This is a genomic window from Delftia sp. WSY_12 (assembly GCF_043104645.1).
GTDB lineage: Bacteria > Pseudomonadota > Gammaproteobacteria > Burkholderiales > Burkholderiaceae_C > Comamonas > Comamonas tsuruhatensis.
The window spans coordinates 165,755-221,622 of record NZ_JBICKW010000015.1 but is presented as its reverse complement, the minus strand read 5'-3'; the positions used below and the strand labels follow the sequence as shown (position 1 = coordinate 221,622).

52 protein-coding genes (1 of these 52 cut by a window edge) are annotated in these 55,868 nt (G+C 68.2%); 35 read left to right on the top strand and 17 right to left on the bottom strand.

Annotated elements, in window-relative coordinates; genetic code table 11:
• Together ACF8LI_RS09495 and ACF8LI_RS09490 are read left to right on the top strand one after the other, a co-directional pair.
• On the top strand, positions 1-43 hold the end of the coding sequence (locus ACF8LI_RS09495; protein ID WP_392412463.1) for a sensor histidine kinase. 1,058 nt of this gene lie to the left of the window's left edge; 43 of the gene's 1,101 nt are visible here — the last part of the coding sequence; its start codon lies off the left edge, out of view; its stop codon occupies positions 41-43.
• Positions 36-674 carry a response regulator transcription factor gene (locus ACF8LI_RS09490; RefSeq protein ID WP_034364261.1) on the top strand — a complete coding sequence of 213 codons (639 nt, stop codon included), beginning with the start codon at positions 36-38 and terminating at the stop codon, positions 672-674. The genes ACF8LI_RS09495 and ACF8LI_RS09490 overlap by 8 nt, the downstream gene beginning before the upstream one ends.
• Before the next feature lie 49 nt (positions 675-723).
• Here the strand turns inward: ACF8LI_RS09490 and ACF8LI_RS09485 are convergent, their stop codons facing one another.
• The 5 genes from ACF8LI_RS09485 to ACF8LI_RS09465 form a co-directional block, all read right to left on the bottom strand.
• Positions 724-2,388, bottom strand: coding sequence for an MFS transporter (locus ACF8LI_RS09485; protein ID WP_209798846.1), 1,665 nt, complete (start codon positions 2,386-2,388; stop codon positions 724-726).
• 11 nt (positions 2,389-2,399) lie between these two features.
• A complete protein-coding gene (locus ACF8LI_RS09480) occupies positions 2,400-4,298 on the bottom strand; it encodes an amidohydrolase (RefSeq protein ID WP_392412462.1) in 1,899 nt (632 codons plus the stop codon).
• Between the two features lie 124 nt (positions 4,299-4,422).
• A complete protein-coding gene (locus ACF8LI_RS09475; RefSeq protein WP_016447950.1) occupies positions 4,423-4,689 on the bottom strand; it encodes a XapX domain-containing protein in 267 nt (88 codons plus the stop codon).
• 46 nt (positions 4,690-4,735) lie between these two features.
• Positions 4,736-5,434, bottom strand: coding sequence for a hydrolase (locus ACF8LI_RS09470; protein WP_016453184.1), 699 nt, complete (start codon positions 5,432-5,434; stop codon positions 4,736-4,738).
• A 108-nt stretch (positions 5,435-5,542) separates the two neighbouring features.
• Complete coding sequence (locus ACF8LI_RS09465) at positions 5,543-6,247, bottom strand: pirin family protein (protein ID WP_016447948.1); 705 nt, start codon at positions 6,245-6,247, stop codon at positions 5,543-5,545.
• A gap of 102 nt (positions 6,248-6,349) precedes the next feature.
• Between ACF8LI_RS09465 and ACF8LI_RS09460 the strand changes: the two genes are divergently transcribed.
• Entirely contained in the window at positions 6,350-7,273 is a 924-nt protein-coding gene (locus ACF8LI_RS09460; protein ID WP_133072283.1) for a LysR family transcriptional regulator, read from the top strand.
• A gap of 39 nt (positions 7,274-7,312) precedes the next feature.
• Here ACF8LI_RS09460 and ACF8LI_RS09455 read toward each other — a convergent pair whose 3' ends face one another.
• Positions 7,313-7,834 (bottom strand): YqaA family protein, encoded by a 522-nt coding sequence (locus ACF8LI_RS09455; protein WP_016447946.1) that lies wholly within the window; start codon positions 7,832-7,834, stop codon positions 7,313-7,315.
• Positions 7,835-7,941: 107 nt separating this feature from the next.
• Between ACF8LI_RS09455 and ACF8LI_RS09450 the strand changes: the two genes are divergently transcribed.
• From ACF8LI_RS09450 to ACF8LI_RS09425, 6 genes are all read left to right on the top strand, one after another.
• On the top strand, positions 7,942-8,535 hold the full coding sequence (locus ACF8LI_RS09450) for a hypothetical protein (protein WP_392412459.1): 594 nt from the start codon (positions 7,942-7,944) through the stop codon (positions 8,533-8,535).
• A 143-nt stretch (positions 8,536-8,678) separates the two neighbouring features.
• Complete coding sequence (gene dusB / locus ACF8LI_RS09445) at positions 8,679-9,749, top strand: tRNA dihydrouridine synthase DusB (protein ID WP_392412457.1); 1,071 nt, start codon at positions 8,679-8,681, stop codon at positions 9,747-9,749.
• On the top strand, positions 9,746-9,979 hold the full coding sequence (locus ACF8LI_RS09440) for a Fis family transcriptional regulator (RefSeq protein WP_016447943.1): 234 nt from the start codon (positions 9,746-9,748) through the stop codon (positions 9,977-9,979). The genes dusB and ACF8LI_RS09440 overlap by 4 nt, the downstream gene beginning before the upstream one ends.
• 44 nt (positions 9,980-10,023) lie before the next feature.
• Positions 10,024-11,622: a bifunctional phosphoribosylaminoimidazolecarboxamide formyltransferase/IMP cyclohydrolase gene (purH, locus tag ACF8LI_RS09435; protein ID WP_126312473.1), complete on the top strand. Its 1,599-nt coding sequence runs from the start codon at positions 10,024-10,026 to the stop codon at positions 11,620-11,622.
• Positions 11,622-12,098, top strand: a complete 477-nt coding sequence (locus tag ACF8LI_RS09430; RefSeq protein ID WP_392412455.1) for a c-type cytochrome — start codon at positions 11,622-11,624, stop codon at positions 12,096-12,098. Before purH ends, ACF8LI_RS09430 begins: the two co-directional genes overlap by 1 nt.
• A gap of 2 nt (positions 12,099-12,100) precedes the next feature.
• A complete protein-coding gene (locus ACF8LI_RS09425) occupies positions 12,101-12,700 on the top strand; it encodes a DNA-3-methyladenine glycosylase I (RefSeq protein WP_016447940.1) in 600 nt (199 codons plus the stop codon).
• Positions 12,701-12,750: 50 nt separating this feature from the next.
• Here ACF8LI_RS09425 and hemL read toward each other — a convergent pair whose 3' ends face one another.
• Positions 12,751-14,067 (bottom strand): glutamate-1-semialdehyde 2,1-aminomutase, encoded by a 1,317-nt coding sequence (hemL, locus tag ACF8LI_RS09420; protein WP_370690594.1) that lies wholly within the window; start codon positions 14,065-14,067, stop codon positions 12,751-12,753.
• A 74-nt stretch (positions 14,068-14,141) separates the two neighbouring features.
• On the bottom strand, positions 14,142-15,101 hold the full coding sequence (locus tag ACF8LI_RS09415) for a bifunctional hydroxymethylpyrimidine kinase/phosphomethylpyrimidine kinase (RefSeq protein WP_016453190.1): 960 nt from the start codon (positions 15,099-15,101) through the stop codon (positions 14,142-14,144).
• Positions 15,102-15,216: 115 nt separating this feature from the next.
• Between ACF8LI_RS09415 and ACF8LI_RS09410 the strand changes: the two genes are divergently transcribed.
• From ACF8LI_RS09410 to ACF8LI_RS09385, 6 genes are read left to right on the top strand one after another with little or no spacing between them, the layout of a single operon-like run.
• The gene (locus ACF8LI_RS09410) at positions 15,217-15,369 is read left to right on the top strand and encodes a rubredoxin (protein WP_017406135.1); all 153 of its coding nucleotides are present in this window, start codon (positions 15,217-15,219) and stop codon (positions 15,367-15,369) included.
• Positions 15,370-15,416: 47 nt separating this feature from the next.
• Positions 15,417-15,815 (top strand): PleD family two-component system response regulator, encoded by a 399-nt coding sequence (locus ACF8LI_RS09405; protein WP_016447937.1) that lies wholly within the window; start codon positions 15,417-15,419, stop codon positions 15,813-15,815.
• A complete protein-coding gene (locus ACF8LI_RS09400) occupies positions 15,815-16,180 on the top strand; it encodes a PleD family two-component system response regulator (RefSeq protein ID WP_016447936.1) in 366 nt (121 codons plus the stop codon). Before ACF8LI_RS09405 ends, ACF8LI_RS09400 begins: the two co-directional genes overlap by 1 nt.
• 15 nt (positions 16,181-16,195) lie before the next feature.
• A complete protein-coding gene (locus ACF8LI_RS09395; RefSeq protein WP_016447935.1) occupies positions 16,196-16,723 on the top strand; it encodes a chemotaxis protein CheW in 528 nt (175 codons plus the stop codon).
• A gap of 18 nt (positions 16,724-16,741) precedes the next feature.
• Positions 16,742-18,994 carry a methyl-accepting chemotaxis protein gene (locus tag ACF8LI_RS09390; protein ID WP_016447934.1) on the top strand — a complete coding sequence of 751 codons (2,253 nt, stop codon included), beginning with the start codon at positions 16,742-16,744 and terminating at the stop codon, positions 18,992-18,994.
• Between the two features lie 50 nt (positions 18,995-19,044).
• Positions 19,045-25,419 carry an Hpt domain-containing protein gene (locus ACF8LI_RS09385; RefSeq protein ID WP_392412452.1) on the top strand — a complete coding sequence of 2,125 codons (6,375 nt, stop codon included), beginning with the start codon at positions 19,045-19,047 and terminating at the stop codon, positions 25,417-25,419.
• 89 nt (positions 25,420-25,508) lie between these two features.
• Here the strand turns inward: ACF8LI_RS09385 and ACF8LI_RS09380 are convergent, their stop codons facing one another.
• Positions 25,509-26,990: a cryptochrome/photolyase family protein gene (locus ACF8LI_RS09380; protein ID WP_392412450.1), complete on the bottom strand. Its 1,482-nt coding sequence runs from the start codon at positions 26,988-26,990 to the stop codon at positions 25,509-25,511.
• A 24-nt stretch (positions 26,991-27,014) separates the two neighbouring features.
• On the opposite strand from ACF8LI_RS09380, the gene ACF8LI_RS09375 reads away from it, so the two are divergent.
• The 7 genes from ACF8LI_RS09375 to ACF8LI_RS09345 all read left to right on the top strand — a co-directional run bounded on the left by ACF8LI_RS09375 (position 27,015) and on the right by ACF8LI_RS09345 (position 32,332).
• Entirely contained in the window at positions 27,015-27,614 is a 600-nt protein-coding gene (locus ACF8LI_RS09375) for a YqgE/AlgH family protein (protein ID WP_012203507.1), read from the top strand.
• Complete coding sequence (gene ruvX, locus ACF8LI_RS09370; protein WP_012203508.1) at positions 27,611-28,069, top strand: Holliday junction resolvase RuvX; 459 nt, start codon at positions 27,611-27,613, stop codon at positions 28,067-28,069. The genes ACF8LI_RS09375 and ruvX overlap by 4 nt, the downstream gene beginning before the upstream one ends.
• The gene (gene pyrR, locus ACF8LI_RS09365; RefSeq protein WP_392412448.1) at positions 28,066-28,584 is read left to right on the top strand and encodes a bifunctional pyr operon transcriptional regulator/uracil phosphoribosyltransferase PyrR; all 519 of its coding nucleotides are present in this window, start codon (positions 28,066-28,068) and stop codon (positions 28,582-28,584) included. Before ruvX ends, pyrR begins: the two co-directional genes overlap by 4 nt.
• 2 nt (positions 28,585-28,586) lie before the next feature.
• On the top strand, positions 28,587-29,549 hold the full coding sequence (locus ACF8LI_RS09360) for an aspartate carbamoyltransferase catalytic subunit (protein ID WP_012203510.1): 963 nt from the start codon (positions 28,587-28,589) through the stop codon (positions 29,547-29,549).
• Positions 29,550-29,793: 244 nt separating this feature from the next.
• Positions 29,794-31,089, top strand: coding sequence for a dihydroorotase (locus ACF8LI_RS09355; protein WP_016447929.1), 1,296 nt, complete (start codon positions 29,794-29,796; stop codon positions 31,087-31,089).
• 2 nt (positions 31,090-31,091) lie between these two features.
• On the top strand, positions 31,092-31,841 hold the full coding sequence (locus tag ACF8LI_RS09350) for a lysophospholipid acyltransferase family protein (RefSeq protein WP_392412446.1): 750 nt from the start codon (positions 31,092-31,094) through the stop codon (positions 31,839-31,841).
• A gap of 14 nt (positions 31,842-31,855) precedes the next feature.
• Positions 31,856-32,332, top strand: coding sequence for a GNAT family N-acetyltransferase (locus ACF8LI_RS09345; protein WP_016447927.1), 477 nt, complete (start codon positions 31,856-31,858; stop codon positions 32,330-32,332).
• A gap of 25 nt (positions 32,333-32,357) precedes the next feature.
• Here the strand turns inward: ACF8LI_RS09345 and ACF8LI_RS09340 are convergent, their stop codons facing one another.
• The 4 genes from ACF8LI_RS09340 to ACF8LI_RS09325 form a co-directional block, all read right to left on the bottom strand.
• Positions 32,358-32,744, bottom strand: coding sequence for a DUF1987 domain-containing protein (locus tag ACF8LI_RS09340; RefSeq protein ID WP_016447926.1), 387 nt, complete (start codon positions 32,742-32,744; stop codon positions 32,358-32,360).
• 35 nt (positions 32,745-32,779) lie between these two features.
• Positions 32,780-33,412 (bottom strand): DUF6272 family protein, encoded by a 633-nt coding sequence (locus ACF8LI_RS09335; protein ID WP_392412444.1) that lies wholly within the window; start codon positions 33,410-33,412, stop codon positions 32,780-32,782.
• Positions 33,409-34,806, bottom strand: a complete 1,398-nt coding sequence (locus ACF8LI_RS09330; RefSeq protein WP_392412442.1) for a SpoIIE family protein phosphatase — start codon at positions 34,804-34,806, stop codon at positions 33,409-33,411. Before ACF8LI_RS09330 ends, ACF8LI_RS09335 begins: the two co-directional genes overlap by 4 nt.
• A gap of 130 nt (positions 34,807-34,936) precedes the next feature.
• Positions 34,937-36,001: an ABC transporter ATP-binding protein gene (locus ACF8LI_RS09325; RefSeq protein WP_392412440.1), complete on the bottom strand. Its 1,065-nt coding sequence runs from the start codon at positions 35,999-36,001 to the stop codon at positions 34,937-34,939.
• A gap of 212 nt (positions 36,002-36,213) precedes the next feature.
• On the opposite strand from ACF8LI_RS09325, the gene ACF8LI_RS09320 reads away from it, so the two are divergent.
• The 11 genes from ACF8LI_RS09320 to ACF8LI_RS09270 all read left to right on the top strand — a co-directional run bounded on the left by ACF8LI_RS09320 (position 36,214) and on the right by ACF8LI_RS09270 (position 49,678).
• Positions 36,214-37,860: an ABC transporter permease gene (locus ACF8LI_RS09320; RefSeq protein ID WP_392412438.1), complete on the top strand. Its 1,647-nt coding sequence runs from the start codon at positions 36,214-36,216 to the stop codon at positions 37,858-37,860.
• Between the two features lie 57 nt (positions 37,861-37,917).
• Positions 37,918-38,826: a LysR family transcriptional regulator gene (locus ACF8LI_RS09315; protein WP_012203519.1), complete on the top strand. Its 909-nt coding sequence runs from the start codon at positions 37,918-37,920 to the stop codon at positions 38,824-38,826.
• A gap of 111 nt (positions 38,827-38,937) precedes the next feature.
• Positions 38,938-40,323 (top strand): 8-oxoguanine deaminase, encoded by a 1,386-nt coding sequence (locus tag ACF8LI_RS09310; protein ID WP_392412436.1) that lies wholly within the window; start codon positions 38,938-38,940, stop codon positions 40,321-40,323.
• A gap of 206 nt (positions 40,324-40,529) precedes the next feature.
• Entirely contained in the window at positions 40,530-41,846 is a 1,317-nt protein-coding gene (locus ACF8LI_RS09305; protein ID WP_013804016.1) for a nucleobase:cation symporter-2 family protein, read from the top strand.
• Positions 41,847-41,877: 31 nt separating this feature from the next.
• Positions 41,878-42,246 carry an arsenate reductase (glutaredoxin) gene (gene arsC, locus ACF8LI_RS09300; RefSeq protein WP_016447918.1) on the top strand — a complete coding sequence of 123 codons (369 nt, stop codon included), beginning with the start codon at positions 41,878-41,880 and terminating at the stop codon, positions 42,244-42,246.
• A 95-nt stretch (positions 42,247-42,341) separates the two neighbouring features.
• A complete protein-coding gene (locus ACF8LI_RS09295; RefSeq protein ID WP_392412434.1) occupies positions 42,342-43,895 on the top strand; it encodes a Do family serine endopeptidase in 1,554 nt (517 codons plus the stop codon).
• A gap of 311 nt (positions 43,896-44,206) precedes the next feature.
• Positions 44,207-45,718, top strand: coding sequence for an ATP-binding cassette domain-containing protein (locus ACF8LI_RS09290; protein WP_392453850.1), 1,512 nt, complete (start codon positions 44,207-44,209; stop codon positions 45,716-45,718).
• A gap of 35 nt (positions 45,719-45,753) precedes the next feature.
• The gene (locus tag ACF8LI_RS09285) at positions 45,754-46,158 is read left to right on the top strand and encodes a hypothetical protein (protein ID WP_012203525.1); all 405 of its coding nucleotides are present in this window, start codon (positions 45,754-45,756) and stop codon (positions 46,156-46,158) included.
• A 197-nt stretch (positions 46,159-46,355) separates the two neighbouring features.
• On the top strand, positions 46,356-47,030 hold the full coding sequence (locus tag ACF8LI_RS09280) for a response regulator transcription factor (RefSeq protein WP_017405435.1): 675 nt from the start codon (positions 46,356-46,358) through the stop codon (positions 47,028-47,030).
• On the top strand, positions 47,027-48,478 hold the full coding sequence (locus ACF8LI_RS09275) for an ATP-binding protein (RefSeq protein WP_392412430.1): 1,452 nt from the start codon (positions 47,027-47,029) through the stop codon (positions 48,476-48,478). The genes ACF8LI_RS09280 and ACF8LI_RS09275 overlap by 4 nt, the downstream gene beginning before the upstream one ends.
• 168 nt (positions 48,479-48,646) lie before the next feature.
• Positions 48,647-49,678, top strand: a complete 1,032-nt coding sequence (locus ACF8LI_RS09270; protein WP_016453209.1) for a sensor domain-containing diguanylate cyclase — start codon at positions 48,647-48,649, stop codon at positions 49,676-49,678.
• Positions 49,679-49,778: 100 nt separating this feature from the next.
• Here ACF8LI_RS09270 and ACF8LI_RS09265 read toward each other — a convergent pair whose 3' ends face one another.
• On the bottom strand, positions 49,779-51,386 hold the full coding sequence (locus tag ACF8LI_RS09265; protein WP_016447912.1) for a methyl-accepting chemotaxis protein: 1,608 nt from the start codon (positions 51,384-51,386) through the stop codon (positions 49,779-49,781).
• 486 nt (positions 51,387-51,872) lie between these two features.
• Here ACF8LI_RS09265 and ACF8LI_RS09260 point away from each other — a divergent pair, with 486 nt between their 5' ends.
• Positions 51,873-52,406, top strand: coding sequence for a DUF2939 domain-containing protein (locus tag ACF8LI_RS09260; protein WP_065346315.1), 534 nt, complete (start codon positions 51,873-51,875; stop codon positions 52,404-52,406).
• A gap of 32 nt (positions 52,407-52,438) precedes the next feature.
• Here ACF8LI_RS09260 and ACF8LI_RS09255 read toward each other — a convergent pair whose 3' ends face one another.
• Together ACF8LI_RS09255 and yfcF are read right to left on the bottom strand one after the other, a co-directional pair.
• The gene (locus tag ACF8LI_RS09255) at positions 52,439-52,663 is read right to left on the bottom strand and encodes a hypothetical protein (protein ID WP_026062392.1); all 225 of its coding nucleotides are present in this window, start codon (positions 52,661-52,663) and stop codon (positions 52,439-52,441) included.
• A 23-nt stretch (positions 52,664-52,686) separates the two neighbouring features.
• Positions 52,687-53,310 (bottom strand): glutathione transferase, encoded by a 624-nt coding sequence (gene yfcF / locus ACF8LI_RS09250; RefSeq protein WP_047217497.1) that lies wholly within the window; start codon positions 53,308-53,310, stop codon positions 52,687-52,689.
• 707 nt (positions 53,311-54,017) lie between these two features.
• Between yfcF and ACF8LI_RS09245 the strand changes: the two genes are divergently transcribed.
• Positions 54,018-54,656 carry a hypothetical protein gene (locus ACF8LI_RS09245; RefSeq protein ID WP_392412426.1) on the top strand — a complete coding sequence of 213 codons (639 nt, stop codon included), beginning with the start codon at positions 54,018-54,020 and terminating at the stop codon, positions 54,654-54,656.
• Positions 54,657-55,063: 407 nt separating this feature from the next.
• Here the strand turns inward: ACF8LI_RS09245 and ACF8LI_RS09240 are convergent, their stop codons facing one another.
• Positions 55,064-55,756, bottom strand: coding sequence for a hypothetical protein (locus tag ACF8LI_RS09240; RefSeq protein WP_392412424.1), 693 nt, complete (start codon positions 55,754-55,756; stop codon positions 55,064-55,066).
• Positions 55,757-55,868 lie beyond the last annotated feature (112 nt).

Sequence of the window (55,868 nt, the reverse complement as noted above, 5' to 3'; positions counted from 1 at the left end):
GGCCACGGGCGACAGGCCTTCCACGGGATTGCGCCATGGCTGAACCCTCCACCGCCGAAGCCGAGGCACTGGTCTACATCGTCGATGACGACCCCTCGGTGCGCGCAGCCATCGAGGACCTGCTGGCCTCGGTGGGCCTGTGCGTGCGCGCCTTCGGCGCCACGCGCGAGTTTCTGGACCACTGGCAGCGGCAGCCGCCGCAGGGACCGGCCTGCCTGGTGCTGGACATCCGCATGCCCGGCCAGAGCGGCATGGACTTCCGGCGCCAGATGCTGGAGCTGGGCCTGAAGCTGCCCACCATCTTCATCACCGGCCATGGCGACATTCCCATGAGCGTGGAGGCCATGAAGACCGGCGCCATCGAGTTCCTGACCAAGCCCTTCCGCGACCAGGACCTGCTCGACGCCATCCAGCAGGGCATTGCCCTGGACCGCCAGCGCCGCGCGCTGGACGCCAGCGAACAGGCGCTGCGCGCCTGCTGGCAGTCGCTGTCGCCCGGCGAGCAGGAAGTGGTCGTGGGCGTGGTGCGCGGCCTGCTGAACAAGCAGATCGCGGCAGACCTGGGCGTGAGCGAAATCACGGTCAAGGTGCGCCGCAGCCAGGCCATGCGCAAGATGCAGGTGCGCACGCTGGCCGACCTGGTGCGTGCGCTGGAGCGGCTGGATATCCGCTGAGGTGTCCTGGCAGGCCGGGCGCAGGCCAGGGCAGGCCTGCCGCAACGCTTCAGTGGGCGTGGCCGTGCGCCGGTGCCTGCGCAGGCCCGCTGGCGGCACTGGCGGCATCCAGCGCCAGGAAGTGGTGGACCACGGGCCGCTCGGGGCCCATGTGAAAGCGCAGCGCCTGGGCCTGCAGATCGGCATCGGCCCTGGATACGCGCTGGTGCTGGCGCAGATGCTCGGCCCAGGACTCCACCAGGAACCACTCGATCACCCGGCCCGGCTCGCCCGTGTGCTCGGCGATGCCCCAGGCATAGGCGCCGTCGCGCCGCCGCTCGCGCGCCACATGCTGCATGGCCTCGATGAAGGCCGGCAGGTCCTGGCGGCGCACCTGGTACTCCACCTGGATCATCACCGGGCCACGGTCATGGGCCACGGGCTCGGCCAGCAGCGGCTCGGGCCAGTGGTTGGAGGCCTGCAGGTCCGCCTCGCCCGTGGGCAGCTTGATGCGGTGGAAAACCAGCGAGATGGCCACCAGGCCCGCCGCGCCGATCAGCAGCGCCGTGGGAATGCCCACGCCCTGTGCAAACAGCCCCCAGGCCAGGCTGCCGCCCGCCATGGCGCCGTTGAACACCATCAGGTAGATGGCCAGCCCGCGGCCGCGCACCCAGTTGGGCAGCACCGCCTGGGCCACGCCGTTGAGCGTGGTCAGCGCAATGATCCAGCCCAGGCCCAGCACCAGCATCAGCAGCACGGCGGCCCATTGCGACGGCGCCGTGGACAGCGCGGCCATCACGGCGGCGCTGAGCACGGAGGACAGCAGCACCAGGCCATCGGCATCCAGCCTTTTGCGCAGGCGCGGCAGCACCAGCGCGCCCAGGATGGCGCCTGCGCCCACGGCGCCCAGCATCACGCCGTAAAAGCCTGCCGAGCCGCCCAGCATGCGCCGCGCCACCAGCGGCAGCAGGGCCCAGACCGAGCTGGCGAACAGGAAGAACACGGCGGCGCGCAGCAGCACCACATGCAGCTCGCGGCTGGAGCGGGCATAGCGCAGGCCAGCGCGGAAGGCGCCGAAGAACTGCTCGTTCAGGGCCGATGCCTCGGCCTTGGGGCGCTTCCACCAGACCAGCGCGGCGATCACGAACACGTAGCTGACCACGTCCGCACCGTAGGCCGCCGCCGCGCCGAAGCTGGCCAGCAGCAGGCCGCCGGCCGCAGGGCCCAGGGCGCGTGCGATGTTGATGCCCAGCGAGTTCAGCGCCACCGCGTTCTTGAGGTCGCTGCGCGGCACCAGCTCGGGCACGATGGACTGCCAGGTCGGCCCCATCAGCGCCGCGCCTATGCCGCCCACGAAGGTCAGCGCCACCAGGTACTCCACGGTCAGCGTATTGGTGCGGGCCAGCAGCAGCAGGCTGGCGCTGACGGCGGCCAGCAGGATCTGGATGCCGATCAGGAAACGCCGGCGGTCCAGGATGTCCGACAGCACGCCTGCCGGAATCGCCAGCAGGAAGATGGGCAGCGTGGCCGCCGTCTGGATCAGGGCCACGGCGGCCGGGCTGGCCGACAGCTCGGTCACCATCCAGGAGCTGGCCACATCGCGCATGAAGCTGCCGATATTGCCCAGCACCGTGGCGGCCCACAGCACCGCGAACACGGGCTGTCGCAGCGGCGCGAAGCTGCCGGAGGAACTGCCGGCAACAGCTGGGGCAGACGGCTTGGAATCGATGGACATGGCCTTGCTCCTCAGGCCATCCAGCAGGAGCAGCCCAGCGCGCCGAAGAAGCTTCGGGGGTCCGAGGTCGGCACGTTCGATGCCCAGGCGTCGGCATGGCGGTGGCCGTGCATGCCGCAGCTGGTGCCGCAGCCGCAGGCCGCCGCCAGGCTGCGGTAGCGCGCGGGGTTGAGCGAGTTCCTGCCCGCGCCCTCGGGCTCGCCCCAGGCGCCGTAGCCGCCGAAGCGCCGCACGGGCGACCAGTCGGGCATGGCCGGCGGCAGCGGGTTGTCGTCATGCGGCTGGAAGGGGCCTGCGCCATAGACCACGCGGCCGCCCACCACGGTGAGGTCGGAGGTGAGGAAGGAGATCTCGTCCTCGGGCACGGCGAAATAGTCCTTGCTGGGCACGATCATGTCGGCCAGCTGGCCCACCTGGATGCGGCCGCGCAGGCCTTCCTCGTTGGAGAACCAGGCCACGTTCTCGGTCCACATGCGCAACGCGGTCTCGCGGTCCAGCAGGTTGCGCTGGGGGTACATCTGCAGGCCGCCCACGGTCTTGCCCGTCACCATCCACGACAGCGACACCCAGGGGTTGTAGGAGGCCACGCGCGTGGCGTCCGTGCCGGCCGAGGTCTTCACGCCGCGCTCCAGGATCTTCTTGACGGGCGGCGTGGCCTCGGTGGCGCGTGCGCCGTAGCGCTCGGTGAAATATTCGCCCTGGTAGGCCATGCGGTGCTGCACTGCCACGCCGCCGCCCAGGGCCGCAATGCGGTCGATGGACCTGTCCGAAATGGTCTCGGCATGGTCGAAGAACCAGTTCAGGCCGTCGATGGGCGTGTCGCGGTGCACCTTCTCGAAGACATCGAGCGCGCGCGAGATGGTCTCGTCATAGGTGGCATGCAGGCGCCACGGCCATTGGTTCTGCACCAGCACGCGCACCACTTCCTCCAGGTCGCCCTCCATGCTGGGCGGCATGTCGGGGCGCGGCTGGCGGAAGTCCTCGAAGTCGGCGGCCGAGTACACCAGCATCTCGCCCGCGCCGTTGTGGCGGAAATAGTCGTTGCCCTGCTTGTATTTCACGCTCTGCGTCCAGTTGAGGAAGTCGGCCTTCTCCTCCTTGGGCTTTTGCGTGAACAGGTTGTAGGCCAGGCGCACGGTGATCTGGTTGGCCTCGCTGAGCTTCTGGATCACCTCGTAGTCGTCGGGGTAGTTCTGGAAGCCGCCGCCCGCATCGATGACGCCGGTCACGCCCAGGCGGTTGAGTTCGCGCATGAAGTGGCGCGTGGAGTTGACCTGGTAGTCCAGCGGCAGCTTGGGACCCTTGGCCAGCGTGGCATAGAGGATGGTGGCGTTGGGCTTGGCCAGCAGCAGGCCCGTGGGGTTGCCGTTGGCATCGCGCGTGATCTCGCCGCCTGCGGGCTCGGGCGTGTCGCGGGTGTAGCCCACGGCGCGCAGGGCGGCCGCGTTGAGCAGGGCGCGGTCATACAGGTGCAGCAGGAACACCGGCGTGTCGGGCGCGATGGCGTTGATCTCCTCGATGGTGGGCAGGCGCTTTTCCACGAACTGGTGTTCGGTGAAACCGCCGACCACGCGCACCCACTGCGGCGCGGGCGTGTTGGCCACCTGGCGCTTGAGCATGTCCAGCGCATCGGCCAGCGAGCGCACGCCGTCCCAGCGCAGCTCCAGGTTGAAGTTCAGGCCGCCACGGATCACGTGCGTGTGGTTGTCGAACAGGCCGGGCAGCACGCTGCGGCGCTGCAGATCGATGCGGCGCGTGCCGCTGCCGGCCAGGGCCAGCACCTCGGCGTCCGTGCCCACGGCGATGAACCGGCCGTCCTTCACGGCCACGGCGGTGGCCGTGGGCTGGGCCTTGTTCAGGGTGGTGAAGCGGCCGTTGTGGAAGACGACTTCGGGCGTGGAATCGGACATGGAGGCTCCTTGGCGAGCGTTGGTGGTGCAACCCAGCAGTCCACCCATGGCAAGGGTGGCTGCGGAGCCCAGGACTTTTCTGCGCGTGGTCATGGTGCAGTTTTCTTGAAGGTTTGGGGAGAGGTCAGCCGTGCTGCCGATCGGCATCGGTGCTCTTGCGACCGGGCAACTCGCCCAGCACATGCTCGGTGGCCTGCGTCTTGCTGCAGGCGCTGCGCAGGTCCATGCCCTGCAGCAGGTGCCGGCCCACGGGCACGATCTGCTCGCCGGCCAGGATGCCCAGCAGGCCGACCAGGGCCACCAGCGGCGGTGCGGGAGAGCGCACCTGCAGCAGGCTGTAGACCACGCCGACCAGCAGGCCGGCTCCTAAGGAGAGTGCGTAGAGCTTCATGGTTCGACTCCTGAGAAGGGACTTGCCTGCTGGCGCGTGCTGACGCTCAGACCTTGGCGGGGTTCGGGCCCACGGTCTCGCCATGCTGCACGCGCTCGGCGGCCTTGTGCACCATGGTGTAGGCATAGTCCACGCCCATGCCGTAGGCGCCGGAATGCTCGCGCACGATGTCCATCACCGCGTCATAGGTCTCGCGGCGGGCCCAGTCGCGCTGCCATTCCAGCAGCACCTGCTGCCAGGTCACGGGCACCACGCCGGCCTGCACCATGCGGTCCATGGCGTAGTTGTGGGCGTCCAGCGACGTGCCGCCCGAGGCGTCGGCCACCATGTAGATCTCGTAGTCCGTGTCATGCAGGGCCGACAGGGCGAAGGTGGTGTTGCACACCTCGGTCCACAGGCCGGAGACCACGATCTTCTTGCGGCCCTGGGCGGCGTTGGCGGCCAGCGCATCCCGCACGTTCTGGTCGTCCCAGGAATTCATGGAGCTGCGCTCCAGCAGCCTGTGCTCGGGGAACACGGCCAGCAGTTCGGGATAGGTGTGGCCGGAGAAGCTGCCCGTCTCCACCGTGGTGATGGTTGCGGGAATGTCGAAGGCCTTGGCCGCCTTGGCCAGGCCCACCACATTGTTCTTGAGCACCTGGCGGTCGATGGACTGCACGCCGAAAGCCATCTGGGGCTGCTGGTCGATGAAGATGATCTGGCTGTTGGCGGGGGTCAGGACTTCGAGGTACTTGCGGTCGGTCATGGTGATCTCCTGTGAGGCAGTGGGTTGGGTGAAGGAAGGGACAGCGGAAATTCGGAAAGACAGTTGGGGCAGGTGGGCCCCGGCCGGAGCCGGGGCGGCAAGGGCGCTTCAGCGCGCCGTGTCGACGAGCACCAGCTCGGCGTCGGTCAGGGCCGTGACGCGCAGGGTCTCGACGTCGCTGATGGCGGCGCCGTCGCGCTCCTGGAGCGTCACGCCGTCGATCTGCACCGAGCCGCTGGCCGGCACCAGGTAGCCCAGGCGGTCGCGGCCGATGCGGTACTCCGTGCTCTCGCCGGCCTTGAGCGTGGCGCCCAGCACCCGGGCGGCGGTGCGGATGGGCAGGGCGTCCTCGTCACCGGGCAGGCCGCTGGCCAGGGCCACGAAGCTGCCCGAGCGCTCGCCCTTGGGGAAGGGCTTGGCACCCCAGGACGGGGGCTGCTGGCCGCGCTCGTCGGGCATGATCCAGATCTGGAAGATCCGCGTCGTGCCCTTTTCCTGGTTGTATTCCGAGTGGCGGATGCCGGTGCCCGCGCTCATTACCTGCACATCGCCCGCTTCGGTGCGGCCCTTGTTGCCTAGGCTGTCCTGGTGGGTGATGGCGCCTTCACGGACATAGGTGATGATTTCCATGTTGGCGTGGGCATGAGGCGGGAAGCCCGTGCCGGCGGCGATGGTGTCGTCGTTCCACACCCGCAGCGCGCCCCAGCCCATGCGGGCCGGATCGTGGTAGCCGGCGAAGGAAAAGTGGTGCTTGGCATCGAGCCAGCCGTGGTTGGCACCGCCAAGGGCTTGGAAGGGACGGCGTTCGATCATGGTGTTCTCCTGCTGCGTTGTGTGTTGCGATGGATGAACTTTATGTTTTGCCGATCAAGAAGAGAATAGAAAATATGCAAAGACATCTATTCCAAAACTTTCATGCCAAGACTTCCTGACCTCGAAGCCTGGGCCGTCTTCGCCAAGGTGGCCGAGACGGGCTCCTTCGCCAAGGCCGCCGCCGAGCTGGGCGTCTCCCAGCCCACCATCTCCAAGGCCATCACGCGGCTGGAGACGCGGCTCAAGACCAGCCTGTTGCACCGCACCTCGCGGCGCATGTCGCTGACGGCCGCCGGCCAGGCCTCTCTGGAGCGGGCCGCGCGCATCCTGGCCGAGGGCGAGGCCGTGGAGGCCGAGATCAGCGAGCAGTCCAAGAGCCTGCGCGGCCCCATCCGCATTGCGGCGCCCATGTCGTTCGGCATCTCGCACCTGGCGCCGGCCGTGCCCGCCTTCATGGCCGAGCATCCCGAGGTCACGCTGGACCTGCACTTCAGCGACGAGCTGATCGACGTCGTGGCCCAGGGTTTCGACATCGCGCTGCGCATCTCCTCGCTGCCCGACTCCAGCCTGCTGGCGCGGCGCCTGTGCACGGTGCGCCTGCTGCTGGTGGGATCACCCGAATACTTCGAGCGCCACGGCCGCCCCACCCATCCGCGCGAGCTGGCGCAGCACCGGGCGCTGCGCTATGTGCACAGCCGCCTGGGCGAGGCCTGGCGCTTCGTGCATGCGCGCCGCGGCGAGTTCGCCCAGGTCGTGCCCACGGCCATGCGCGTGAACAATGCCGAGGGCCTGGCGCCGGCCCTGCGCGCCGGGCTGGGCCTGGCCCTGCAGCCCGAATTCCTGGCCTGGGAAGATTTGCAATCGGGTGCGCTGCAGACCTGCATGGACGACTGGCAGGTGCCCTCCATCGCCCTGCACATCGTCACGCCGCCGGGGCGCGCCCGGCCGGCGCGCGTGCAGGCGCTCATTGATTTCCTGGCCGCGCATTTCGCGCTGGCGCCCTGGGCGCGCGAGCCGCAGGCGTAGATCGCAAAAGGGGAGGGCTTCGGTGGGGGGGCTTCGGCCTCAGCTGGCCCAGGAGGCCGGCAGCAGCTGCAGCAGCACCACCGTCATCACCACATAGCGCAGGAACTTGCCGATGGCCATGTAGAACACGCAGGGCCAGAACGGCAGGCGCAGCCAGCCGGCCACGGCGCACAGCGGATCGCCCACCACGGGCAGCCAGCTCAGCAGGCAGGCCTTTGCGCCCAGGCGGCGCAGCCAGACGCGGGCGCGGCGCTCGTGGCGTGACAGATTGCGCGGCGGCTTGGCCCGTTCAGGCGGCAGCCCGGCCAGCCGCCGCTCGCGTGCCGCGCGCCAGGCCTTGTGCGCGCCCAGGCCCATCCACCAGCTGATGGCCCCGCCCAGCGTATTGCCGGCCGTGGCCACGAAAACCGTCTGCCAGAACAGGTCGGGATTGAGCTGGAGCAGGCCGACCACCGCAGGCTCCGAGCCCAGCGGCAGCAGCGTGGCCGAGATCAGGGCCACGATGAACACGGTGCTGAGGCCGAACTGCGGCAGCGCCAGCCAGCCCAGCAATTGATGCATCCAGACTTCCATAGGTGCTGCCAAGTGTAGGTCTGCGCTGGCTAACGCCTTGTCGGCCTGAAGCTATCGTGGGGCCTGGTCCGGAACCACAAAGAACAGGGGGCGTCATGCAGACAGGGCGGATTGCAGGATGGGCGGCATTGGGAATGGCAGCAGCCGGCCTGGCCGGCTGCGCCGCGTTGCAGCCATCGCCAGGCAAGGACACCACCGTGGTGGCACAGGCCGCTGCCCAGGCGCCACCGACCCAGGAGGCCGCACCGACCTCGGCCTGGGGCAAGGCGCTGCAGGCCAAGGGCTGCACCCTGCCGGACCCGGCCGTGGCCGACAGGCTGGAGCAGCTGCAGCGCGAGCTGGAGCCTCTGGGCCTGGAGCCGCGTCTGCAAGGCTGCGTGAGCCTGGCCGGTCCCGAGCCCCGCCCGGCCCTGGTGCTGGACGCCTGGGTGACCGACGGGCGCAAGGCCATGGCCGTGGTGCGCGGCCCGCTGGCCGACGGCGAGGCGCTGGACCTGGGGCTTGAGGCTGGGCTGCAGGCAGCCGGGCCGCAGAAAGCCGGGCTGCAGAAGGTCGGCCTGCGCCCCATGCCCGACGACCAGGTCTCTCCTGACGTGCAATTCAACCGCCGCTGGTGGCAGGGCCGGCTCGGTGCCTACGGGCTGCAGGCCGTTCCGGGCCAGGTGCGTACCTTCGTTCCCACACCATGAAACCGCTGCGCTGTCTTGTTTTCGCCGCTTGGCCGCCTTGACGGCCCGGTTTTAGCCCTGCTGAAAATTTGGGCAGGTACAATCTTGGTCCTTTGTTGCCGCCCGTTTTGTGATCGGCGCGCGCGTTTTCTCCGGCTTTCCCGATGTCCTCCCTTCCCCTGTCCATAGGCCCCCATGCCCTGGCCAACCGCCTGTTCGTCGCCCCCATGGCGGGGGTGACGGATCGGCCGTTCCGCCAGCTGTGCAAGGCCCTGGGCGCGGGCTATGCGGTCAGCGAGATGGTGACTTCGCGCAAGGACCTGTGGAACAGCCTCAAGACCTCGCGCCGCGCCAACCATGAAGGCGAGCCCGGGCCCATCGCGGTGCAGATCGCGGGCACGGACGCCGAGATGATGGCCGAGGCCGCGCGCTACAACCTGGACCGTGGCGCCCAGATCATCGACATCAACATGGGCTGCCCGGCCAAGAAGGTCTGCAACAAATGGGCCGGCTCGGCCCTGATGCAGAACGAGGCCCTGGCCGTGGAGATTGCCCAGGCTGTGGTAGAGGCCTGCGCCCCGCACGGCGTGCCCGTCACGCTGAAGATGCGCACCGGCTGGTGCGACGCGCACAGGAACGCCGTGGTGCTGGCCCGCCGCTTCGAGGAGGTGGGCATACAGATGCTCACCGTGCACGGCCGCACGCGCGAGCAGGGTTACAAGGGCTTTGCCGAGTACGACACCATCGCTGCCGTCAAGGCGGCGGTGCGCGTGCCCGTGGTGGCCAATGGCGACATCACCCGCCCCGAGAAGGCGCGCGACGTGCTCGCCTACACGGGCGCCGATGCCGTGATGATCGGCCGCGCCGCCCAGGGCCGGCCGTGGATCTTCCGCGAGATCGCGCACTTCCTGGCCACGGGCGAGCACATGGCCCCGCCCCTGGTGGCCGAGCTGCGCCGGCTGCTGCTGGAGCATCTGCAGGACCACTACAGCCTGTACGGCGAAGGCACCGGCGTGCGCAGTGCGCGCAAGCACATCGCCTGGTACCTGCGCAGCCTGCCGGGCGGCGAGGCATTCAGACAACACATCAACACCATCGAGGACTGCGCGGTGCAATGGCAGGCCGTGGCCGACTATCTGGACGCCCTGGGCGCGCAGATGGACCGGATACCAGCCGCCATCGATGCCGGCGCCACAAGCGCCGAATTCGCAGAGCCCGCAGGAATGACAGTATGAGCAACCAGAACATCGAACAATGCGTGCGTGAAAGCCTGGAGGGGTACTTCCGCGATCTCGACGGCGAAAAGCCCAATGGCATGTACGACATGCTGATCCACCTGGTCGAAAAGCCGCTGCTGGAAGTGGTGATGAGCCAGGCCGACAACAACCAGTCCCGCGCCGCCGACTGGCTGGGCCTGAACCGCAACACGCTGCGCAAGAAGCTGCTTGAGCACGACATGCTCTGAGCGGCACGAATTCCCCTTTTTTCAAACTCCCTGCACCGACGCCCATGAACGCCCTGCTCTCCGTCTCTGACAAGACCGGTATTGTCGAATTCGCCCAAGGCCTGCACGCCCTGGGCATCAAGCTGCTGTCCACCGGCGGCACCGCCAAGCTGCTGGCCGAGGCCGGCCTGCCCGTGACCGAGGTGGCCGAAGTCACCCAGTTCCCCGAGATGCTGGACGGCCGCGTCAAGACCCTGCACCCCAAGGTCCACGGCGGCCTGCTGGCGCGCCGCGAGCTGCCCGCCCACATGGCGGCCCTCAAGGAGCACGGCATCGACACGATCGACCTGCTGGTGGTGAACCTCTACCCCTTCGAGGCCACCGTGGCCAAGGCCGGCTGCACGCTGGCCGACGCCATCGAGAACATCGACATCGGCGGCCCGGCCATGGTGCGCTCTGCCGCCAAGAACTGGGCCGACGTGGGCGTGATCACCGATGCCGGCCAGTACGAGGCCGTGCTGGGTGAACTCAAGGCCAATGGAAAGCTCTCCGACAAGCTGCGCTTTGCGCTGTCCGTGGCCGCCTTCAACCGCATTGCCCAGTACGACGGCGCCATCAGCGACTACCTGTCCAGCGTGAAGTTCGAGGACGACAAGCTCTCCGAAGCCTACGTGCCCGAGCGCAGCCCCTTCCCCGGCCAGAGCAACGGCCACTTCACCAAGGTGCAGGACCTGCGCTACGGCGAAAACAGCCACCAGCAGGCCGCCCTGTACCGCGACCTGTATCCGGCTCCCGGCTCCCTGGTCACGGGCGAGCAGCTGCAGGGCAAGGAGCTGTCGTACAACAACATCGCCGACGCCGATGCCGCCTGGGAATGCGTCAAGAGCTTCGAGCAGCCCGCCTGCGTGATCGTCAAGCACGCCAACCCCTGCGGCGTGGCCGTGGGCAAGGACGCGCACGAAGCCTATGCCAAGGCCTTCCAGACCGACCCCACCAGCGCCTTCGGCGGCATCATCGCCTTCAACCGCACGGTGGACAAGGCGGCGGCCGAGGCCGTGGTCAAGCAATTCGTCGAGGTGCTGATGGCCCCCGACTTCACGGCCGAGGCGCTGGAAATCTTCAAGCCCAAGGTCAATGTGCGCCTCATGAAGATCGCCCTGCCGGCCGGCGGCGAGCGCGCCTGGGACCAGGGCCGCAACGCCGTGGACGCCAAGCGCGTCGGCTCGGGCCTGCTGCTGCAGACCGCCGACAACCATGAGCTGGCCCTGGCCGACCTCAAGGTCGTCACCGTCAAGCAGCCTACGCCCGAAGAACTGCAGGACCTGCTGTTCGCCTGGAAGGTCGCCAAGTACGTCAAGAGCAATGCCATCGTGTTCTGCAAGAACGGCATGACCATGGGCGTGGGCGCAGGCCAGATGAGCCGCCTGGACTCGGCGCGCATCGCCTCCATCAAGGCCGAGGCCGCCAAGCTGAGCCTGCAGGGCACGGTCGTGGCCAGCGATGCCTTCTTCCCCTTCCGCGACGGCCTGGACGTGGTCGTTGACGCAGGCGCCACCTGCGTGGCCCAGCCCGGCGGCTCCATGCGCGACCAGGAAGTCATTGACGCCGCCAACGAGCGCGGTGTGGCCATGGTCTTCACCGGCGTGCGCCACTTCCGCCACTGATGGCCGGCCAACTGCCTCCTGGCGCAGACGACGAGGGCGACGACGCCCCCCAGCGGCCCCGCTGGCTGGGCTGGGCGCTCGTGGTCTTCATGCTGCTGGTGGCGCTGGGTGTCTTCAACATCGGCTGGCGCATCATGCGCGGGCCGGCTGTCGGGGCCACCACGGCGGCGGCCGCAGCTGCCGTGACAGCCGACGCGCAGCTGGCCGCCGGCAAGGCCCTGGTGGAAGGCAATGACTGCCTGCGCTGTCACGGCCTGGTGCGCCACTACGTGGGCCCGTCCTTCCAGCAGATCGCCGGCCGCTACCGTGGCCGCGAAGATGCCGCCGAATACCTGGCGCGCAAGATCCGCGAGGGCGGGGCCGGCGAATGGGGCCGCGCCATCATGCCGCGCCACCCGCACATCGATACGGCGCAATCCCTGCAGATGGCGGCCTGGCTGCTGTCCCTCCCTTCTCCCGAACCCGGGAAATCCTGACCATGTCCCGCCTGTTCACCGCCCCCGACGGCCGGCCGCGCTGCCACTGGTGCGCGGCCACGGACAGCTACCTGGCCTACCACGACCGTGAATGGGGCTTTCCCGTCACCGACGACCGGCGCCTGTTCGAGAAGCTCAGCCTCGAAGGCTTCCAGTCCGGCTTGAGCTGGCTGACCATCCTCAACAAGCGCGAGAACTTCCGCGCGGCCTTTGCCGGCTTCGACTTCCACCAGGTCGCGCGCTTCACCGAAGACGACGTGCTGCGGCTGCTGGGCGATGCGGGCATCGTGCGGCATCGCGGCAAGATCGAGGCCGTGATCAACAACGCGCAGCGGGCGCTGGAGATGGTGGAGGCGCAAGGCTCGCTGTCGGCCTTCTTCTGGCGCCATGCGCCGGAGCCCGTGACCGGTGGCGGGCCCGTGTCCGAGACGGCCGAGTCCCGGGCGCTGTCCAAGGAGCTGAAGAAGCTCGGTTGGAAGTTCGTGGGGCCTACGACCGTTTACTCGTTCATGCAGGCCATGGGCCTGGTCAACGACCATGCGCAGGGCTGTGCCGTGCGCGATGAGGTCGAACAGGCGCGCCAGGCTTTTCTTCGGCCCTGACGTGAAAAGAGCCCGCAAGGGCGGGCTCGATCGGCAGGTACGGGCCAGCGTCAGAGCGTCTTGAACACTTCGCGTGCGGCTTCGATGGTCTTGTCGATGTCCTCGTCCGTGTGCGCGGCGCTCACGAAGCCGGCCTCGTACAGGGCGGGTGCGAAGTAGTGGCCGCGCTCCAGCATGCCGTGGAAGAAGCGGTTGAAGCGTGCGCCATCGGTCTTCATGACCTCGGTCCAGGTGCTGGGCAGCTCGGGCAGCAGGTAGAAGCCGAACAGGCCGCCCTGGTGGTCCACGCTGAAGGGCACGCCGGCGGCGTCGGCCTCGGCCTTGAAGCCGGCCATCAGGCGGCCGGTCTTCGCGTGCAGGGCGTCGTGGAAGCCCGGCTCGCTGATCAGCTCCAGCGTCTTGAGGCCGCAGGCCGTGGCAATGGGGTTGCCCGACAGGGTGCCTGCCTGGTAGACCGGGCCCAGGGGCGAGAGCTTTTCCATGATCTCGCGGCGCGCGCCGAAGGCCGCCATGGGCATGCCGCCGCCGATGACCTTGCCCAGCACGGTGATGTCGGGCGCAAAGCCTTCGATCTGCTGGGCGTACAGGCTCTGGGCGCTGCCCAGGGCCACGCGAAAGCCGGTCATCACCTCGTCGTAGACCATCAGCGCGCCATGCTCGCGCGTGAGTTCGCGGATGCGGCGCGTGAAGGGCACGCTGGCGCGCACGAAGTTCATGTTGCCGGCAATGGGCTCCATGATCACGCAGGCGATCTGATCGCCGAACTGGGCGAAGGCCTCCTCGAGCTGGCCCACGTCGTTGTATTCCAGCACCACGGTGTCCTTGACCACGTCCTGCGGCACGCCGGCCGAGGAGGAGGCGCCGAACGTCGCCAGGCCCGAGCCGGCCTTGACCAGCAGGGCGTCGGCATGGCCGTGGTAGCAGCCGTTGAACTTGATGATCTTGTTGCGGCCCGTGAAGCCGCGCGCCAGGCGCAGCGCGCTCATGCCGGCCTCGGTGCCCGAGCTGACCATGCGCACCATGTCCATGGAGGGCATGAGCGAGAGGATCTTCTCGGCCAGCACCACCTCGCGCTCCGTGGGTGCGCCGAAGGAGAAGCCTTCCAGCGCGGCGGCCTGCACGGCGGCCATCACCTCGGGGTGGCCGTGGCCCAGGATCATCGGACCCCAGGAGCCGATGTAGTCGGTGAACTGCTGGGCGTTCTCGTCCCAGAAATGCGCGCCCTGCGCACGGCGCACGAAGCGCGGCGTGCCGCCCACGGCGTTGAAGGCGCGCACGGGTGAATTCACGCCGCCGGGGATCACGGCCTTGGCGCGTTCGAACAGGGGAATATTCAGGTCAGTGGTCATAGTGCAGGAGTCTGCCATGTGCGGGGGACAAGCCAGAGGTGCCAAGCCAAGGGCCTGTGCCGGCCGCGCAGCCGCTCAGGCGGTGGCCTGCCTCAATGCTTGGTGTCATGAGGGGGCATCACGAAGCCTTCGATGGCCTGGGTGTCGGGGTCCAGTTCGGCGAGGGGCTCGGCGGCGGCCTCGGCATCTTCATCCTCGGGCTCGGGCTGGGCCCAGAACATGCGGTCCGGGATGTAGTGGCCCATGCCGGGGCGAAAGCCGCTGTCCAGGCTGCGGTCCAGGTACTCCAGCGCCTCCTGCGTGGCCAGCCCCAGGTCGTTGCCGCTGGCCACCAGGGCCGTCAGCGCGGCCGACAGGGTGTCGCCCGAGCCGGTGAAGGTGGCGTCGAACATCTCGTACTTGCTGTTGCCCAGCACCGACTGCGCCGTGGCCAGCACGTTGTCCACGAACTGGTCGGGCAGGGGAATGCCGGTGACCAGCACGTAGGGCACTTCCAGGGCCTCGGCCGCCATGGCGATGTCGCGCGCCGTGGGGCTGCGGCTGTTGGTCCAGTCGGGCAGCAGCCAGCGCGACAGCGTACTGTGGCTTCCAACCAACACAGACGTTTGCGGAAGAACAAGTTCCTTGAGGGCGTCCATGTACTGGTCGAGCGGGTCTTCCTCCCACCACGACAGGTCGGGCATGTAACAGACGATGGGGATGTCGGGGTAGTCGGAGGCGATCTCGGCAATCGCTGCCAGGTTGCCCGGGCTGCCCACGAAACCGACCTTGATGGCGGACACGGGAATGTCCTCCAGCACGGCGCGCGCCTGCTCGGCCACGGCCTCGTCGTCAAAGGGAAAATGCTCGAAGATCTTGGCCGAATCGCGTGCGTAGGCACCCGTGACCACGGGCAGCGGATGGCCGCCGACCGAGGCGATGGTGGCGATATCGGCCGACAGGCCGCCCGCCCCGCTGGGGTCGCTGGCGTTGAAGACCAGCACGCAGACGGGCGCGGTTTCGTCCATCGGCTCGGTGTCGGGACTGGGGGAGTTGGAGGGGTTCAATGCCATGGCTCAGCCCAGTGTGCGCCCCGCCAGCGAAGGCCGTGGCGGGTGGTTGTGACTAGATACAATCGTTGCATTCTATGTGAAGGCCCTTTAAGCTGTGACCGACCCCAAAACTTGGATGTGCTTGATCTGCGGGTGGATCTATGACGAGGCGCAAGGCTGCCCCGAGCATGGCATCGCACCCCAGACGCGTTGGGAAGACGTGCCCATGAACTGGACCTGTCCCGAGTGCGGAGCACGTAAAGAAGACTTTGAGATGGTCGAAATCTGAGCGCGGGACCACCCGCGCCGACTCATACATTTCCGGGAGGTTTCTCAGTGACGACATCGGGCGCACCCTTGCGCGTACTCGTGGTGGATGACAGCAATACCATCCGCCGCAGCGCAGAAATCTTCCTCAAGCAGGGCGGGCACGAAGTGCTCCTGGCCGACGACGGCTTCGACGCACTGTCCAAGGTCAACGACTACCAACCCCAGCTGATCTTCTGCGACATCCTCATGCCCAAGCTGGACGGCTACCAGACCTGCGCCATCATCAAGCGCAACGCGCGCTTTGCTGACACGCCTGTGGTCATGCTCTCGTCCAAGGACGGCGTATTCGACAAGGCGCGCGGGCGCATGGTGGGCTGCCAGGACTACCTCACGAAACCCTTCACCAAAGACCAGCTGCTGCAGGCCGTGGAGCAGTTCGGCAAGCAAACCATAGGAGCACTTTGATGCCCATCCGCAAAGTCCTGGTCGTGGACGACTCCAAGACCGAACTGATGTTTCTGTCCGACATGCTGCAAAAGCAGGGCCTGCAGGTACGCACGGCCGAGAATGGCGAAGAGGCCATGCGCAGCCTGGCCGAAGACCGTCCCGACCTGATCCTGATGGACGTGGTCATGCCCGGCCAGAACGGCTTTCAACTGACGCGTGCCATCACGCGCGACCCGCTGTACGCCGACCTGCCCATCATCATGTGCACCAGCAAGAACCAGGAGACCGACCGGGTCTGGGGCATGCGCCAGGGTGCGCGGGACTACATCACCAAGCCTGTGGATGCCGATGAGCTGCAGGCCAAGATCGCGGCGCTGAACTGATCTGGTGCGCTGCCCATGGCGAACCGTGAAGCACTGCGCGATCTGCAGTCCCGTCTGGCTGGCCGCCTTCAGGCCGCACGCAGCGAAGGCGTCAAGGTGGCGGCCTGGCTGGCCGTCCAGGCCGGCGGGCGCAACTACCTGATGCCGCTGGGCCAGTCCGGCGAGATCTTTCCCTGGGCCGGCGTGCAGCCTGTGCCCTATACAAAGCCCTGGTTCTTGGGCATTGCCAACCTGCGCGGCACCCTGGCCGGCGTGATCGACCTGGCCAGCCTGCTGGGCCACGGCGTGACACGCAGCGAACCGGCGCTGGCCGAGTCCAGCCTGCTGGCGTTCAATGCCGCGCTGGAAGTGAATGCGGCCCTGCTCGTGGACCGCCTGCAGGGCCTGCGCAGCGCCGACGCATTCGTGCGCACCGAGCCTGCGCCCGAGCACTCTCCCGCCTTTTTCGGCCCCGTGCATATCGATGAAGCGGGCCACCGCTGGCAGGAGCTGCAACTGCAGCGCCTGTCCCAAACCTCCGAGTTTCTGAGCATTCGCGCCTGAGTTTCTGAAGGTCGTCCCATGTCATTCTTGCAACGTCTTGCAAATCGCTTCCAACGCAAGCCGGCCGACGCCGGCTCCGGTGCGGACAACAGCATGCTCGGAGACACCGTCTCCCAGGATATGTACGCACTCGATGCGTCACTGACCGTGCAGGGCGCCCCCGACGCCATGCCGGGCCGCGACGGCGGCGCAGCCGTTGACCACGACATGGTGGCCCTGCCGCTGCTGGGCCGCGCGCCTGCCGCGCGCCACCAGCGCACGCTGTCCACCTTGCTGGGTGTGTCGGTGCTGGCCCTGGTGCTGGCGGCGGCCTGGGCCTTGCGCCAGGCCGACGGCTCGGCGCAGCAGCTGGCCGCCACCGGCCAGGCGCTGATGCAGTCGCAGCGTCTGGCCAAGTCGGTCTCGCAGGCGCTGACGGGCGCGGCATCCTCCTTTGTGGACGTGCAGGACAGCTCCGGCGTGCTGGCGCGCAACGTGCGCGCCATTGCCTCGGGCGACGACTCCATGGGCGTGCGCCCGCTGGGCGGCGCCTATGCCGATGAACTGGCCCAGATCACGCCGCTGATGGAGCGCGCCGAGCAAAGCGCCAAGGTGGTGATGGACCAAAAGCAGATCCTGACCCAGGTCGGCGACGCGCTGCGCACCATCAACCGGCAGTCCTCGGACCTGCTGGAGATCGCCGAAACCATCTCCTCGCTGAAGCTGCAGCAGGGCGCCAGCCCGGCGGAAATCTCCGCTGCCGGCCAGCTCGTGATGCTGACCCAGCGTATCGGCAAGTCGGCCAACGAATTCCAGACCGCCGAAGGCGTGAGCCCCGAGGCCGTGTTCCTGCTGGGCAAGGACTTGAACTCGTTCAAGGAAATCTCCGAAAGCCTGCTGAGCGGCAGCAGCGAGCTGCGCCTGCCCCCCACGCGCGACGCCCAGACCCGCGAGCAGATCGAGGCGCTGATCAAGCTCTACGAAGAGACCCGCAGCGAGGCCAGCGCCATTTTGGGCAACCTGCAGGGCCTGGTGTCCGCCCGCGAAGCCCAGACCGCCATCAACGCCGACAGCGAACCGCTGCGCCGCCATCTGGAAGACCTGCAGAACAAGCTGCAAAGCGGCGCCGGCATCGGCTCGCTGCCCATGGGCCTGCTGGCGCTGGCCACGGTGCTGGTGCTGCTGTGCGGCGTGGGCCTGTCCCGCGTGCAGCTGCTCGACAGCCGTCTGCGCCAGGAAGCGGCCGAACGCCGCCAGGAAGAGTCCCGCGTGCAGGAGCATGAAGCCAAGCGCATCAACGATGCCAACCAGGCCGCGATTTTGCGTCTGATGAACGAACTGCAATCGGTGGCCGAAGGCGATCTGACGCAGGAAGCCACCGTGACCGAGGACATCACCGGCGCCATTGCCGACTCGGTGAACTACACGGTGGAAGAGCTGCGCGCCCTGGTGGGCAGCGTGCAGAACACGGCAACGCGCGTGGCACAGACCACGGCCGAGGTGGATGCCAACTCCACCGAGCTGCTGGCCGCGTCGACCGAACAGCTTCGCGAGATCCGCGAAACCGGCCGCTCCGTGCTGGACATGGCAGGCCGCATCAACGAGGTCTCGACCCAGGCGCAGGAATCTGCCCAGGTGGCGCGCCAGTCGCTGGAAGCTGCGGACCTGGGCCTGAAGGCCGTGCAGAACGCCATCGGCGGCATGAACTCCATCCGCGACCAGATCCAGGAAACCTCCAAGCGCATCAAGCGGCTGGGCGAATCCTCGCAGGAGATCGGTGAAATCACCGAGCTGATTTCCGACATTACCGAGCAGACCAACGTGCTGGCGCTGAACGCCGCCATCCAGGCCGCATCGGCCGGTGAAGCCGGTCGCGGCTTCTCGGTGGTGGCCGAAGAAGTGCAGCGCCTGGCTGAGCGCTCGGCAGATGCGACGCGCCAGATCGCGGCGCTGGTGAAGGCGATTCAGACCGACACCCAGGATGCCGTGGCCGCCATGGAGCGCTCTACCCAGGGTGTGGTCGAGGGGGCGCGACTGTCCGACTCCGCAGGTACCGCGCTGACCGAGATCGATACCGTGTCGCGCCACCTGGCCGAGCTGATCGAGCTGATCTCCTCGTCCACCTCGCGCGAGGCCGTCCTGGCCAACGACGTGGCCGAGAACATCCAGCACATTTTCGCGGTGACGGAGCAGACGGGCGAAGGCACGCGCACCACGGCGCAGCAGGTGCGCGAACTCTCGCACATGGCCGAGGAACTGCGCCAGTCGGTGGCGCGTTTCAAGATTGCCTGACCCGGTCCAACATAGCTATGCACAGGCCCTAGGGGCTTGGGGAACTGTCCATGTCAGTGGTTGACGAATCGCAAACGGGCGCGGCGCAGGCCGCGCACACCGAACAGGACCTGGGCCCGCTGGCCTGGGTGCTCGATGAGCTGCGCAAGTCGCTGGAAGGCGCGAGCAAGGCCGTGGCGCGTTTCGTGCGCGATGCCGATGCGGCGCGCGCCTCGGACCTTGAGGAGCTTGACACCTCGGCCCTGCGCATAGCCCGCCAGCAGCTGCACCAGGCCTGCGGCGCCCTCGAAATGGTGGGCCTGGGCTCTCCGGCGCTGGTGCTGCGCGGCATGGAAAGCGCCGTGCAGCGCTTCGTGCAGCGCCCCGAGCTGTGCACCGACCAGGCCGCCGCCACGCTGGAGCGCGCCAGCTTTGCCCTGATCGAATACCTGGAAACCGTGCTGGCCGGCAAGACCGTCTCGGCCGTGGCCCTGTTTCCCCAATACCGCGACACCCAGGCGCTGGCCGGCAACGACAAGGTGCATCCGGCCGATCTGTGGCCTGCCGAGCGCCGCGCGCGCGAGCCCGAATGGGCGCGCCAGGCCGAGCCGCTGGCCTACGGGCCCGATGCCCGTGCCCTGCTCGACGGCGTGGTGCTGCGCATGGTCAAGAGCGATGACCGCGAGGCCGCCGCCCAGATGCGTGACCTGTGCCTGCGCTTTGCCGTGGCCCAGACCGAGGATGTCACCGCACGCAGCTTCTGGAAGGTGGCCGCTGGCTTCTTCGACGCGCAGTCGCGCGGCCTGATCGTTGTCGACCTCTATGTGAAACGCATGGCCTCGCGCGTGCTCATGCAGTACGCGGCCATGGCCAAGGGCGACCGCACGCCGCCTGCGCGCCTGCTGCAGGACCTGCTGTTCTTCTGCGCCCAGGCGCGCCCGGCCGAGCAGGCCGGCGCTGCCCTGCAGGCGGTGCGCCAGGCCTATGGCATGCAGGCCCAGCCGCAGGTGGACTACCAGCAGACCCGCTTTGGCCGCTACGACCCGGCCGTGTTGGTGCAGGCGCGCAAGCGCATCACCACGGCGGCGGAGACCTGGTCCGCCCTGGCAGGCGGCGACCGTGCGCGCACCAAGATCGTGGTGGACCAGTTCGCCCAGGTGGCCGAATCCCTGGTCAAGCTGCACCCGGCCAGCCATGGCCTGGCGCGCATGCTGATCAAGGTGGCCGAAACCGTGGCCCGCATCGGCGAGCCGCCGCCGGCGGAACTGGCCATGGAAGTGGCCACCTCCGTGCTCTATCTGCAGGCGGCCTTTGCCACCATGGACATGGGCGACGAGGAACTGGCCGAGCAATCCGCCAACCTGGTCCAGCGCCTGGAGGAATCCCTGCAGGGCGCGCCCGCGCGGCCGCTGGAGCCGTGGATGGAGGAGCTGTACCGCCAGGCCAGCGACCACCAGACCATGGGCTCGGTCGTGGGCGAATTGCGTGCCACGCTGGCCGAGGCCGAGCGGCACCTGGACCAGTATTTCCGCAACCCCGCCGATGCCACCGTGCTGGCGCCGGTGTCTGGCCAGATGGCGCAGATGCGCGGCGTGCTGTCCGTGCTGGGTCTGGACCAGGCCACCCAGGCCATGCAGCGCATGCGCGAAACCGTGGAGCGGCTGGTATTGGGCGAGATCGCCGAGTCAGAACGTGCCCAGGTCTTCGACAAGCTGGGCAACAGCCTGGGCGCCATGGGTTTCCTGATCGACATGCTGAGCTACCAGCGCAGCATGGCGCGCAAGCTCTTTGTCTATGACGAGGCCGAAGGCGGCCTGCGCATCCTGATGGGCCGCCGTGGCCACCGCGCCGACGACGCGGGCAAGGCGCCCGAGCAACTGCCGGCCCTGGACACCGCCGCCGTGCCGCCGCAGCGCGAAGCCGTTGCCGTGGCCCAGCCGCTGCCCGTGCCCCAGATCCAGCCCGCCGAGACTGCGCAGGACCTGCCTGCCGAACCCGCTGCGGCAGCACCGTCGGTGCCGGCGCCGCCGCCACCCTCCGTGGACCTTGTGCCCGAGCCCCTGCCGCAGGCGACTGCCGCCGGGCAGCAAGCGCTGGCCGACGATGCCGAACTGGCGCAATTCGCCAAGGCGCTCGAGATACCCGCCGAAGCGGCCCAAGCAGCTGACGTGGCTGAAGCGGCCGAACCGGTGCCCGGCCCTGCTGCCGCTTCCGCCACGGCTCAGCCCGAACCCCTGCCTGAACCCGTTCCCCCGCTGGCCGGTCTGACCGTCTCGGAAGATGATTCCGACGACGAAATCCTGAGCATCTTCCTGGAAGAGGCCCGCGAGGTCGTGGACAACGGCCTGCAGGCGCTGCGCACCCTGGCCGATGAGCCCGGCAACCTCAGCGAACAGACCACGCTGCGTCGCGCCTTCCATACGCTCAAGGGCAGCTCGCGCATGGTCGGCTTGGATGAATTCGGCGAAGCCGGCTGGGCCATGGAGCAAATGCTCAATGCCTGGCTGGCCGAGCAAAAGCCCATGCCCCAGCCCATGCAGGAGCTGGCCAGCGACGCGCTGCGCGCCTTTGGCGCCTGGGCTTCGGCCATTGAGCGCCAGCAGGCCGATGCCTGGCTGGCCACGCCCTTCCGCGCCGCAGCCGATGCCATGCGCCTGGAAGGCGTGCGCGCCGACGTGGCCCTGGTGCCGCGCGCCGACCGCCGCACGCAGGCCGAGCCTGCCGCGGTCGAGGCGCCGGTGGAGCCCTTCGCCGCAGTGGAGCAGCAGCTGCAGGCCGAGCAGCGGGAAGCCCCCGAGCCGGCCGTGCCCGCCGAGACCGCCGAGACCGCCGGGCCCGCCGGTGACCTGGACATTGCGCTGGACTTCGGTCTGCTGGACCTGGACCCCCAGCCTGCGGCGGCCGTGCCCGAACAGTCGCAGGGTTCAACGCAGCCGGAGACCGCCGAGGCACCCGCCGCGCTGGCCACCGACGCGGTGGAGGAGCTGGACTTCGCCGCCTTCGAGGCGGCCATGCGCGACAGCGAGCAGGAAGCCCTGGCCGTTGTCTCGGGCGACCAGCCCGCGCTGCCCGGCACAGAGACCGTGCCCGAGGCACATGCCGACGCGCTGCCCGAGCTGCAAGCAGAAGCAGGCGCAGAAGCTGTAGCCGAAGCCGAAGCCGAAGTTGAAGTTGAAGCCGAAGAGCAGGCTCCGCACGCCGCCGTGCCGCTGGCGCCTTTCGAGGGGCTGGATCTGGACCTGACTCCGGCAGCCGCACCTGCCGAGGCCATCGAAGCCGTAGAAGCTTCCGAGGCGGAAACCCCGCAGGAACTGCATACCGAATCCGTGGCCGATGAGGCGCCTGCGGTGGCTGAGGAGTCCGGCGCACAGGAGCCGTCCGGCGTCGATGCCGATGGCTTCAAGGTCGTGGACGGCCTGCGCATCAGCGCGCCGCTGTACAACGTCTATCTCAACGAGGCCGACGAATGGTCGCGCCGCCTGGACCTGTCGCTGCAGCAATGGGCGACCGAGCCCGGCGAGCCCGTGCCCGATGACGCCATCGCCTTCGCGCATTCGCTGGCCGGCAGCTCGGCCACCGTGGGCTTCAAGGCCTTGTCGGACCTGGCGCGCCTGCTGGAGCATGCGCTGGCCCATCTGCAGCCGCAGCGCTGCGGCACGCCTGAGCAGGTCGCCGCCTGCATTGCGGCCTCCGACGAGGTGCAGCGCCTGCTGCACCAGTTCGCGGCCGGCTTCCTCAAGACACCCCAGCCGGGCGTGGAAGAAGCCCTGCAGGCACTGCTGGCGCTGGATATCGAAGTCGCGGACGCTCCGGACAGCCGGCTCGATGCGCTGCTGCCGGAGCCGTTGCCGCAGCCTGGCACGGATGCCGTGCTCGACGCCGGCGCCCATGCGCAGGCCCAGGCACAGGACGTGGCGCCGCTGGCCTATTCCATGCGCCCCCTGGTCAACGACGCACGCCAGGAAGCCGAGCTGCAGCGCCGCATCGATGAGGCCATCGCCCATGCGGTGGCCGTGGGCAACGATCTGGACGACGACATCGACGCCCTGGACGAAGTGGACCCCGACCTGTTCCCCATCTTCGAGGAAGAGGCCATCGAGCTGCTGCCCCGCCTGGGCGCTGCGCTGCGTCGCTGGCATGGCCGGCCTTCCCTGGACGAGGCGCGCCACGAAACGCTGCGCGCCCTGCACACCCTCAAGGGCAGTGCCCGGCTGGCTGGCGCCATGCGCCTGGGCGAAATGGCCCATCGGCTGGAATCCGCCGTCGAGCGGGTCGACAGCGAATCTCCCACGGCCGAGCAGATCGAGCCCTTGCTGGGCAACTTCGACGCATTGCAGGCCGGCTTCGACGTGCTGCGCGTTGCGGGCGAACAGGTGCAGGATGGGCCGCTGGGCCTGGCCGATGGGCCGGACCAGGCCGAGCCTGCCGCCTCTGCGGTGTCTTCTGACGCCACGGCCTCCGACGCCTCGGGCGCTGGCGCATCCCCGGCGCCAGCCGACGCACAGCCGGCTCCTGTCACCGCGCCGCTGCGTGCGGGCGCCCACCAGACGGTGCGCGTGCGCGCCCAGTTGCTGGACCGCCTGATCAGCCAGGCCGGCGAGGTGCTGATTGCGCGCTCGCGTGTCGATGCGCGCCTGGCCCAGGCCCGTGGCTCGCTGGACGAGCTGGCCGGCAACCTGGAGCGCCTGCGCATGCAGCTGCGTGACATCGAGGTCCAGGCCGAGAGCCAGATGCAGTCGCGCCTGGCCCTGTCCAAGGACTCGGCGGCCGGCTTCGACCCGCTGGAGTTCGACCGCTTCACGCGGGTGCAGGAACTCACGCGCATGATGGCCGAGTCGGTCAACGACGTGGCCACCGTGCAGCGCAACCTGCAGCGCGACATGGCGGGCGCCGAGGACGACCTGGTCGCCCAGGGCCGCCAGGCGCGCGAGCTGCAGCGCGACCTGCTGCGCACGCGCATGGTGGAGTTCGACTCCCTGGCCGAGCGCCTGTATGCCGTGGTCCGCCAGACCTCCAAGGAAATGGGCAAGCAGGTGCGGCTGAACATCCTCGGCGGCACCATTGAAATGGACCGGGGCATGCTGGACCGCATGATGCCGGCCTTCGAGCACCTGCTGCGCAACTGCGTGGCCCACGGCATCGAGCCGCCCGAGCAGCGCACCGCTGCCGGCAAGCCGGCCATGGGCACCATCGAAATCATCCTGAGCCAGGAGCGCAACGACGTGGCGCTGTCGGTGGAGGACGATGGCGCCGGCCTGAACCTGCAGCGCATCCGCGACAAGGCCGTGGCCCAGGGCCTGTGGCCCGAGGACCAGACGCTGACGGAGCAGGACGCCGGCCGCCTGATCTTCGAGCCCGGCTTCACCACCGCCACCGAGGTGACCGGCGTGGCCGGCCGGGGCATCGGCATGGACGTGGTGCGCTCCGAGGTCAACGCGCTGGGCGGCCGCATCGAGACCCACAGCGAAGCGGGCCGGGGCAGTGCCTTCCGCCTCGTGCTGCCGCTGACCACGGCCGTCACCCAGGTGGTCATGCTGCGCGCGGGCCGGCTGCTGGTCGGCGTGCCGGCCAGCCTGGTGGAAATCGTGCGCCGTGCGCCCTTGGATCTGCTGCAGCAGGCCTATGCCAGCCACGGCTTTGAAGATGGCGGCGAGACCTTGCCCTTCTACTGGGCGGGCGCGCTGTGGCAGTCCTCCCTGCGCAGCGAGGAAACCGTGGGCCGCACCCGGCCCGTGGTCATCCTGCGCAGCGCGTCGCAGCGCATTGCGCTGCACGTTGACGAAGTGCTGGGCAACCAGGAAGTGGTGATCAAGAACCTCGGCCCCCAGCTGGCCCGCCTGCCCGGCCTGACCGGCATGTCGGTGCTGGCCTCGGGCGCCGTGGTCCAGATCTACAACCCTGTGGCGCTGGCCAACGTCTATGGCGACGAGGTGCGCGCCCGGACCGAAGAGGCCGAGCGTGCCGCCGGCCAGGGCGACGGCGAAGCCGTGCCAGCCAGCGCGGGACCGGTCTCGGTGCCGCTGGTGCTGGTGGTGGACGACTCCATCACCGTGCGCCGCGTCACCCAGCGCCTGCTGCAGCGCGAAGGCTACCGCGTGGCCCTGGCGGCCGACGGCCTGCAGGCCATGGAGCGCCTGGCCGAGGAGCGCCCGACCCTGGTGCTGTCCGACATCGAGATGCCGCGCATGGACGGCTTCGACCTGCTGCGCAACATCCGCGCCGACGAGGCCCTGCGCGACCTGCCCGTGGTCATGATCACCTCGCGCATCGCCCAGAAGCACCGCGAGATGGCGCGCCAGCTGGGCGCCAACCACTACCTGGGCAAGCCCTACTCGGACGAGGAACTGCTGGGCCTGATCCAGCACTATTCCCTGCAAGGGAACAGCACCCAGCCTGCGCCGCTGTCACTGCAGACGGAGACGCAGGTGCTGGGCGAAGAGGCCTGAGCCTCGGCGGCCAGCCCTCGCCCCGCAAAAAAGGAGCAGCCAGCGCTGCTCCTTTTTTCTTGGCTCCGGTGTCTTTGCACCGGCTTCCTTCAGCCCGCCTGCTTGACCACGCCATAGCGGGCCAGCGTGCGCTCGCGCGCGGCTGCGTGGTCCACCACGGGATGGGGGTAGTCCGTGCCCAGCACCACGCCGGCCTCGGCCAGCTCCAGCGGCCGGGCCTGCCAGGGCGCGTGGCGCAGCGCGGCGGGCAGGCGGGCCAGTTCGGGCACGTAGCGCTCGATGAAGCGCGCGTCGGCATCGAACTTCTGGCTTTGCGTGATGGGGTTGAAGATGCGGAACCAGGGCTGGGCGTCGCAGCCCGTGGAGGCCGCCCACTGCCAGCCGCCATTGTTGGCCGCCAAGTCGAAGTCGTTGAGCTGGCGCGCAAACCAGGCTTCGCCCCGGCGCCAGTCTATGCCCAGATCCTTGACCAGGAAGCTGGCCGCCACCATGCGCAGCCGGTTGTGCATGTAGCCCGTGGTGTTGAGCTGGCGCATGGCGGCATCGACCAGCGGATAGCCGGTGCGGCCCTCGCACCAGGCGGCGTACAGCGCATCGGCCTCGGGGCCGGTATCCCACACGATGGCGTCGTAGGCGGGCTTGAAGCTAGCGTGCACCACGTGCGGATGGTGGGCCAGGATCTGGAAATAGAAGTCGCGCCAGACCAGCTCCGACAGCCAGGTGGCGGCGCCCTCGGCATCATGGGGCTGGCTCTGCGTCTGCTCCCAGGCCAGCCTTGCCAGGCGGCGGATGGAGACCGTGCCGAAGCGCAGGTGCACGCTCAGGTAGCTGGGGCCCTTGACGGCGGGAAAGTCGCGCGCCTGCCTGTAGCGCGGCAGGCGCGGCAGGAAGTCGGCCAGCAGTTCCTCGGCGCCGGCGCAACCCGTGGGCAGGCGCAGGCCGTCCAGCGTGCCGGCTTCGAAGCCCAGGTCGGCTGCGGTGGGCACGGCGCGGCGCTCGCCTTCGGGGCGTGGCGCCAGGCGCTCGGGCAGGTCGCGCTCGCTGGGATAGGCGGACAGGAAGAAGGGCGTGACCTGGCGCAGCCAGGCGTTCTTGTACGGGGTGAACACCGAGAACGGCGCGCCGGCCTGGGTCAGCACCTCGTCGCGCGCAAAGACCATGTGGTCCTTGAAGCTGTGCAGGGCCACGCCCTCGGCGGCCAGGGCCTGGCGCACGCGGGCATCGCGGGCCAGGGCGTCGGGCTCGTCGTCCCAGTTGCAGAACACGGCCTGGGCGCCGAGCTGCCGGGCCAGGTCCGGGATCTGCTCAGCGGGCCGGCCGCGGCGCACGATGAGGCCGGTGTCGGCGTGGCCCGAGGCCTCGCGCAGCGCATCGTCCAGGCCCGCCAGGCTCTGGCAGATGAACTCCACGCGCCGGTCGGCACGGGGCAGGGGGGCGAGGATGTCGTCGTCGAAGATGAACACGCAATGCACCTGCCGGCACTGGCGCAGCGCATGGTAGAGGGCGGCATGGTCGGACAGGCGCAGGTCGCGCCGCAGCCAGACCAAGCCCACAGGGTAAGAAGGTGGCATGGATCGCCGGTAAAATCCGTCGTTATGTCTGCTGAAACTGCGCCTATCAATCTGACGCACCACTTCCTGATTGCCATGCCTGGCCTGGAAGACGAAGCGTTCTCGCGCAGTGTGATCTACCTGTGCGAACACAGCGAGCGCGGTGCGCTCGGTCTGATTATCAACAAGCCCTCGCAGCTTACGCTGGAAGGCCTGCTGGAAAAGGTGGATCTGGCCCTGGGTCGCGAGGACCTTCGCGGCAACCGCGTCTTCAACGGCGGACCCGTGCAGACCGATCGCGGCTTTGTGCTGCACGACCCCATGGTCATCGAAGGCGCGCCCGACGACGAGTCCGCCTACGCCTCGACCATGACCATCCCCGGCGGCCTGGAGATGACCACCTCCAAGGACGTGCTCGAAGCCCTGTCCGACGGCGCAGGCCCCAAGCGCCTGCTGGTCACCCTGGGCTATGCGTCCTGGGGCGAGGGACAGCTGGAGTCGGAGCTGGCCGAAAACGCCTGGCTCACGGTGGGCGCCGACGCCAACGTCATCTTCGACACCCCGGTCGACGACCGCTATGACCGCGCCCTGGGCCTGCTGGGCCTGCAGCGCTGGATGATCTCGCCCGAGGCGGGGCGCGCATGAGCCTGCCCGCTCCCGAGTCCCAGGCAGCAGCGGCAGCCGGCACGGCCGTGCCGCCCACCGTTCCCTCCCATTTCCAGAGTTTCGTGGCCTTCGATTTCGGGGCCAAGCGCACGGGCTGCGCCGTGGGCACGCGCATGCTGCGCTCGGCCAACCCGCTGCCCACCATCCGCGCCGAGGCCGGCGAGGCCCGCCTGGCCCAGGCCGGCGAGCGCATCAAGGAGTGGCAGCCCGATGCGCTGGTCATCGGCGTGCCCTACCACCCCGACGGCAATGCGCACGAGAACACGGCGCGGGCGAAGAAATTCGGCCGCCAGCTCAAGAGCCGCTTCGGCCTGCCTGTCTACGAGGTGGACGAGCGCTACAGCACCACCGAGGCCCTGGCCGGTGGCGCAAGGGATGCCGATGCGGCCTCGGCCTGCATCATTCTTGAACAGTTTTTGAGGAGTCTTCCATGAGTGAATCCATTGCGGGAGCCGGCAGCCTGGTGCTGGACGCCGAGGCCCTGTACCGCGAACTGCTGCGCGGCGTGCGCAGCCTCATGGGGCCTGAAACCCGCCTGGCCGGCATCACCTCGGGCGGCGCCTGGCTGGTGGAGCGGCTGCACAGGGACCTGAACCTGCCCGGCAACCCCAGCGTGCTGTCCTCGGCCCTGCACCGCGACGACTTCGCGCAGCGCGGCATGGCCACCAGCGCCCAGACGCAGATCGACTTTGACGTCAACGGCGCCGACATCCTGGTGCTGGACGACGTGCTCTACACCGGCCGCACCGTGCGCGCCGTGCTCAACGAACTCTATGACTACGGCCGCCCGGCCTGCGTGCGCCTGGCGGTGCTGGTGGACCGGGGCGGACGCGAGCTGCCCTTCCAGGCCGACTTTGCCGCGGCGCGCATCGCGCTGCCGGCCGACCGCCTGCTGTCGCTGGCGCGCGATGACGCCGGCGTCTTCCAATTCCGCATCCAAGAGGCCTGACCGTGCTGTACAAGCGCAATCCCCAGCTCAACAAGAACGGCGAACTGATCCACCTGCTGTCCACCGAAGGACTGTCCAAGGACATCCTCACCCACATCCTGGACACGGCGGCCAACTTCGTCAGCGTCAATGACCGCGAGGTCAAGAAGGTGCCGCTGCTGCGCGGCAAGAGCGTGTTCAACCTGTTCTTCGAGAACAGCACGCGCACGCGCACCACGTTCGAGATCGCGGCCAAGCGCCTGTCGGCCGACGTGTTCAACCTGGACATCGCGCGCAGCTCGGCCAGCAAGGGCGAGTCGCTGCTGGACACCATCGCCAACCTCTCGGCCATGGCCGCCGACATCTTCGTCGTGCGCCACAGCGAGTCGGGTGCGCCCTACCTCATCGCCCAGCATGTGGCGCCCCATGTCCACGTGGTCAATGCCGGCGACGGCCGCCACGCCCACCCCACGCAGGGGCTGCTGGACATGTACACCATCCGCCACTACAAGAAGGACTTCGCCAACCTGCGCGTGGCCATCGTGGGCGATGTGCTGCACTCGCGCGTGGCCCGTTCCGACATCCATGCGCTGACCACGCTGGGCGCGGCCGAAGTGCGCGTCGTCGGCCCGCGCACGCTGGTGCCGCCGGACCTGGCGCAGATGGGCGTGCGCGTCTTCCACACGCTGGAAGAGGGCATCCGGGACTGCGACGTGATCATCATGCTGCGCCTGCAGAACGAGCGCATGAGCGGCGCCCTGCTGCCGTCCAGCCAGGAATACTTCAAGAGCTTCGGCCTCACGGCCGAGAAGCTGCGCCTGGCCAAGCCGGACGCCATCGTCATGCACCCGGGACCCATCAACCGCGGCGTGGAGATCGACTCCGAAGTGGTCGATGGCCCGCAGGCCGTGATCCTGTCGCAGGTGTCCTTCGGCATCGCGGTCCGCATGGCCGTCATGTCCATCGTCGCCGGCAACGAGGCTTGAAATGAAGCACCCCCTGAGCGACTGCGTCGCTTCCCCCTCTCTCGCTACGCGGGAGGGGGGCGTACGGGCAGCCGGCGACGCCCTCGCTGCAGGGCGGCCTTTGCTCGGCGTCCCTGAGATGGGCCATGCTTTTTCCATGCCCGGTGTCCTGGACTGAGTCCAGGCGCTTTTTGTGAATGCAAATGTTTTTGATCGCCGCAGGCCGCAGCCCATGCGCCGCCTGCGGTCTACGGGGTAGCAAACCATGAAGATACTCATCCGCAACGGCCGAGTGATGGACCCGGCACGGGGCCTGGACCAGCAGGCCGACGTGGCCATCGACGGCGGCAAGGTGCTGGCCATCGGCAAGGCGCCCGAGGGATTTGCCGCAGAACGCGAGATCGATGCTGCCGGCTGCTGGGTGCTGCCGGGCCTGGTCGATCTGGCCGTGCGCCTGCGCGAGCCCGGCCACGAGCACGAAGGCATGCTGCAGTCCGAGATGGCCGCCTCGGTGGCCGGTGGCGTGACCAGCCTGGTCTGCCCGCCTGATACCGATCCCGTGCTCGACGAGCAGGGCCTGGTGGAGATGCTCAAGTTCCGCGCCGAGAAGCTGCACCAGTCGCGCCTGTTCCCGCTGGGCGCGCTGACGCTGGGCCTCAAGGGCGAGGTGCTGACCGAGATGGCCGAGCTGACCGAGTCCGGCTGCATCGGCTTCGGCCAGGCCGAGGTGCCCATGACCAGCACCCAGACCCTGCAGCGCGCCCTGGCGTATGCGGCCACCTACGGCTACACCGTGTGGCTGCGCCCGCAGGAGCTGTACCTGGGCAAGGGCGTGGCTGCCAGCGGCCCGCTGGCCACGCGCATGGGCCTGTCCGGCGTGCCCGTGGCGGCCGAGACGATTGCCCTGCACACCATCTTCGAGCTGATGCGCGGCACCCAGGCGCGCGTGCACCTGTGCCGCCTGTCCAGCGCCGCAGGCGTGGAACTGGTGCGCCGTGCCAAGGCCGAAGGCCTGCAGGTCACGGCCGACGTGTCCATCAACTCGCTGCACCTGACCGATACCGACATCGGCTACTTCGACAGCAGCGCCCGCGTCACGCCGCCGCTGCGCCAGCAGCGCGACCGCGATGCGCTGTCTGCCGCGCTGGCCGATGGCACCATCGACGCCCTGGTCTCCGACCACACGCCCGTCGATGAGGATGCCAAGGTCCTGCCCTTTGCCGAGGCCGAGCCCGGCGCCACGGGCGTGGAGCTGCTGCTGTCGCTGGCCGTCAAGTGGTCGCAGGACGGTGGCGTGCCTTTGAACCGTGCCCTGGCCGCCATCACGGCATCGCCCGTGCAGGTGCTGGGCTCGTCTCTGGGCGAGCTGCAGGGACAGCTGGGCCGGCTGGCCGAGGGCGGCGTGGCCGACCTGTGCATCGTCGATCCGCAGGCGGCCTGGACGGTCAAGCCCCAGGAGCTGGCCAGCCAGGGCAAGAGCACGCCCTTCGGCGGCTACGAACTGCCGGCCCGCGTGCGCTGCACGCTGGTCGACGGCCATATCGCTTACGAACGCCGCTGAACATGAGCCGTCTGCGCAGGGGAGGGCGCGCCACGCTGCGCGCAGCGCGCCTGTTCGGCCATGTGTGCAAGGGGCTGTGGATCGTGGCCCTGCGCTTTCCGCAGCTGCCCGAGGAGCGCCAGCACGCCCATGTGCAGGCCTGGGCCCTGCAGTTGCTGGCCCATGCGGGCGTGCGCCTGGATATCCAGGGCGAGCCGCCGAGCCAGGGCCCCATGCTCATGGTCAGCAACCATATTTCCTGGCTCGACATTCCCGTGCTGCATGCGGCGCGGCATTGCCGCTTCATCTCCAAGTCCGACGTCAAGGGCTGGCCGCTGATCGGCACGCTGGCCACGGCGGCGGGCACGCTGTACATCGAGCGCACCTCGCGCCGCGATGCCCGGCGCATGGTGCAGAGCATGGAGGAATCCCTGCAGCGCCGCGAGATCCTGGCCATCTTCCCCGAAGGTACGACGGGCGACGGCCGCAAGCTGCTGCCCTTCCATGCCAATTTGCTGCAGGCGGCCGTGCAGATCGGTGCGCCCGTGCTGCCCGTGGGCCTGCGCTTCATCGACGGCGCCACCGGGCAGATCAGCCACGCGCCCAGCTACGAGGGCGATGAAACCCTGCTGGGCTCCATCTGGCGCACGCTGTGTGCCGACGACCTGGTCGCCGCCGTCCACTATGGCCAGCCGCAGACGGCCGATGGCCGCGACCGCCGCGTCTGGGCCCAGGACCTGCATGCCGAGGTGGACCGGCTGCGCCAGGCCTGAACCTTGCCAGCGACATGACAGACACCTTCTCGCTTCGGCCCTCGCGGCCTGATGACCTTCCCGCCCTGAACGCCGTGCTCTGGGCCACCTACGACAGCACCTGGAAGCCGCAACTGACGGCGGACAAGGATGCGCGGTTCCGCGCCTCGGGCCGCACCGCGCAGTACGTGCAGTCGCGCGGCCACCTGTTCTGGGTGGCCGAGTGCGATGGCGTGGTGGCAGGCTTCGTGGACCGCGTGGATGACTTCATCGGCGCCCTGCATGTGCTGCCGGCCTGGCAGGGGCGCGGCGTGGGCCGTGCGCTGCTGGCCCACGCGGAACAGGCCATGCGCGCCGACGGCCACGCCCAGGTGCGGCTGGAGACCGACAGCTTCAACACCCAGGCCCTGGGCTTTTACACGGCGCAGGGATATGCCACGCTGGACACCTATCCCGACGAGGAATGGGACTGCGGCCTGACCACGGTGCTCATGGGCAAGCCGCTGGCCTGAAGGCCAGGGCGGAGCAGGCCTGCCCTCAGTTGCTGTAGGGCTGTCGCTCCAGCACCAGGTTGGCGAAGTCCTCCACCAGGTCGGCGCCCAGTTCCTCGATGGCGTCGTCCTCCTCGTCAAAGGCCCAGACCACGCGGATGTCCGTGCCCTTTTGCCCGGCCTGGTCCAGCAGCGCGAACAACGAGCGCAGGCCCATGGTGGAGGCGCTGTTGATGTACTGCAGCTTCATCTCGGCCACGAAGCGAGGAGGCTGGCTGGCCTCGAAATACCGGCCCAGCATGGACAGGATGGGGTTGAAGAAGGGCAGGGGGTTTTCGGGATAGCACTCGCCTTCGATGCGCAGAAGCTGCTCGGCCGGCGAGAAGACCACTTCGGGCGTGACGGAGGTGCGTTCGGATTTCAATGCTTGCATGGCGGCAGGTCGGTTCGTTGAAGGACGCCCGGCGTTCAGATCAGCGCCTTGACGTGGAATACGGCATGGGGCGCGGTCTCGGCGGCGTCCTCTCCCGTGGCGATGTGGTACTGCAGCGGTGCCGAGGCATCGCGCGCAATGGTCAGCCAGCCCAGGCCCGCGCCCCGGCTGATGTCGTCGCTGGTGCCGTGGTCCGTGTTGTGCAGCTGGGCCTTGTAGGCGGCCTTGATCTCGGCCAGGCTCATGGCGCGCACGGCATCCAGCTTGGCGGCCAGGCGCGGCACATGCTCGCTGCGCACGGCATTGCTGCAGGCGATCCAGAAGCGGGCCGGCGCCGGCTCGGCGCCCGCCTCCTGGGCGCAGGCCAGCGCATCGATGCGGCCCACGCCGATGGCGCCCTGTGGCACGGGCGCGCTGAGCGCCTGGCGGGGGCCGGTGTCGGCCGCAGGCAGGGGCGCTGCGTAGTGCAGCACGTTCTGCGCCATCTCGATGAAGGTGGAAAACAGCTTGCGCTTGGCGCTGCTCGATCCGTCCTCGCTGGCCAGGCGGCTCTTGAGCGTGTCGGCCGCCGCCTGGATCACATTGGGGTTGAAGGTGCCCGCGTAGTACAGCAGCAGGCCGTTGTGCTCGGCCTGGGCGCGCAGCTGAGCGAATTCGGCCGGGCTCATGGCTGGCCTTGCACGCAGGTGGCGGGCTGCAGGGCCTGGTTGCGCCAGACCAGCAGAGACACATCGTCGCGCCGGCGCTGCGTGCCCTGCCACTGGGCGAAGGCCTGCCGGAACTCGGCGCAGGCCTGGGCGGCGGGGCGGTCCTGCTGCTCGTGCAGGAAGCGCGCCAGGCGCTTTCTGCCGTGGGCGATCTGGCGCGGGCCGCCCAATTGGTCGATGACGCCATCGGTGGCCACCATCAGCAGCGAGCCGGGCGCGACCTCCAGCTCCTGCGTGCTCCAGGCCGCGTCGTCGGGCGTGGTCGCATAGCCTATGCCCAGCTTGTCGCCGGCATGGATCTGCACCTGGGCCGCCTCCTGCACGCCGGGCGGCGCCACCAGCAGGTCCAGCCGGGCCGATGCAAAGCGCAGTTGCGTGCCGCAGGGCGACTGCAGGAACAGCGCGGCGTCCAGGCCATCGCTGGAGGTCTTCTCCGCCGGCAGGCCGTCGGCGGGGGCCGCTGGTGCGCCCCAGGCCGGCTGGGCGTCGCGGGTGCGCTGCTGCAGCACGCGCTTGATGTAGCGGTTCATCTGGCCCAGCAGGGCGCCGGGGTCGATGGCGGTGCCGGTGCCGGTTCCAGTGCCGATACCTGCAGGCGCCACGGCCTGTTCGAGGAAGGACAGGGCAATCAGCGTCATGAAGGCGCCCGGCACGCCGTGGCCCGTGCAGTCGAACATGCAGCCCAGCAGGCCCTGCGGTGTGGCACGGAAGAAATACGCATCGCCGCCCACCACGTCGCGCGGCTCCCACAGCAGGCCGTGGTCGGCCAGCTGGCTGGCCAGCACGCGGTCGGATTCGACCAGGTGCGAGCGCTGGATCAGGCTGGCGTAGTCGATGCTGGCCATGAGCTGGCGCGTCTTGTCGGCCTCGATGTCTGACATGGCGGCCATCAGCGCGTGGCCCGTGCCTATGCCTGCGTAGCGGCCTTCCTCGACGGTGATGAAGCCGTCCTTGAGCACGCGGCTGCCGCTGGCCAGCGCCTGCTGCACCAGCTGGTCGATGGGCAGGCCGGCCGCCACCACCATGGGCGCGGTGTCGGTGAATACCAGGCAGCTGCGGCGGCCGAACACGTCGCGCGCAAAGGGCCGCGCGTACTGCTCCATGAAGCGCTGGCGGTTGATCAGGCCCAGCGGCCGGTCGTCGGCCACCACGGCCAGGGTTTCGAGCAGGGGCTGCTCGCTGAACAGCCGGTGCACGTCCTCGTTGCTGGTGTCGGGGGGAATCGGCGCCGTGGGCTGGCTGAGCTGGCCTGCGCGGGCCAGCAGGCGTGGCGCGGCGGGCGCAGGGGCAAGCGCCGGAACCGGTGTCGGAGCAGATGCAGCGTGCTGCGTGGAGGAGGGGTCCAGAGCAAACATGGGTGGCCTTGAATTGTCACAAGATGTGACAGATTCTGGGTTTCACCCATGACCGTCGGATGACAAAGGCCTGGACGGCGCGGCGGCGGCCGCCTGCTCAGGCCGCTGCGGTCTGCGCAGTGCCCTGTCTCTAGCGCGGGAAGGCGACCACGTGATTCATGTCCAGCCGTATGCCCACCCACTCGCCCACCGCATGGTCGTGGTGGCTGGGCACATGGGCCAGCACGCTGTGGCCGCTGGCCAGCTCCAGCGTGTAGAGGAACTCCGAGCCGCGAAACGCCTTGCGCAGGATGCGCGCCTGCACGGGCGAGGCATCGTCGTGCACCACATCGTCGGCGCGCAGCAGCACATCGCACTCGCCGTCCGCAAACTGCGCAGGCAGCGGGCAGGTGGCCGGATCGACCAGATCGCCCAGCGCCGTGCGCGCCACCACGCCGCCGGCACCGCTGGGCGCCAGCGTGGCCGGCACGAAGACGCCGTGGCCGATGAAGTCCGCCACGAAGCGCGTGGCTGGCCGGTGGTACAGCGAATAGGCGTCGTCCCACTGCTGCAGCTGCCCCTGGTGGACCACGCCGATCATGTCGCCGATGGCAAACGCCTCCAACTGGTCGTGCGTGACGAACAGGGCCGTGGCGCCTGCGGCCTTGAGGATGCCGCGCACCTCATGCGCCAGGCGCTCGCGCAGGTCCACGTCGAGGTTGGAAAACGGCTCGTCCAGCAGCATCAGCTGCGGGCTGGGCGCCAGCGCGCGGGCCAGCGCCACGCGCTGCTGCTGGCCGCCTGACAGCTCGTGCGGAAACCTTCCTGCACTGCCGGCCAGGCCCACCAGCTCCAGCACCTCGGCCACGCGCTCGGCCTGGCGCGCCTTGGGCAGATGGTGGATGCCGAAGGCCACGTTGCGGCCCACGTTCAGATGGGGGAACAGCGCATAGTCCTGGAACACCATGCCTATGCGCCGCTGCTCGGGAGGGAGCGAGAAATCCGCGCTGCCCACGAGCTGGCCGTCGATGCGGATCTCGCCGCCGCTCACGGGCTCCAGGCCCGCCACGGCACGCAGCAGCGTGGTCTTGCCGCAGCCCGAGGGGCCGATGAGCACGCCGATGTCGCCAGCGGCCAGATTCAGCGTGACGCCCTGCACGGCAGGCCTGTCGCGGCCCGGGTAGCGCACCTCGAGTTGGGAGACGGTCAAAAACATGCGGCGATTGTAGAACCGCGCAAATGAATAGAATTCGCATTTGCATTGGCGGGCCAGGGGCATGCCCGGAGCCCGCCGACTCCAGCAGCCCGCAGGCACGTCCGGTCTCGGCGGCACCTCGGCCCACAGGCCGGTGGCTGCCGCGGAGCCCGGCCCGTTCCATAGCCCGGCAGCCAGATCCTCACCCTCATCCTCTAGCCGAGACCTCCGCTTTGCGCCGTCTGTCGTCCGTACTCCGCTCCCTTCCCCTGCTCCTGCTGGCCCTGGTGCTGATGCTGCCCGTGCTGGCCGTGCTCGGCTCCTGGCTGCCTCTGGGGCAGGGCGATGCCCTGGCCGGCTCCATCCTGCGCGAGATGGCGGCCACCGTGCTGCCCGGCTATCTGTGGACCACGGTCTGGCTGGGCCTGCTGGTGGCGCTGGGCGCGGCCATCGTGGGCACGGGCACGGCGGCGGCCGTGACGCTGTTCGACTTCCGGGGCCGGCGTCAGCTGGAATGGCTGCTGCTGCTGCCGCTGGCCATGCCGGCCTATGTCACTGCCTATGCCTATACCGACTTCCTGCAGTTCAGCGGCCCGCTGCAGACCTGGCTGCGCGACACCTATGGCCTGGAAGGCCGGCTCCTGCCCGAGGTGCGCAGCCTCGGCGGCGCGGTCTGGGTCTTCATCTTCTCGCTCTACCCGTATGTCTACCTGCTGGCGCGCACCGCGCTGGGCGAGCGCGCCGCGCACCTGATGGAGGCCGCGCGCCTGATGGGTGCGCCGCTGTCGCGGCGCATCTGGTCGGTGGCGCTGCCGCTGGCGCGCCCGGCCGTGGCCGCTGGCGTGGCCCTGGTGGTGATGGAGACGCTGGCCGACTTCGGCGTGGTCAGCTATTTCGGCATACAGACCTTCACCACGGGCATCTACAAGGCCTGGCTGTCCATGGACAACCGCATTGCCGCCGCGCAGCTGGCCACCTTCCTGCTGGTGCTGGTGGTGCTGCTGCTGCAGCTGGAGCTGCGCGCGCAGCGGCGCATGCGCTTCGTCACCGGCGGCGCGGGCCGTGCCGGCTCGGCCGAGGCGCAGCCGCTGCGCCTGCGCGGCTGGCGCTGCGCGCTGGCCTGGCTGGTGTGCCTGCTGCCCGTGCTCATGGGCTTTGTGGCGCCCGTGTTCTTCATGCTGCGCCCGCTGGCGGCCGACTGGTCGGTGCTGCCCTGGGACCGCTTCCTCGACTGGGCGCTCAACAGCGTGCGCCTGGGCGCCATCACCTCGGTGCTGGCCGTCATCATCGCCGTGGCCCTGGCGTTTGCCGTGCGCCGCCACAAGGAGTCGGCCGTCACGCGCGGCGTGGTGCAACTGGCCAGCCTGGGCTATGCGGTGCCGGGCGCCGTGGTCGTCGTCGGCCTGCTGCTGCCCGTGGGCTGGGTGCAGCAGGTGCGGCCCGAATGGGGTTTTGCCGGCCTGGTCACGGCCACCGCCGTGGGCATTGTCTGGGCCTACCTGGTGCGCTTTTGCGCCGTGGCCCTGCAGTCCATGCAAAGCGGCTATGCGCGCATCGCGCCCAGCCTGGACGACTCGGCCCGCATGCTGGGCACGGGCGCCTGGGGCGTGCTGTCGCGCGTGCACTGGCCGCTGCTCAGGCGCTCCACGGCAGCGGCGGCGCTGCTGGTCTTCGTCGATGTGATGAAGGAGCTGCCCGCCACCATGGTGCTGCGCCCCTTCAACAGCGATACCCTGGCCGTCGTGGCCTACCAGCTCGCGCGCGACGAACGCCTGGGCGAGGCCGCCCTGCCGTCGCTGGCCCTGGTGCTGGTGGGCCTGATCCCCGTGATCATGCTCAGCCGCACGCTGCGCGCCGAGCGCCCGGACACGGCCCGCTGAGCCTGCGCTGCCGGGTGCTGCAAAGCGCGGCCCGGCAAACCCCGCTACGCTCGCGCCATGCACGCCAGAGTCCTGCGCTATCTCGACGAAGTGGTCCGCCGCGGTTCCATCCGCAAGGCGGCCGAACATCTGCACGTGGCCCCCACGGCCGTCAACCGCCAGATCCTCGACCTGGAGGCCGAGCTGGGCACGCCCCTGTTCGAGCGCATCCACAAGCGCCTGCGCCTCACCCCGACGGGCGAGATGGTGCTGGCCCATGTGCGCGCCACGCTGCGCGAGCATGCGGCGCTGCGCGAGCGCATTGCCGAACTGCAGGGCGCGCGCAGCGGCGAGATCACCGTGGCCGCGACCACGGGGCTGGCCGGCTCGCTGCTGCCCTCGCTGGTGCATGAATTCCGCCAGCGCCACCCGGGCATCGTGGTGCGCATCATCGACCTGCCCCTGAGCGACATCGCGGCCGCCGTGGAAGGCGGCGACGCCGACCTGGGCCTGGCCTACGACCTGTCCGAACGCCCCGCGCTGCGCGCGCTGGCCACCAGCGAATGGCAGATCGGCGCCATCGTGCCGCCCCGGCATGCGCTGGCGCGCCAATCGTCCGTGCTGCTCAGCGAGTGCATAGGCCATCCGCTCATCCTGCCCGCGCCGCCGCTGTCCATCCGCAGCCTGCTGGACGAAGCCTTTGCGCGCAACGCCATCGAGGTCACGCCCGTGGCCGAGTCCACCTCCATGGCGCTGATCCAGCGCCTGGTCATGCTGGGCGAGGGCATTGCCCTGCTCAATCCGCTGGACGTGATGGAGGAGCGCAGCCGCAATGCCCTGGTCTTCGTGCCTTTGCGCGATGCGCATCTGCGGCGGCAGACGCTGGTGCTGACCGGCCGGGCCAGGGGGCAGTTGAGCGCGGCGGGCGAGCTGATGGCCCAGTCCATCGGCCAGGCGCTGGCAAGGCTGTTTGCCGGGGGGCGGTGAGTCTTAGCACTTGTCCACTTTTTGTGGACACATCGGGCGGAATTCAGCGCTATCGGCAATGGCTTGTCCTTCCTAGACTGGCGGCTTTTCCATTTCGAAGAAGAGAACGCCATGACCTTGATCGCACTGAACGCCGATGTACTCGTCACCATGGATGCGCAGCGCCGCGAGATCCGCGACGGCGCCCTGGTGGCCGACGGCCCGGCCGTGCAATGGGTGGGCGCCACGGCCGATCTGCCGCCGCAGTACCGCCGCATGGTGGACGACGGCACGGCCCAGGTGCTGGACATGCGCGGCCGCGTGGTGATGCCGGGCCTGGTCAACACGCACCACCACATGTACCAGAGCCTCACGCGCGCCGTGCCTGCCGCGCAGGATGCGGAGCTGTTCTCGTGGCTCACCAACCTGTACATGCTGTGGTCGCACCTCACGCCGGAGATGATCCACGTCTCCACCCAGACCGCCATGGCCGAGCTGATGCTGTCGGGCTGCACCACCACCAGCGACCACCTGTACCTGTATCCGAATGGCGCTCGGCTGGATGACTCCATCGCCGCGGCGCAGCAGGTTGGCATGCGCTTTCATGCGGCGCGCGGCTCCATGAGCCTGGGCCGCAGCAAGGGCGGCCTGCCGCCCGACGCGGTGGTGGAGGAAGAGGAAGCCATCCTGCGCGACAGCCTGCGCCTGATCCAGCAGTACCACGACAGCGCACGCCACTCCATGCTGCGCGTGGTGCTGGCGCCATGCTCGCCGTTCTCGGTGACGCGCGAGCTGATGCGCGAGTCCGCCGTGCTGGCGCGTGCGCACGGCGTGTCGCTGCACACCCACCTGGCCGAGAACGACAACGACGTCGCCTTCTCTCGCGAGAAATTCGGCCTCACTCCCGCGCAGTACGCAGAAAGCCTGTGCTGGGTCGGCCCCGATGTCTGGCATGCCCACTGCGTCAAGCTCGATGCTGAGGGCATTGCGCTGTTCGCGCGCACGGGCACGGGCGTGGCGCATTGCCCGTGCTCCAACATGCGCCTGGCCTCGGGCATCGCACCCGTGCGCACCATGCGCGATGCGGGCGTGCCCGTGGGCCTGGGCGTGGACGGCAGCGCCTCCAACGACGGCGCCCACATGCTGGGCGAGGCGCGCCAGGCCCTGCTGCTGCAGCGCGTGGGCCACGGCCCTGCCGCCATGGGCGCGCGCGAGGCGCTGGAGATCGCCACGCTGGGCGGCGCGCGCGTGCTGGGGCGCGACGACATCGGCGCGCTGGCGCCGGGCATGTCGGCCGACTTCGTGGCCTTCGACATGTCGGGCGTGGGCTACGCGGGCGCAGGCCATGACCCCGTGGCCGCGCTGGTGTTCTGCACGCCCACCGACGTGTCCACCAGCGTCATCAACGGCCGTGTCGTGGTCCGCGACGGGCTGCTGCTCACCGCCGACCTGCCGCGCGTGCTGACCCGCCACCGCGAGCTGGCCCGCACGCTGTTCGAGCGCGCAGCGGGCCACTGACATCTCCCTGCAGCGCGGCAGGCCGGCACCCAGGCCATCGCGGGTGCCGACCTGCCGCGCTGCGCCATTTCCCCGAAGCATCTCCAGGAGGCTCGAAGACCCGGACAGCACTTTCAGGACCCCCACCCTTTTCCGGCACCACTGCCCCGACATACATACAAGCGCCTCTGAAGAGGCCAACGGCCAGGACACAAGGAGACAAGACAATGGAACAACTGCTTTACAAGGTGGAAGACCGACCGCCAATGCTCATCACCACGGTGCTTCTGTCGCTGCAGCACCTGCTGGCGGCGCTGGGCGGCATCATCGCCGTGCCCCTGGTCTTCGGCGGGGCGCTCAAGCTGCCGGCCGACCAGATCGTGGCGCTGGTGAATGCAGCGCTGCTGGGCTCGGGCGTGGTCACCATCGTCCAGTGCAGGGGGGTGGGGCCCGTGGGCATACGGCTGCCCTGCGTCATGGGCACCAGCTTCGCCTTCGTGGGCGCGGGCATCAGCGTGGGGCTGGAGCATGGCGTGGCCGGCATCCTGGGCTCCTCGCTGGTAGGGTCGCTGGTGATGATCGTGGGCAGCTACTTCATGCCCGTGATCCGCCGCTTCTTCCCGCACACCGTGACCAGCGTGGTCGTGACCATGATCGGCCTGTCGCTGACCCCCGTCGCCGTGGACTGGGCTGCGGGCGGCGTGGGCCGCAGCGACTACGGCGCGATCGGCCACCTGGCCATCGCCGGCTTCGTACTGGTGCTGGTGATCGGCTTCGTGCAGTGGGGCAGGGGCATCGTCTCTGCCTCGGCCGTGGTGCTGGGCATCGCCTGCGGCTATGTGCTGTGCCTGGCGCTGGGCCTGATCGACTTCACCCAGGTGAGCGAGGCCGCGGTCTTCGCCATCCCGCAGCCGCTGACCTTCGGCATGACGTTCCCGGTGGCCGGCATCGTCGCCATGTCCATCGCCTTTCTGGTGACCATCGTCGAGACCACGGGCACCTTCATGGCCCTGGGCGCGGCCACGCAGACGCGCATCGACGGCAAGCGCCTGTCCAGCGGCATGCTGTGCGACGGCGTGGGCTCGGCCTTTGCCGCCGTGATGTCCAGCCCTCCGCTGTCCACCTTCGCCCAGAACGTGGGCGTGGTCTCGCTGACCGGCGTGGCCAGCCGCCACGTGGTCATGCTGACGGGCGTCATGCTGCTGCTGGCCGGCCTCTTTCCCGTGCTGGGCGCACTGGTGGTGACGATTCCGCAGCCCGTGCTCGGCGGCGCGGGGCTGATGATGTTTGCCATGATCATTTCTGCCGGCATCCGCATGCTCAGCGGCGCCGAGCACTCGCGGCGTGCCAGCCTGATCATCGCGGTCTCGCTGGGCTGCGGCCTGGCGGTCACGGTGCGCCCGGACCTGCTGGCCCGCATGCCTGCCTTCGTGCGCGAAGTCTTCGGCTCGGGCATTACCGTCGGCGCCCTGGTCGCGGTGGGGCTGAACCTGCTGCTGCCCGGCCGCGAGGTCGATGCCCATCCCGAGGAAGCCGTGGCCTGAGGCGCATTTTCATGGGCCTACACTGCGGCCCATGAACACCACCGCCCCCCGCACCGACATCACCATCTACCACAACAACCGCTGCAGCAACTCGCGCGGCGCGCTGGCCCTGCTGCGCGACAACGGCATAGAGCCGACCATCGTCGACTACATCGCCCAGCCCCTGGACGCTGAGCAACTGCAGGCCCTGGTCCGGCAGCTGGGCATGCCCGTGCGCGAGCTGCTGCGCAGCAAGGAAGCCGTCTTCGCCGAGCTGGGCCTGGGCGATGCATTGGCCAGCGATGCGCAGTTGCTCGCCGCCGTGGCCGAGCACCCGGTGCTGCTCAACCGCCCCATCGTCGTCACGCCCAAGGGCGCGGCGCTGTGCCGCCCGCCGGAGAAGGTGCTGGCACTGATCTGAGATGCACGGCGAGGCTTCTAAGCCTCGCCTAAGTCTGCCCCTTCAGACTTCTCCCCAACGCAGCAAGGAACGCTGCTTTTGAGGAAAGGTCTGCCATGAACAAGATTCTGTCGACTCCCCGCCCTCTGGTGCTGGCCCTGGTGGCCGCAGGTGCCATCGGCGCCCTGGGCGCCACGGGCGCCGGTCTGGTTGGTGTGGTGCATGGCGATGCGCGTGCCGCCACGTCGCTGTTTGCGCCTGCAGCACAGCCTGCTTCTGCCGCTTCTCCAGCTTCTCCCGCCGGCGCCGTGGCGGCGCCCAACTTTGCCGACATCACGGCGCGCAATGGCGCGGCCGTGGTCAACATCAGCGTGGTCGGCAGCTCGCGTGCCATGGGCGAGGACGGCGACGAGGCCGCAGCGCGCCAGGGGCAGCAGGGCGTGCCGGGCATGGACCCCAACGATCCGTTCTTTGAATTCTTCCGCCGCTTCGGCGTGCCCGGCATGCCGGGCATGGGCCAGGGCCAGCCCCAGCGCGACGTGCCCACGCGCGGCGAAGGCTCGGGCTTCATCGTCTCCAGCGACGGCCTGATCCTGACCAACGCCCACGTGGTGCGCGGCGCCAAGGAAGTGACCGTCAAGCTGACCGACCGGCGCGAGTTCAGCGCCAAGGTGCTGGGCGCCGATCCCAAGACCGACGTGGCCGTGCTGCGCATCGAGGCGAAGAACCTGCCCACGGTGTCGCTGGGCAAGACGGCCGATCTGCGCGTGGGCGACTGGGTGCTGGCCATCGGCTCGCCCTTCGGCTTCGAGAGCAGCGTGACGGCCGGCGTGGTCAGCGCCAAGGGCCGCACCCTGCCGGACGACTCCTTCGTGCCCTTCCTGCAGACCGACGTGGCCATCAACCCCGGCAACTCGGGCGGCCCGCTGTTCAATGCGCGCGGCGAGGTGGTGGGCATCAACAGCCAGATCTACTCGCGTTCGGGCGGCTACCAGGGCGTGTCCTTCGCCATTCCCATCGAGGTGGCCACGCGCGTGCAGCAGCAGATCGTGGCCACGGGCAAGGTGCAGCATGCGCGGCTGGGCGTGGCCGTGCAGGAGGTGAACCAGGCCTTTGCCGATTCCTTCAAGCTCGACCGTCCCGAAGGCGCCCTGGTGTCCAGCGTGGACAAGAACGGCCCTGCCGCCAAGGCGGGACTGGAGCCCGGCGACGTGGTGCGCAAGATCGATGGCCAGCCCATCGTGGGCTCGGGTGATCTGCCGGCCTTTGTGGGCCAGGCGCTGCCGGGCCAGAAGGTCACGCTGGAGATATGGCGCAACGGCGAGGCCCGCACGCTCAGCGCCGTGCTGGGCGATGCCAGCGACAAGGCCGCCAAGGTGGCCAAGGACAAGCCCGACGCCGGCAAGGGCAAGCTGGGCCTGGCCCTGCGCCCGCTGCAGCCCGAGGAAAAGCAGCAGATCGGCGTGAAGGACGGCCTGGTCGTTGCCGACGCCGCAGGCCCGGCGGCCGAGGCCGGCATCACGCAGGGCGATGTGCTGCTGTCCATCAATGGCTCGCCTGCCGGTGATATCGAGGCCGTGCGCGCCGCCATGGCCAAGGCCGGCAAGACCGTGGCCGTGCTGATTTGGCGCGATGGCAACAGGATATTTGTTCCCGTACGTCTCGGGTAAGCGAAAGGAGGTAAGGGACTGAAAAGCACCTGCACACTGAATTGATCGCACAGCCCCGGCACGAATGTGCCGGGGCTTATTGCATGGGGAATTCAACCGGCCAGTGGCTGGCTATTCCTGCATTCGTGCGGCAATGTGATGGTTGTATTCTGTGAATTCGCGTCCTTTTGCGTTAGCGGTGTTTCAAATTGTGACGATTTGAGATAGAGCGAATACGCTTAGACTGCCGGCCCATCCAGGCGGGCGTGCACCGTTCTGGTTTCAGGAAGAAGCGCCCGCAAGGGCCCATGGCAAAACAGGAAGGGCATGCTTTGAAGCAGGACTACAGCTTGCAGGCGGCGGGTTTGGGCGCATCGTTCGGCGCGCGCGTCATCCTGGCTGAGGTGGACTTCACGCTGCCCACCCACGGCATCACGGCCCTGCTGGGCCCCAGCGGCTCGGGCAAGTCCACGCTGCTGCGCACGCTGGCCGATCTCAATGCCGCCAATCCGCGCTTTCGCCGCTGGGGCAGCGTGCGCTACGCGGGCCAGGAATGGACCGGCGCCATGCAGGCGCCGCGCCTGGTGCAGCAGCAGGCCCGGCTGATGATGGCCAGCACCTTCGACGCCATCGTCGAGCTGGCCCGGCCCCGCCTCAAGCTCGTGCCGCATGCGCTGCGCGACTGGTGCCGCGTGCAGGTGCAGGCCTTCGGCTTTCCCGAGCTTGCGCTGATGTTCGACCAGCCGGCGCTGCAGCTGTCCCCCGTGCAGCAGCGTGCCGTGGCCATCCTGCGCGAAGCGCTGGCCGAGCCGGCCCTGTTGATGGTGGACGAGCCCACGGCAGAGCTTGAGGGCTACGAGGCCTTCGTGCTGCTGGAGCTGCTGCGCCAGGTGGCCCAGCGCACGGCCGTGCTGATGAGCACGCACCACCAGCAGCACGCACAGGCCGTGGCGCAGGACATGCTGCTGCTGGCCGGCGGCCGCATTGCCGAGGCGCAATCCATGGAGGCCTTCCAGCGTGCGCCGCTGTCGCTGGCGGGCCAGCAGTTCCTGCGCACCGGCAGCTGTGCCGTGGCCTCGCCCGATGCGCGGGCCGAAGACCTGGAGGAGGGCGTGCCCCTGCCTCCTCCGCTGCCTGCAGCGGCCGTGGCCGCGATCTCCGAATTCCTGTCGGACGCAGTGGCCGCCGAGCCTGCATCCGAACCCATGCCTGTACCTGCATCTGCGCCCGCGCCTGCACCCGGGCCTGCGCCGATACCAGCACCCGCGCCCGCACCGGCACCCGCTGCCGCAGCCCGGCCGCGCGCCGTCAATCCCTCCGTGCTGGTGGACTGGCAGCCGCTGGTGGCCGACCCGCAGGCCGTGCCGGCCAGCCGTGGCCCCAGCGGCTTTGCCTGGCTGGTGCCGGGCCGGCTGGCGGGCGCGCCGCAACCGGGCGTGGTGCAGTCCATGGACTTCGACCTGAAGGCCCTGCGCGGCTGCGGCGTCACCGTGCTGATCACGCTGACCGAAAACGACCTGCCGCAGGAGCCGCTGCAGCGCCATGGCCTGCGCAACCTGCACCTGCCGGTGCGGGACCACGAATCACCGTCGGTGGCCCAGATCCAGATGCTGCTGGCGCGCATGTCGGCCATGCTGCGCGCGGGCGAGGTGCTGGCCGTGCACTGCCTGGCCGGCCTGGGCCGCACGGGCACGGTGCTGGCCGCATGGCTGGTGCGCGAGGGCCTCACCGCCGACGAGGCGCTGCGCCGCGTGCGCCTCATCGATGCCCAGTACGTGCAGTCCCAGGCCCAGGAGGACCTGCTGTATGCGTACGAAGTGGCACTGCTGCTGAAGATGGGCTGACCGATCACATCCATTCACAAAAAAGGAAAGCTGCAATGAGCCTGGATAACGTTTTGAGCGAGGTGGCCGGTTCGGTGCCCGAATGTCTGGCCATCGGCTATGTGGATGCCGCCTCCGGCATGCTGCTGGCCATCCGCACGGTGGACTCGCATCCGCGCGAAGTCATCGATCTCGTGGCCGCTGCCACGGCCGACCTGTTCAACGGCCCCAACGTCTCGATGATCGAGAGCCTGTTCAAGAAGTCGCGCGGCCTCAAGGACGACGGCCACCACTACTTCCAGGAACTCATCGTCAACAGCGACAACCTCATCCACGTCTTCCTGCGCGGCAAGCTCATGCCCGACTACGTGGCCGTCTTCGTCTGCCGGCGCACGGCCAACCTGGGCATGGCGCTGACCAAGGCCCGCATGGCCATGCCGAAGATTGAAGCGGCGGTGTGACCGCCGCTCACCCCCTGAGTCGCTGCGCGCCTTCCCCCTCTCTAATCGCTTCGCGAAGGAGGGGGACGACAGCCTCGCGGCGGGGCGGCGCGGCCGGCTTAGGCCCTTGCTCGCTGTCCCTGACGTTTGAGCGCGCCAGTTTCGGGCGGCATGTGCCTCAGAACTGAGCCAGCCGTCCAGGGAGCTATTCTTCTGCCATGCGCTTACTGCTTGTCGAAGATGACGCCATGATCGGCGAGGCCGTGCAGACCCTGCTGCGCGGCGAGGGCCATGCGGTGGACTGGGTCCGTGACGGCCTGCAGGCCGATGCGGCCCTGTGCCCCGGCCCGGGTGGCGGCCATGGCTATGACATGGTGCTGCTGGACCTGGGCCTGCCGGGGCAGGACGGTTTGCAGGTGCTGCGCCGCCTGCGCGGGCGCCGCGACCGCACGCCGGTGCTGGTGGCCACGGCGCGCGATGCCGTGCGCGACCGCATTGCCGGGCTGGATGCGGGGGCCGACGACTACGTGGTCAAACCCTATGACCTGGACGAGCTGCTCGCGCGGCTGCGTGCGCTGGCGCGCCGGGCGTCGGGCGCAATGGATCCGCTGTACGAGCGCGAAGGCGTGCGGCTCAATCCCGCCACGCGCGAGGCCAGTGTCGAGGGGCGCGACGTGGTGCTCTCGGGCCGCGAATGGGCGGTGCTGGAGACGCTGCTGGCGCGCCCGGGCAGCACGCTGTCGCGCCAGCAGATCGAGGACAAGCTCTACGGCTGGGGCGACGAGGTCAGCAGCAACGCCATCGAGGTCTACATCCACGGCCTGCGCAAGAAGCTGGGCGCGGGGCTGATCCTCAATGTGCGCGGCGTGGGCTACATGGTGCCCAAGCCATGACGGCGCCGGCTTCCTCTGTCATCGCCCGGCTGCGCGGCCGCCTGCCCGGCGCACTGGGCACGCGGCTGCTCATGTTCCTGGGCGCGGCCATCGTGCTCACGGCGCTGCTGCAGGGCCTGCTGGCCTACCGCAACGCGCTGCTGCAGACCGACACCCTGTTCGACTACCAGATGCAGCAGACCGCCTTCGCGCTGCGCGCCGGCCTGCCGGTGGATGCGCGCGGCAGGCCCCAGGGCACGCCGCCCGAGGATGAGAACCACGAATTCATCGTCCAGGTCTGGACCAACGAGGGCCTGCGCATTTTCGAGTCCGCGCTGGGTGCGGCATTGCCGCAGATGGCCGTGCTGGGCTTTGCCGATGTGCCCGCGCGCGGCACCGTCTACCGCGTGTTCTCGCTGCAGACGCGCTCGCAGGTGATCCAGGTGGCGCAGGACATGCGCGTGCGCCGCACGCTGGCGCGCGATGCCGCCTGGCAAAGCCTGCTGCCCATCGCCTTGCTGGCGCCCGTGCTGGCGCTGGCCGTGTGGTGGGTGGTGCGCAGTTCGCTGGCGCCCGTGCAGCGCGTGCGCCGCGAGCTGGCCGCGCGCCGCCCGCAGGACCTGGCCCCCGTGCCTGCCGAGGGCCTGCCCGACGAGGTGCGGCCCCTGGTGGCCGAGCTCAACGCGCTGCTGCAGCGCGTGGGCCAGGCCTTCGAGGCGCAGCAGCACTTCGTGGCGGACGCCGCGCACGAGCTGCGCTCTCCGCTGGCCGCGCTCAAGCTGCAACTGGTGGCCTTGCAGCGCGCGCCCGATGAGGCCGCGCATGACGAGGCCGTGCAGCGTCTTTCGGCCGGCATAGACAGGGCCACACGGCTCGTCGAACAATTGTTGACATTGGCGCGGCAGGAAGCCCAAGGCACGGTACAAGGCACGGCCCCCGGCGTGCAAGGCATGCAGGGCCGGCACGACGCTGCCACGGCCGCACCTGCCGACGTGGACCTGCGCGAGGTGGTGGAGCAGGCCCTGGCAGACCAGGCCGTGGCCGCCCAGCAGCATGGCCTGGACATGGGCCTGAGCGAGTCCCCGCAACTGCGGCAGTCCTTTGCCGTGGCGGGCGACGCACAGTCCTTGCAGATGCTGGTGCGCAACCTGCTGGACAACGCCGTCAAGTACGTTCCGCAAGGCGGCCGCGTCGATGTCGGCTGGCGCAGCGATGCCCAGGGCCGCGCGCTGGTGGTCGAGGACTCGGGCCCCGGCATTGCCGAAAGCGAGCGCGAACTGGTGCTGCGGCGCTTTGTGCGCGGGCCTTCAGCGGCTTCTGCGGGCCAGCAGGCGCAGGGCAGCGGACTGGGCCTGGCCATCGTGCAGACCATTGCCCAGCGGCATGGAGCACGCCTGCTGCTCGACCGCTCGCCCACGCTGGGCGGCCTGCGCGTGCAGGTGATATGGCCGCCTGTGTCGGCCTGCTGACAGCGGCGCGTGGCGCGCAGGCTTATCGGCCTGCAGCGCGGCCGGGATGCTTCCCGCCTGCGTCTGGCCGGGTCACAATCCCCAAATTGGTGCCGGCCCGCCTGCCTTCCCATTCCCTCATCAGGCGCGCGGGCAGTCTGCTTCCGTCGTCATTTCGAGAGGTATTTCATGGAGTCCCTTGTCCAGCGCCTGTCCCAGTCCGTGACCCAGGCGCATTCTCTGGAAGAGTTGACGCGGCCCCTGCTGCAAATGCTCGAAGAGAGTACGCATCTGGAGTCCACCTATCTCACCACCATCAACGAAGAACAGGGCCAGCAGCGCGTGCTGTACGCGCGCAACGCGAGCGAGATGCAGATTCCCGAAGGCCTGGTCGTCCCCTGGGGCGACACGCTGTGCAAGCGCGCCCTGGACGAAGGCCGCATGTACACGCCCGATGTCGGTGCCTGCTGGGGCGACTCCGAGGCCGCGCGTGAACTGGGCATTCGCACCTACGCCAGCGCCCCGGTACGCTTTTCCGACGGCCAGCTCTACGGCACGCTGTGCGCGGCCAGCAAGACCTCCCAGGCGTTGAGCACCGAGGCCCAGGGCCTGCTGCGCCTGTTCGCCAACCTCATCGCCGAGCGCGTGGAGCGCGAGCAGCTCATCACCAGCCTGAGCAAGGCCAACCAGGAGCTGGCGGCACTGGCCTTGCTGGACCCGCTGACCGGCCTGCCCAACCGGCGCTGCCTCACCGACGAGCTGGGCCGGCTCATTGCACGCTGCGCACGCAGCCAGGAATGCGTGGTGGTGGGCTTCATCGACCTGGACCGCTTCAAGAACGTGAACGACGAGCACGGCCACGAGGCCGGCGACGCACTGCTGCGCGCCATGGGAGAGCGCCTGTCCTCCCATCTGCGCAGCGCCGACATGCTGGCGCGCTTCGGCGGTGACGAGTTCGTCTTCATCGGCGTGGGCCCGCTGTTTGGCAGCGAGGCCGACGCCGTATCGCGCGACCTGCAGCAGCGCCTGTCGGAGGCCTCGGTCATGAAGGTCGAGCTGCCCGATGGCAAGACGCTGGACTACGGCGGCGCCAGCGTGGGCGTGGTCTGCCTGCGGCCGGACTCCATTGACGCCGACGACGCGCTGCAAAAGGCCGATGCGGCCATGTACCGCGTCAAGATGGCGCGCAGCCGCGGCGCCAGGGGCACCGCGCTGCATTGAGCCAGCCGCAGGCACTGGCCCGGCGGCCAGGGCCTGTTGCTGCCTTGCTCTGGCCTGTCTGGCGGCTTCTCGCGCGCGCTCTTTCTTGTTTCTTTCCGTCTCAGCCTGCTGCCAGCATGGGCTGCCTGCGCTGCAGCTCCACGGCGGCATGCTGATGGCCGCTTGCCGCCTCCAGCTTGAAGGCGCCCACCGTGCGCACCAGGTCGCCGGCCTGACCGCGCAGGCTGGAGGCCGCGGCGGCCATCTCCTCCACCAGTGCCGAGTTCTGCTGGGTGGCCTGGTCCATCTGCGTGACCGCCTGGCCGATCTGGGCCACGCCCGAGCTTTGCTCGGAACTGGCGGCGCTGATCTCGCCCATCAGGTCCGTCACGCGGCGTATGGCGTCCACCACCTCGGCCATGGTCGTGCCGGCCTGGTCGGCCAGCGCGCTGCCGTTGTGCACGCGGCTGGTGCTGTCGGTGATGAGCTGCTTGATCTGCTTGGCGGCCTCGGCACTGCGGCTGGCCAGGCCGCGCACCTCGGTGGCCACCACGGCAAAGCCTCGGCCCTGTTCGCCGGCGCGTGCCGCTTCCACGGCCGCGTTCAACGCCAGGATGTTGGTCTGGAAGGCAATGCCATCGATCACGTTGATGATGTCGGCGATCTGCCGGCTCGATTCGCTGATGCCGCGCATGGTATCGACCACCTGCCGCACGACTTCGCCGCCCTGCTCGGCCACGGTGGAGGCGCCCAGGGCCAGCTGGTTGGCCATCTGCGCGTTGTCGGCGTTCTGGCGCACGGTGGAGCTGAGCTGCTCCATGGAGGCTGCCGTCTGCTGCAGCGCGCTGGCCTGGCTTTCGGTGCGCGAGGACAGGTCCTGGTTGGCCTGCGCGATCTGCCCGCTGGCCGCCGCCACGCTGACCGATCCCTGGTGCACCTGGCGCACCACGCCGCGCAGCCCCTCCTGCATGGTCTGCAGCGCGCGCAGCAGCATGGACACCTCGTCCTTGCCGCGCACATCGATGTGCCGCGTCAAATCGCCTGCCGCCACGGCATCGGCCGTATGGATGGCCTGTCGCAGCGACCGCGCCATGTTGCGGATGATGGACCAGCCCAGCAGCACTCCCAGCAGCACGCCCCCGATGATGGAGCCCACGGCCACCGCAAAAATCACCTGGTACAGCGATTGCGCGGCCTCGTATTCCTCCTTGGCGACGCGGGTCTGCAGCGCGGTCAGCTGCACGATCACATCACGCAGCGGCGCGTACAGCGCCTCGTCCTTGTCGATCAGCAGCTGCCGGGCCAGCTCCAGGTCACCGGACAGCAGCGCCTGCTGGGCCGGCTTCAGAAAGCCCTGCAGGAACAGCGCGCGCACGGCCTCGAAGCGGTCGGCCAGCTGCGCCTCTTCCTCTGTCATCCGGGTCTGGCGGAACGAGGCCCAGGCCTTGTTCACGTCGTTGATGTTGGTCTGTATCTCCTGCTGCTTTTGCTGCGTGTATTCGGGCAGGTGCACGGCAATGGCGCCCGAGACCGCATTGCGGTTGCGCAGCAGAAGGCGCTGCACTTCCAGCAGATCGCCCAGTGCGACCAGGCGCTCTTCATAGACCACCTTGAATCGGCGGTTGGACTCGCTGATTCCATATAGCCCGAAAGCGCCGATCACGATCATGAGCAGTGAGAGAAAACCAATCAAGGCGGTCAGGCGAGTCGATAACTTGAAATTATTCATACTGCGTCCTTTGCATGCATTGCGGATGGTTGGTGGGTACTTGCGTTGTCAGGCCGCCCCGTGATGGCTCGCATCTCTCACAACGGACTCGGTAATGAAAATGAGATTTCATTAACGGAAAATGCCCGGTCTGCACAAATGCTCACAGGCATCCGGAAACGGCGATGCTGGCTTGCCGTGGCCTGCGTGGCCAATGGCGATCCATGTTGTATTGGTTTGTAAACTATTTGTTACAAACTATAGTATGAATCGAATGCTCCAGGCAATACCAGTTTTTCAGGTATTGGCCTTGGCCTGATAGGGGCTCTCTGCGTATTGCTTCGCTATTGTTTCGCTATGAAAAATACAGGCGGCAACGGCCCTGGCAATGGCTGCGGCGCCGAACGGCCCGCCTAGAATCCGCCTTTATGCGCTGTGCATGCGCGGTTTAAGCGCGTTCATCCGCGCTTGCGCGAGGCCCCTGGCCTGCCTTCACGAAAGAGATCCATGAAACCCAAAACCCTTGCCCGCGCGCTGGCCGCCCTCTGCGTGGCTGCGGCCGGACTGCTCTACGCATCGCCCTACATCGCCCTGCACCAGATCGGCAAGGCCGTGGAGCGCCGCGACGCCCAGGCCCTGTCCGGCTACGTGGACTTCCCTGCGCTGCGCGAAAGCATCAAGGGCCAGATGATGGCCAGGCTGCAGTCCCAGATGGGCGGCTCGGGCGACAGCGCCTCCAACCCCCTGGCCGGCTTTGGCCAGCAACTGGCCCAGGGCCTGGTCAGCCAGTTCACCGAGGCGCTGGTCTCGCCCGACGGCGTCATGCTCATGCTGGAAAAAGGCAAGCCCGGCAAACCTACGGACGTGGCCGCCGCAGGCGTGGGCGTGGACACCCAGGGCGGGCCGCCGCGCAAGGACTACTCCGTGGAGTACCAGGGCTGGTCCAAGGTCTTCGTGCACCCGCGCGGCGAGCCGGGCGGCTTTATCTTCAGGCGCGAAGGCCTGATGGGGTGGAAGCTGGTGGCCGTGAAGATGGATTGAGGGGCGCGGGCAGGCGCCAGCACCCTGGCGCCTCAGCCTTGATGCAGCACCTTCATCACATGGCGCTTGCCCAGCCGCAGCGCACGGGCATCGGCCTCCTGCCGCGTGTCGCAGCCCTGGTCTTCGGTGACCGCTCCCAGGGCCTTGCCGCTGGCCACCTCCAGCAGCGTGGCGCGGGGCAGCCAGGCGCCGGGCGTGACATCGCTGGGCAGTGATGCTGGCGTGATCCGCACGCCCATGTAGAGAAGACTGTCCATGGCCTGCCAATATCCCGGGGGGCTCAGCCTGCCAGCGGCGGGCGCGGCAGGGCCAGCCACTGCTGGATGGCGGGGTGCTGCCACTGCCGGCGCGCATAGGCGGCCAGCAGCGCAGGCACGGCGTCGCCGTTGAGCACCAAGCGGTTGAGCATCAGCGCAAGGTCCACATCGGCAATCGACCATGGGCCGGCGATGTGGTCGCCCTCCGAGCGGATGAAGGCTCCGGCCACCGAAAACAGCTTGCGCGCCGCCGCCTGGCCCGCATCCGACAGCGGCGTGGGCGTGGGGCGGTAGAACACCACCTCGGTGCTGCGCTCCGAGCGCAAGGCCATCAGATCGCTGCGCAGCCAGGCCTGGACCTGGCGCACACGGGCGCGCGCCTGCGCATCCTGGGGGTAGAGCGGTGCGCCGCCAAAGCGGTCCTGCAGGTACTCGCAAATCGCCGAAGACTCCGACAGGCTGAAATCGCCGTCCACCAGCGTGGGCACCCGTGCCGTGAGCGATGCCGCCACATAGTCCGCCCCGGTGTTCTGTCCCGCCGAAAGGTCCAGCGTGCGCAGCTCGAAGTCAATCCCCTTGACCTTCAGCGACACGAACACGGACAGGGCATAGGGAGAGGCGAATTGCGAATCGGCGTACAGCAGCATGAGGGCCTTTCAGGGGGACTGCATCGGTGATTGGGGCACTGATGGTAGCTGAGCACTCGGGGCCTATGGCCCGAGTAGGCAGTCTGCCTCACCTTGTGACTCCGATTGTCCAAGTCAGCCTCGCCGACTGGCCCACGCCATGAACTTTGCCAACCGGTGGGCACTGTACATGGATCGGCAGCATCGGTCAGAAGGTTAAGGGTCCTCTGCACAGATCAAAAACGATCTGCTACGCACCATTCATCACAACACTGTCCAGACAGCCAGTCGCCTGTAAGTCGTTGCGATTGCAACGATAGATAGTTCATGCCTGAAGTTGGCTGTCACAGAAAAAGTCGATTTTTGCAGAGGATTCCTAAGAAAATTCTTAAACTATCGATAGCCTGTTTGCACGCATTTATTGCATCTATAGAATTTCCCTATAACATTGGGCCAGCCCCTAAAAATCAGTAGCCGTACGCTGACTCCAGCTGCGCCGGTCCGCTCTTGGCGGATGGTCACGCCAGAACAATGCCGCCCACCTTTGGAGTTGGGTTTTTGGTGCTTTTGATTATCCAGTTCTCAGCTTTTCCCAAGCTGGAGTTTTAGGATTCAATTGATTGGACCATGTTCCCTCTCGAAGGCTGCTTGGCGCAAGTTGAGCAACTCGCCTATATTAAATCAATAGGCGATATTTCTATGGTTCTTAATCTTTCTGGGGGAGAATTATGAAAAGTTTACTTGTTTTTTTCTTTGTAGTATTGAGTGCGATTTTTCCTGATACCGTCCTGGCGAATGAAGAGGTCGTGCAGGTAAAAATATCTACTCATTTCAAGGGTGAGGTGGTTAAAAGGAGTGCCGTCGTGGGTTTGGGTGATTCAATAAAGCTCACATCCAGTCAAGAAGGAATGATTGTTGCTATAGAATATGTGATAAAAAATATTCAAGTGAATAATTTGAAGAAATATAGCTTATCTGCGACTTTATACTCTGGTGTAGAGGGTGGTGAAACTTGGTTGTCCAAGCGCGATATTTTTGCAGTTGTGGAAAAATCAGTTCCTGCCTTTTTCAGACTTGACGAAGCATCTGACGAGATGCAGGTGGAGGTAACCATAGCTGACATCCAGGACGAAGAGGGATACTTGAAAAATATGCCTAGAAAAACCTGCGATTTGAGCTTGGAAAGTCCTATTGTCCTGAAATCTCAGAGTGCATCAGGAACGTATGGCTGCTGCGATATTCGTTGCCAATCTCTTAATGGAACCTGTTGTGGCGCAATTATGTGCTGTCTCAGGGATCCCGATAGCTATCCAGTTTGGCAAAATGATATTGCGCATGATTGCTGCTGTTATCCACCTCAATATTAAGCAAAGATAGCATAAGGAACTCATTTACCGTCCAGCACGAGCGCCCCGAACCAACCCTCGCCGCCCGCCTGTACCAAGAGTTCCAGTGCTTGAACTTCACCGAATGGCCCACAAAGCCGGCCAGGACCAACGGACCCTGAAGCAGTCCGAGTCCGGCGACCTTGTCCCTGACGCCACGGCGTTGTAGCAACTGCACCTTGCTGGAGTCGATATTGGCTAGGTGCTGTTGTCTCTGCGCTCCGCCACGCCCGACGCCGATATGCAGACGCGGCTTGCGCGTGGCGAGGCCTTTGTGGGTCGGTGTGGCGTGGCAGGCCTCGCAGGCGCAGGACACGCGGCTGGGCGAAGTGCGCGAGGCCGTGCTGCGGCTGGAGAACGTGGTCGTTCAGGGCTGATCCGCACCCGGTTCACCCCGGGCGGCCCATGCCGCCTTCAAAGACATCGCGCACGTCACGAAAGGTCTGTGAACCCCATTCATCACGGTGCTCGCCATGCAGGGCGGCCGCCACGTAAACGATCTCCGACAACTGCGAGATGCGTGCTGCCATGCCGTGCGCCACGATATGGCTCTCCGTGTTCTGGTAGTCGCCCATTTGCATCAGCACCTGCGCCAACTGCTGGACCTCGTAGTTGGCCTCGCGGGCCAGTTCGCGCCACTGCGATGGCGTTGCGCCGGTGTCCCGCCTCGCTTGCAATTCGTACAGCGTGGTGCGCGGAAACACGATCCCGTCCACCGGCGTCTCTGATATCTGCGCCAGCGCCTGGGCCGCTACTGCCAGCAGGCGGGTGCGTGGGCCTGACTCCGCATCGCCGGGCACCAGCCGCGCCGAATTGATGCAGGCGGCCACGTCAAACGCCGTGTTCTGCAGATCGCACGTCGAGCCGGGCTGCGCCGCGTGGCGTGCCACATCGCTGGCGATGCGCAGCAGGCGGTCGGATTCCCCGCTGTGCCGGTGCTTCTCGTCGGTCATCGCGGCCTGCGTGAGTGCTTCAGCGGCCTGCAGGAACAGCGCGCGGTCCGCCTTGGCGAGTTTCTTGCGCGATGGTTTTGCGGCGGCATGCTTCATGGACCTCCTTCGAGCAACGTACAGGCGCAGCAAAGGAGCCGCCTGAGGGGTCAGGTAGTATTTGGCGCTTGTAGTGACAACGCTCCATAGGCTATCAAACGAAAATTTGATCGTCAATAGTTTATATAAAAAATGTTTGACTTCT

Coding starts and splice junctions, on each gene's coding strand:
- ruvX (WP_012203508.1), top strand. CDS start 27,611: ATGAGCCTGCCCGCTCCCGAGTCCCAGGCAGCAGCGGCAGCCGGCACG.
- ACF8LI_RS09390 (WP_016447934.1), top strand. CDS start 16,742: ATGTCATTCTTGCAACGTCTTGCAAATCGCTTCCAACGCAAGCCGGCC.
- purH (WP_126312473.1), top strand. CDS start 10,024: ATGAACGCCCTGCTCTCCGTCTCTGACAAGACCGGTATTGTCGAATTC.
- dusB (WP_392412457.1), top strand. CDS start 8,679: ATGTCCTCCCTTCCCCTGTCCATAGGCCCCCATGCCCTGGCCAACCGC.
- ACF8LI_RS09460 (WP_133072283.1), top strand. CDS start 6,350: ATGCCAAGACTTCCTGACCTCGAAGCCTGGGCCGTCTTCGCCAAGGTG.
- ACF8LI_RS09260 (WP_065346315.1), top strand. CDS start 51,873: ATGAAACCCAAAACCCTTGCCCGCGCGCTGGCCGCCCTCTGCGTGGCT.
- ACF8LI_RS09275 (WP_392412430.1), top strand. CDS start 47,027: ATGACGGCGCCGGCTTCCTCTGTCATCGCCCGGCTGCGCGGCCGCCTG.
- ACF8LI_RS09450 (WP_392412459.1), top strand. CDS start 7,942: ATGCAGACAGGGCGGATTGCAGGATGGGCGGCATTGGGAATGGCAGCA.
- ACF8LI_RS09415 (WP_016453190.1), bottom strand. CDS start 15,101: ATGGCATTGAACCCCTCCAACTCCCCCAGTCCCGACACCGAGCCGATG.
- ACF8LI_RS09330 (WP_392412442.1), bottom strand. CDS start 34,806: ATGTTTGCTCTGGACCCCTCCTCCACGCAGCACGCTGCATCTGCTCCG.
- ACF8LI_RS09470 (WP_016453184.1), bottom strand. CDS start 5,434: ATGACCGACCGCAAGTACCTCGAAGTCCTGACCCCCGCCAACAGCCAG.
- ACF8LI_RS09335 (WP_392412444.1), bottom strand. CDS start 33,412: ATGAGCCCGGCCGAATTCGCTCAGCTGCGCGCCCAGGCCGAGCACAAC.
- ACF8LI_RS09440 (WP_016447943.1), top strand. CDS start 9,746: ATGAGCAACCAGAACATCGAACAATGCGTGCGTGAAAGCCTGGAGGGG.
- yfcF (WP_047217497.1), bottom strand. CDS start 53,310: ATGCTGCTGTACGCCGATTCGCAATTCGCCTCTCCCTATGCCCTGTCC.
- ACF8LI_RS09375 (WP_012203507.1), top strand. CDS start 27,015: ATGTCTGCTGAAACTGCGCCTATCAATCTGACGCACCACTTCCTGATT.
- ACF8LI_RS09340 (WP_016447926.1), bottom strand. CDS start 32,744: ATGCAAGCATTGAAATCCGAACGCACCTCCGTCACGCCCGAAGTGGTC.
- ACF8LI_RS09265 (WP_016447912.1), bottom strand. CDS start 51,386: ATGAATAATTTCAAGTTATCGACTCGCCTGACCGCCTTGATTGGTTTT.
- ACF8LI_RS09345 (WP_016447927.1), top strand. CDS start 31,856: ATGACAGACACCTTCTCGCTTCGGCCCTCGCGGCCTGATGACCTTCCC.
- hemL (WP_370690594.1), bottom strand. CDS start 14,067: ATGGCAGACTCCTGCACTATGACCACTGACCTGAATATTCCCCTGTTC.
- ACF8LI_RS09285 (WP_012203525.1), top strand. CDS start 45,754: ATGAGCCTGGATAACGTTTTGAGCGAGGTGGCCGGTTCGGTGCCCGAA.
- ACF8LI_RS09245 (WP_392412426.1), top strand. CDS start 54,018: ATGAAAAGTTTACTTGTTTTTTTCTTTGTAGTATTGAGTGCGATTTTT.
- ACF8LI_RS09485 (WP_209798846.1), bottom strand. CDS start 2,388: ATGTCCATCGATTCCAAGCCGTCTGCCCCAGCTGTTGCCGGCAGTTCC.
- ACF8LI_RS09280 (WP_017405435.1), top strand. CDS start 46,356: ATGCGCTTACTGCTTGTCGAAGATGACGCCATGATCGGCGAGGCCGTG.
- ACF8LI_RS09255 (WP_026062392.1), bottom strand. CDS start 52,663: ATGGACAGTCTTCTCTACATGGGCGTGCGGATCACGCCAGCATCACTG.
- ACF8LI_RS09315 (WP_012203519.1), top strand. CDS start 37,918: ATGCACGCCAGAGTCCTGCGCTATCTCGACGAAGTGGTCCGCCGCGGT.
- ACF8LI_RS09395 (WP_016447935.1), top strand. CDS start 16,196: ATGGCGAACCGTGAAGCACTGCGCGATCTGCAGTCCCGTCTGGCTGGC.
- ACF8LI_RS09310 (WP_392412436.1), top strand. CDS start 38,938: ATGACCTTGATCGCACTGAACGCCGATGTACTCGTCACCATGGATGCG.
- ACF8LI_RS09355 (WP_016447929.1), top strand. CDS start 29,794: ATGAAGATACTCATCCGCAACGGCCGAGTGATGGACCCGGCACGGGGC.
- ACF8LI_RS09430 (WP_392412455.1), top strand. CDS start 11,622: ATGGCCGGCCAACTGCCTCCTGGCGCAGACGACGAGGGCGACGACGCC.
- ACF8LI_RS09425 (WP_016447940.1), top strand. CDS start 12,101: ATGTCCCGCCTGTTCACCGCCCCCGACGGCCGGCCGCGCTGCCACTGG.
- ACF8LI_RS09490 (WP_034364261.1), top strand. CDS start 36: ATGGCTGAACCCTCCACCGCCGAAGCCGAGGCACTGGTCTACATCGTC.
- pyrR (WP_392412448.1), top strand. CDS start 28,066: ATGAGTGAATCCATTGCGGGAGCCGGCAGCCTGGTGCTGGACGCCGAG.
- ACF8LI_RS09380 (WP_392412450.1), bottom strand. CDS start 26,990: ATGCCACCTTCTTACCCTGTGGGCTTGGTCTGGCTGCGGCGCGACCTG.
- ACF8LI_RS09325 (WP_392412440.1), bottom strand. CDS start 36,001: ATGTTTTTGACCGTCTCCCAACTCGAGGTGCGCTACCCGGGCCGCGAC.
- ACF8LI_RS09410 (WP_017406135.1), top strand. CDS start 15,217: ATGTGCTTGATCTGCGGGTGGATCTATGACGAGGCGCAAGGCTGCCCC.
- ACF8LI_RS09295 (WP_392412434.1), top strand. CDS start 42,342: ATGAACAAGATTCTGTCGACTCCCCGCCCTCTGGTGCTGGCCCTGGTG.
- arsC (WP_016447918.1), top strand. CDS start 41,878: ATGAACACCACCGCCCCCCGCACCGACATCACCATCTACCACAACAAC.
- ACF8LI_RS09465 (WP_016447948.1), bottom strand. CDS start 6,247: ATGATCGAACGCCGTCCCTTCCAAGCCCTTGGCGGTGCCAACCACGGC.
- ACF8LI_RS09270 (WP_016453209.1), top strand. CDS start 48,647: ATGGAGTCCCTTGTCCAGCGCCTGTCCCAGTCCGTGACCCAGGCGCAT.
- ACF8LI_RS09475 (WP_016447950.1), bottom strand. CDS start 4,689: ATGAAGCTCTACGCACTCTCCTTAGGAGCCGGCCTGCTGGTCGGCGTG.
- ACF8LI_RS09350 (WP_392412446.1), top strand. CDS start 31,092: ATGAGCCGTCTGCGCAGGGGAGGGCGCGCCACGCTGCGCGCAGCGCGC.
- ACF8LI_RS09400 (WP_016447936.1), top strand. CDS start 15,815: ATGCCCATCCGCAAAGTCCTGGTCGTGGACGACTCCAAGACCGAACTG.
- ACF8LI_RS09305 (WP_013804016.1), top strand. CDS start 40,530: ATGGAACAACTGCTTTACAAGGTGGAAGACCGACCGCCAATGCTCATC.
- ACF8LI_RS09480 (WP_392412462.1), bottom strand. CDS start 4,298: ATGTCCGATTCCACGCCCGAAGTCGTCTTCCACAACGGCCGCTTCACC.
- ACF8LI_RS09455 (WP_016447946.1), bottom strand. CDS start 7,834: ATGCATCAATTGCTGGGCTGGCTGGCGCTGCCGCAGTTCGGCCTCAGC.
- ACF8LI_RS09385 (WP_392412452.1), top strand. CDS start 19,045: ATGTCAGTGGTTGACGAATCGCAAACGGGCGCGGCGCAGGCCGCGCAC.